Genomic DNA, 54,103 nt, shown 5'->3' with positions numbered 1-54,103 from the left:
CAGGAAAGCCTTTTTATTTTGGTCAAATTCAAGTAAATGCCTTAGTTATTGTCACCTCAGGACATACTTTCTGGAGAATTTTAAAAAAAGACAAACCTCCAAAAAGAAGTTTGTCTTCGGTCTGAAACGTGCCAGAATTTGGCACGTTTTTTATGAACTCAACTATACAAAATCCTTGTTCTGTCTACTAAAAATAGATGCGGCAAGGATTGCTTATGCTGCTTGGCGAAAAACCCAAGCAGCTTTTTAGTTAATCACTTTCTGAGTTTTAGCGTAGTTAGCTTCAACGGCTTCTTTTTCAGCTTTCCACCAGTCTTCATGCTCAGTGTACCATTTGATGGTATCTTCCAAACCTTCCTCAAAGTTGGTGAATTGCGGTTTCCAGCCGAGTTCTTCACGCAGTTTGGTCGAATCAATAGCATAGCGTAAATCATGGCCCGCACGATCCGTCACATGGTCATAAGCATCTTTGGGCTGACCCATCTTTTCAAGGATGAGTTCAAGCACTTCCTTGTTATTCTTTTCACCGTCAGCACCGATGAGGTAGGTCTCACCAATCCGTCCTTTAGTCAAAATAGCCCAGACACCTGTCGAGTGGTCGTTGGTGTGAATCCAGTCACGGACATTTTTGCCGTCACCATAGAGTTTTGGTCTGATCCCTGACAGGATATTGGTGATTTGGCGCGGAATGAATTTTTCGATGTGCTGATAAGGTCCGTAGTTGTTGGAGCAGTTGGAAATAGTTGCCTTGACACCGAATGAACGCACCCAAGCCTTAACAATCAAGTCAGAGGCTGCCTTGGTTGATGAGTAAGGTGATGAGGGGTTGTATTTGGTTTCCGGCGTGAATTTTTCACCTTCGCCTTCACCATGACCCGGCAAGTCTTCACGCAGCGGAAGGTCTCCGTAAACTTCGTCGGTAGACACGTGATGGAAACGAATATCATACTTACGGGCAGCTTCCAAGAGTGTGTAAGTGCCCACAAAGTTCGTGTAGATAAATGGCGAAGGATCTTTGAGCGAGTTGTCATTATGGCTTTCTGCCGCATAGTGGACAATGGCATCTGCTTTGGCAGCTAGTTTGTCTACTAATTCGCTATCCGCGATGTCACCGACAACCAGCTCCACACGATCACCGAGAATCTCTTCAAGGTTGGCGCGGTTTCCGGCGTAAGTGAGCTTGTCAAGGACAGTCACATGGACATCTGGATGATTATTATAAACGTAGTGTACGAAATTTGAACCGATGAAACCGGCACCGCCGGTTACGATAATGTTTTTAAATTCAGTCATGTTTTCTCCATAAGATACAAAAGGCATGAAGAAACGTAAGAAAGATAGATCTCCGACAATATATGCCTGTGCACTAGCTTTTCTTCAGCACTTTCAGCCTGTTTTGTTTTAAATTTCTTTGTATTGGGATTGTTTGGCCAGCTTTTTTACAAGTCTTCTTTTTTGAGCGGTTTAACGTCTTTCAGCAGTGGGTGATTTTTATCGGCTTCTGAGACTTCCGCTGCAGCTAAATCCTCCCACTTGATGCCAAGAGCTGGGTCTGCATAATTGACAAAAGCGTATTTGGGTTTGAGTTCCAAGGCCCAGTAGTCATTAACCAGATAGGTGTAGGCTACCTTGTCAGATAAGACTTGAAAACCATTAGCAACACCGCGGGGAACAAAAATCCCTTTTGAGGCATCAATGACTGTCTGGTAGACATTGCCAAAGGTATCACCCTCACGCAGGTCAACCCACGACCCAAGAACTTTACCTTCGTCCGCTACAGAGATATATTTATCCCACGGTTCCGCATGGAGGCCGCGCAGAACATTTTTACGGGAGAAAGAGATATTGTTTTGCAGCTTGCCCTCAGCAAAGAAACTCTCCGGAAAACCGAGCGGCAGCATTTTTTCTTTTTGGAAATTTTCCTTGAACCAGCCGCGGCTGTCCCCGTGAACAGGAATATCAAATTCGATCATCCCAGGAATTTCTTCAATTTTGCGGGCAGCTAATTCTTTTTCAAAAAAGTCTTCTGTCATTAAGCTTCTCCAATCAGACGGAGCAGATATTGTCCGTATTCATTTTTCTTGAGGGGCTGAGCGAGTTCACGTACTTGCTCTTTAGTGATATAGCCCATGCGGTAGGCGATTTCTTCGAGGTTAGCTACCTGCAGGTTTTGCATGCGCTGCACGGTTTCAATGTACTGGGCAGCCTCCAACAGGCTTTCATGGGTTCCTGTGTCCAACCATGCAAAGCCGCGCTCCATGACTTCAACAGACAAGTCTCCGCGGTCAAGATAGGCCTTGTTAACATCTGTAATTTCCAATTCCCCGCGAGGGCTCGGTTTGATGTTTTTGGCAATCTCAACGACATCGTTATCGTAGAAGTAAAGGCCTGTAACCGCATAGTGCGATTTAGGTTGTTCCGGTTTTTCCTCAATAGAAATGGCATTCATTTTGTCATCGAATTCAACCACCCCAAAGCGTTCCGGGTCCTTGACCTGATAGCCAAAAACTGTTGCTCCTTTTTCCTTGCTGGCAGCCTTTTGCAGCATACGGCTAAGACCCGGACCGTAATAAATATTATCTCCTAAAATCAGGGCTACGTTATCATCACCGATAAATTCTTCGCCAATAATAAAGGCTTGTGCGAGGCCATCCGGACTTAGCTGTTCAGCGTATGAAAGCTTAATGCCAAATTCTGAACCATCCTGAAGCAGTTCCTTAAAACGCGGCAGATCCTGCGGCGTTGAAATAATCAAAATATCTTTGATTCCCGCCAGCATCAGAGTTGAAAGCGGATAGTAAATCATTGGTTTGTCATAAACCGGCATGAGTTGCTTGGACGCAGCGCGAGTCAGTGGATACAAGCGTGTCCCAGAACCCCCTGCAAGAATAATACCCTTCATTCTAGGTCTCCTCTTTATATTTAATCACTTTACATTTTATCACTTTTTGTTAGCGGTGTCACTAACTACCCTTAATCACATATTTAGCAGGACTGTAATCGCCGGCTGGCAGATCTAAAGGCTTACCCGTCAGCATTTTGACCAGCTGATCGGCTATGAGTGGACCTGTTGTCAGACCCGAAGACCCCAGGCCGCTTGCCGTATAGATATCTGGCAGCCCGGACACTTCTCCAAAAAACGGCGCAAAATCACTGGTGTAGGCACGTGTTCCCACACGGGCGCTTGCTGAAACCGCATCTTTTAATTTTGGAAAATAAAGCTGTGCTTCTTTTTCTAACTCATCTAAACGCTCATGGTCAATGCTTAAATCAAACGCTTGATCGTTCTCATGAGTAGCACCTATACTGATCTTGCCCCCAGCAAAAGGAATAATATCCAACTCACCTTCCGGCATAATAACCGGATAATGCTCCGTTTGCAAATCTTTAAAAAAGAAATCTCTCAGCTGACCTTTTTGCGGCCTGACATCGACTTTATAACCCAGCGGCTCCAGTATTTGAGGCAGCCAGGCGCCGCAGGCGAGCAAAACGGCGTCAAAAGTCCGGCCAGAAACATCGTAAGAGCCATCAGTTTTGACTGTTAAGACAGCTTCTTCGCGGACCAGATCAGCCTGACTGGCAGCAAGAAGCGTCTGTGTCAGTTTCGCACCATCAACACGAGCCGCTCCGGAAGCATAGAGCAGATTGTTAAATCCGCTCAAATCAGCCAAGTCTCCATCAAGGTCCGTTCGCTTTTGCAGCTGCAGCTGTCCAATCAAGGCAGACTCTTTTTGCCGCTCTTTTCCTATACGATAGAGCTCTTCTAGCTTATCTTCATTTTTCTTTAGCAAGAAGACGCCTGCCTGGTCATAAAAATCAGCCGCATAACCATCTGCTTGCAAATCAGCCACTAAGATCTGATAAAAATCTGCACCCAAACGTGCCAAACGATACCAAGCTTTATTGCGGCGCTTAGAAAACCAAGGACAGATGATACCTGCAGCAGCCTTAGTAGCTTGGCCGTCACCTTGGTCAAAGACGGTTACCGAAAGGTCCTTTTCTTTAGACAAGTAATAGGCAGCTGTTGATCCTACAATCCCTGCACCGATGACAGCAACTTTTCTCATCAAAATATCCTCATGTTCAGCTTTACTCCCAACTTATTTTTTGTCAGTGTCTTCCTACAAATGGTAGAAAGGGTTGGTATTGGCCTGACTGATCAAAATCTCAATATCCCAGTTATTTTCAGACTTCCAAGTCTCAAATTTGGCAGCCAGTTTTTCAGCAAAAAGGACCTCAATATGATGACCGGGATCCAAGGCCAAAAGGCCGTTTGTCAGCATTTCCTGAGCTGTATGATAATAGATATCACCAGTGATATAGACCTGAGCCCCCTTAGCCAGCGCGTCAGGATAAAAACTCTGAGCACTGCCGCCGCAAATGGCTAAACGCGAAATGACAGGATTGTCCTCAGCATACGACACCAAGCGAATGCTGTCCAAGTGAAAAATCGTTTTGACCTTCATGGCCAAATCTTCAAACCTAATCGGTGCAATATCTCCGACACGCCCAATGCCGTAGCCGTCCTTACTTGGGCTTAAAATATCACGGTTGGTAACTCCCAGCAAATCACAAAACCAGTCATTAAGCCCATCAGGAACAATATCAATATTGGTATGGCTGACATAAACAGCAATGTCATGCTTGATTAAATCAATATAAAGCTGATTTTGCGCAGTCGCTGTCAAATCTTTTAAGGGGCGAAAGATTGGAGCGTGCTTGACAATGAGCAGATCTGCCTTTTGTTCAATAGCTTCAGCAACCGTTGCCTCGCGCACATCAAGCGCCAGCATGATGCGGCTGACGTCTTTATCCAAAGTTCCGATTTGAAGACCTGATATATCTCCTTCAAGCGACAGCTCCTGCGGACAGTAGGCCTCATAGCGTTCAATAATATGCTGTGCTTTCATCAAGCACCTCCTTAATCTGACGTATTTTCTCCGTTAGAGTCAGCCGATCCTGCTTGTTTGTCTCAGGAATTTTTTCTAGAGCCAGCTCCAATTTAAACAGCTCTTTTTGCCACCTTGCCTTAAAAACAGCAGACAATTCCTGCCGCAAAAAAGGACCAAAGCGCAAATCCGCAGCTGACAGATTCATTTGCCCCTGCTCGGCTACTATGATTTCATAGTATTTTTGCTTATCGGTCACTATCTTTTCAGCCGCGATAGCAAAACCATTGGTCATCAGCCAAAGGCGCAGCTCATCTTCGCAGTTATTGGGCTGCAGAATCAGCTGCTTTACCAAAGACAGCTTAGCCCTTCCTGCTTCTAAAATCTCTGCAATCAGCCGTCCGCCCATACCACAAATTGTAATGACATCAATGCCATCTGATTCTGTCATTGCTGCTAAACCGTCGGCCAGACGGACATCCACACGATCTGATAAACCAGCTTCAACCGCATTTTCTAAGGCAGAGCTGTAGGGACCTTCTGCCACCTCACCGGCTATGGCATAATCGATATGCCCTTTTTCCAGCAGATAAAGAGGCAGATAGGCATGGTCGCTTCCAACATCAAGAAGCCTTGCACCCTTGGGTACAAAGCCTGCAATTTCCTGTAAACGTTCGGAAAGACTGATGCCCTTCTTTTTATCTCGCATCTGAGTCACTCCATAAATTCATGGCAGACAGAAAATCATCCGAAACTGTCACATTGGCCGGATTGGCTTCTTCACGCTCCTGCCGTCTCTCTTCAACCTGACGCAGGGTCGTGATGCCTTCCCGGCGCCAATTTCTCAAAATAGCCTGAATGTAATTCCAATTCGTTTTGCCGTTAAAAACAGCTTCCCGCAGGGCTGCCCGAACAAGATCGGGATCTGTTTTGTCATCTGCAACCGTTTTTTCCAAGTCTTCCAATTCAAAGGGACTGAGGAGCCGCCCCAGCTCTCTTTCAAAATCTTCGACCAAATCTTTAAAAGCATTGCCGCCGGCAGCAGCCGGATTAAACTGGCTCATGCTCTGTTTAGGCTGTTCCAATAGGTCATCCAATTTTTTCAGCGCCAAAGTTGCATCAAAAATCACTTCACTCTCACCGTCCAGCTCAATGGTTTTCATGGCTAAGAGCTCCTGACTGATCAAGTTTGAAACACAGCGATTGACCTCGGCTACGGTCTTGCCGACTGCAGCAGCAATCTGACTGGTGGCAATTTCTTCCATATTAGTTGTATTTTGCAGATAGAAAAACTGCCAAATCAAAAAGTCTTCCGTGCTGCTGAAAATATCTTTGTAATGAAAAAGCAAGGCACTCGGCAAAACCAAGTTCCCTGATTTATAATGTTGCAAAAAGCTCATAGAACCTCCTTACAGATAGCCATAAAATGAAACATCCTTTTCCAGCTCCTCCAAGCGATAAGGAGTTTCTTGATAAACGGCATAATTAATCCAATTACTAAAGAAAGTTGCAGCAGCAAGATTCCAGCGCATTTCCGGATGAGATTGCGGGTCATCATTTCGATAATAATTGCTTGGAATCTTAGGATTTTTACCAGCCTTAATATCACGCTTATATTCGATTCCTAAGGTCTCCCGGTCATATTCCAGATGGCCGAAACTGTAAATTTCTCGCATGTCACGGCTCGACAAAATAGAAAGCCCTACCTCATCGCCGCTGGCAATCACTTCGAGATTTGTCTTATTGATGATATCCTTTAAGAGAACTTCCGTATAACGTGAATGAGGAGCAAGGAACCAATCATCAAAGCCCCTCATCAAGGGACTGTAAGGTTCTTCTACTTTCTGCCGATAGATGCCTGAAAGTTTGTCACCCATCTTAACCTTATCAACCCCATAGCGGTAGTAAAGCCCGGCCTGAGCTCCCCAGCAAAGATGCAGGGTTGAATAGACATGGGTCTTAGACCATTGAAAAACCTGACAAAGCTCTTCCCAATAGTCAACTTCTTCAAAAGGCATCGTCTCCACCGGTGCTCCCGTAATGATCAAGCCATCATAAAACGTTCCTTTGATGTCCTTTAAGGTTTTATAAAAAGTCTTCATATGTTCAGCCTGCGTATTTTTCGAATGGTGGCTGGTCATATACAAAAAATCAACATTCATCTGTAAAGGTGTATTGGCCAAGAGTCTAAGCAGCTGAGTTTCCGTTGCTACTTTGGTCGGCATCAGATTCAAAATCAAAATGCTCATGGGCCGTATATCTTGATGAATCGCCCTTTTATTATCCATGACGAAGATATTTTCAGACTTTAGAATATCCACCGCAGGTAATTTTTTATCGAGAGTAATTGGCATGAAAATATCTCCATTTCTACATAATATCTATTTTAATATTATAAAGCAGGGAGATATAGTTTTCAAATATATAATTTCTCTAGTTAGATATAGAAAACAGCTATAGCTTATCCTTAATAATGAATGAGTACCTTATAATCGTAATTGCCGATAGCCTTGCGCCCTTCAAGCTCATCAAGCTCAATCAGAAAGGCACAGCCGGCAACAATGCCTCCCAGTCTTTCAATCATTTCAATCGTTGCCTTAACAGTTCCGCCAGTTGCCAAAAGGTCATCAACAATCAAGACGCGCTGTCCCGGTTTGATAGCATCAGCATGCATCGTCAGCGTATCAATACCATACTCTTTTTCATAATTTGCTTCAATCACCTTGCGCGGGAGCTTCCCGGGCTTACGGACCGGAGCAAATCCGATACCCAGCTCATAAGCAACCGGACAGCCGACAATAAAGCCGCGTGCTTCCGGTCCTACAATCATATCAATCTTTTTGTCTGTCGCATACTGGACAATTTCACGAACAGCATAGCTATAGGCATTTCCATTAGCCATCAAGGGACTGATATCACGAAAAAGGACTCCTTCTTCCGGGTAGTTCTCAATAGTTGCAATGTAATCTTTTAAATCCATTTTCTTACTTTCTAGGGCAATCTGCCAAAAAATCTTTTACTCTTTATTATAACATATTAGCGATAAAAATAGAACTACGCATCTTCCCTCTGAAAACAGAAAAAAACTCTCCTCACGGCTTTTAGTGAATGGTGTTTTTTCACTGTCCGCTGTGAGGAGAGTCTGTCACTTTCGTTCCAGACTGATCCTGAAACTATAAGGTCAGATTAAAGGCAAGACTTAGTCTTCCTGCCCCGATGTCAGATAATCATAAATTTCCTGCGGTGTGCCCAGAGCCATCAGCTCCTGAAATTTGACAAGCCGCTTTAAGTCCTGATAAATATGACTTTCAGCAATATCCCGTTTATCAGCGTCCTTATTGACAGTCATAATACCGTCCTTTATGGTGACAAAATCCAGTTCATCAAAAATCTGGATCATCTTGACAAGGAGAATCTCAGGAATATTGAGGTAGCGGCTCAGCTCTTTCAGCTTATAGCGGACATCAAATTCAGGATACTGATAGATTGTCTTATAAAGCTTTGAAAACTGCTCCCGCGTTCCGTAACCTGTCAGATAATAGCGGTGCTTAATATTATTTTTAAAATAAATGGCCTCAAAATGACGATCGGCAAACAGTGCCAGCAGGTCCCTTTCATTTTCAGGAACTTCCAGCAGGACCACAGCCTTACTAGCCGTTTTATCATCTAAAATCGGTACTGCTTCAGGCAGAGCGCTGCTGCGCGAACGAATGTCCACCAGCTGAATGCCTTCAATCCGGGCATCTACCAGCATGAGCTGAAGACTGGTGTTGCCATTCCACTGGTTGACAGATAAGGTCACAGCCAATTCCAGATTTTGAGCCTGCTGGAATTCCTGAGCCAGTGCTCCCTGATTAAAGGCAATCAGATCAAACTCAGATGCTTCCTGAGCCAGACGAAGCTTGAGATGAGCTCCAGCTTGCCCCATCGTTCTGGCCTGCTTTACCTTAAAATCCTTTATCAGAAAAACCGGTTTAGCATTATCCATTCCAAACGGTGCCAGTTTTTCCAAGCCCTTAACCGTCTCAAGACTCAGCTGCGGCAGAGAAAGCTCTGCGTCAATCGTCAGCAGATTCTTTTGAGACAGATCGATATGGTTTTCTTCAATATAAGCTGTTAAAACCTGAGCTAAGTCGTCTAATTTGTCAGCTTTCAGAGTCATGCCGGCCGCACCGCTGTGCCCGCCAAAGGCCACAAACAAATCCCTGTGCTCATTCAAAGCAGCAAAAATATTGACCGCATCGAGACTGCGGGCGCTTCCTTTGGCCAAACCATTTTCAATGTTAAGGACAATTACCGGCTGGCTGATTTCTTCCATGATACGTCCTGCGACAATGCCTAAAACACCGGCATGCCAGCCTTCTTTGGCCAAAACCTGAGCAGGTTTTGTTTTGTCCACCATAGCCATGGCTTCATCAAAAATCGTCTGAACGATAGCTTTGCGTTCTTCATTTTTGTCATTAATCATGACCGCAATCGACCTAGCCTCATCTTCATCAAAGCCCGTCAGCAGCTCTACAGCAGGATTGGGATCGTCCAAGCGTCCCAGCGCATTGAGCTGCGGAGCTACTTTAAAACCGACAGTCTCTTCATCAATGCTGTCCGCCTGAACATCTGAGAGATCCAGCAATTCCTGCAAACCGATACGCTCAGTCTGCTTCAGCATTTCTAAGCCGTATTTAACCATGACACGGTTTTCGTCTGTCAGAGAAACCATATCAGCAATCGTTCCGATAGCCACTAAATCCAGCATTTCTACAGGAACAGACTCTAACAGAGCGCAAGCCAGTTTAAAAGCAACACCGCAGCCTGCTAAATAGTGAAAAGGATAGGCTGCATCCGGATGTTCCGGATGAATAATGGCGTAGGCATCCGGCAGCTCCTCAGGCATACTGTGGTGATCTGTAACGATGACATCGACCCCTTGTTCTTGGGCATAGGCGATCGCTTCGTTGCCGGCAACACCATTGTCTACCGTAATGATCAGCGAAATTCCCTGCTGCTCAATAAAATATTTATAAACACTTTGGTTGGGACCGTACCCGTCTGTAAAACGGTTGGGCAGATAGACTTGGCATTCTGCGCCCATCATCTCCAGTGCTTCTTTGACAATAGAACTGGATGTCATGCCATCTGCATCATAGTCGCCGTAGATTAAAATAGATTCATAATTTTCAATGGCCTGACGAATCCGCCTAACTGCTTTTCCCATATCATTTAAAAGATAAGGATCGTGAAGCTGTGACAAATCCGGGTGTAAAAACTGCTCGAGAACATCGGCTTTTTTAAGGCCGCGCCCGTAGAGAATCTGAGCTGCCGTCTGATTGAGCTTTTCTTTTTTTATCAGTTCAAAAAAGCCATCATCTGGCTTTTCTTCCTTTATTTTCCAATCAAATTTGGAGGTGATCATTTGTAATTAAATACCTTTCTGGCTAGAAAATCCGATAATCTTGGAAAAAGGATATAGGCCTTGTGTGCTGCCTTCAAGGTCCAAGGCAGGTTGAGTTCTCGTTTGTTTTGTCCCAAAAGGGCAATTATTTTTTTAGCCACATCGCTCGGCTGCAGGGTAAATTCTTCAACACTTTTCAAATAAGTACCGCTGGGATCGGCCTGATCAAAAAATTTCGTCGCAATCGGTCCGGGATTGACCGTAGTCACATAGACCCCCTTGTCTGCCAGCTCCAAGCGCAGGGCATTGGAAAAACCGATAACGGCAAATTTGGTTGCTGAGTAAATCGTTGACTTGCTTGTAGCAATCAGGCCTGCCATGCTGGCAATATTGACGATATGGCCCTTGCCTGCTTCGGCCATCTTTTGACCGACAAGACGTGAAAAATTAATGGTCGCCAACGTATTAACATCAAACATTTCTCGAATGTCACTATTTGAAAATTGATCAAAATCCTTGAACTCACCAAAACCGGCATTGTTGATAAAAATATCAATGCGTCCGAATTCTTGATAAATCGTATCAACCATAGCCTTTACAGCCTCATCATCTGTAATGTCAACCGAAAAACAGCTCACTTGCTTGCGGTGAGCATACATGGTTTCCAATTTTTCCTTGCTTCGGCCGAGCAAAACAAGCTTGTCTGTCTGAGGAAGACGCTTGATTATCCCCTCAGCGATTCCACCGGATGCTCCGGTGATTACAATAATACGTTCGTTCATAGTTTTACTTCTTCTAAGTCCCTGACAACATGGACATCTTCAAAAATTTCCTGAGCATCGCTTCTCATCTTGCTGATATCCCGCGACAAAAAGCGGGCACTGATATGATTAAGCAATAACTTCTTAGCCGAAGCAGCCTTTGCTACTTTGGCTGCTTCCATATTGGTAGAGTGGCCGTGACGCTTGGCTAATTTTTCATCTCCCTTGCCATAGGTCGACTCATGAACCAAGACATCTGCACCCAAACCCAGACGAATACTGGCATCCGTTTTGCGGGTATCTCCCAAAATTGTGATGACTTTCCCCCTTTTGGGAGCTGAAACATAATCTTTGGCAATAATCTTTGTTCCGTCTTCCAGAACAACATCATGGCCATTTTTTATTTTGCCAAACAGCGGACCAAAAGGAACACCTGCAGCAGCCAGCTTTTCAGCATCAAGCGCGCCTTCCAAGTCTTTTTGAACCACACGGTAACCCACACAAAAAATCGTGTGATCCAGCTTTTCAGCATAGACTGTGAATTTATCTGTTTCAAGAATCTTACCCAAGTGCTTATCATTAAACTCATGGAAATAAATGCGATAAGGCAGATGGGCACCTGAAGCCCGCAAACTGCTCATTACCAGTCCTTTGATCCCGACAGGGCCGTAAATATCCACATCGGTCTGTTCTTCATTGGCCTGAAAAGCACGGCTCGATAAAAAACCCGGCAGTCCAAAAACATGGTCGCCATGCAGGTGGGTGATAAAAATTTTTCTGATTTTACGCGGTTTAATTGTCGTTTCTAAAATCTGACGCTGCGTTCCTTCTCCGCAGTCAAACATCCAAATTTCATTGATTTCATCTAAAAGTTTTAAAACAAGGCTTGATACATTTCTGGCTTTAGCCGGCTGACCGGCGCCAGTTCCTAAAAATTGAATTTCCATACTGACTATACTTTCTGTTTATACTTTTCCATACTGGTTAATCTTCAATAATATAAAGCACAGCCTGATGCTGAGCATAGCTGTAATATCGCTGGCCTTGGTAGGCCTTAGCCACTTCCATGATTTCTTCCTGGTTGAAACTTGAAATCTTAACGGAACCATCTTTTAGTTTCCGGATATCAGTCAGAAGGGCTGACTTATTTTCGACTGTCTCACTCTCACTTTCTTCGATTGCTAAGGGTTTCATTTTTATCGTCTGATCGTCCATAAAAACCTTATACTGGGGAAAAATCTGGGCCAGCTCAAACAAAAGCCCATCTGTAATCGGCTCGTCCTGCTCGCTGAAAACCTGAGCAACCTCCTCTTCATTTTCATAGGCAAAACCGTAGGATTTCCCGGACAAATTAAGGCGGACAAAAGGTTTTTGCTCGTCAAAGGAAGGCTGATCAGTCAGCAGATGCAGCTGCTGACTTAAATCGAAATAATAGTCTGTTGCTGCTTGAGGCGATTGCTTTTGATAAATTTCAGCAAAATAGGCGTTAATAACACTCGGCGGCGGTGTGATAAAGGCCAGTTTATCTGCATCAGACAGAGATGCCAGTTTATTTTCTAAATAAACCTTGTCCAAGCCGGTGAACCCGCCGTACTTAAGAGCTAACTCAAGATAGTTCGACATAAAATGCTTCCAGCCTCCACTTGTTTTTTTCTGCAATGTAACCCTTAATCTCTTTACCATCCTCAACATCATAGGAATCAAGCAGAGCTATGCGGCTCAAATCATAGAGTTTATAGGCATTTTCAGCAGTTATCTTAAGAGTGAAAGGCACAAACATACTCTTTAATTTCTCCACAATAGCCTGACGTAAAATTGAGGCTCCTTCCTGAGATTTAGCCGAAAGACTGACATAAGGATACTGACTGGCCGTAAAATTTTTAACCTTGTCCATCTTATTGTAAACTACTAAACGCGGAATAGCTGACATCCCAAGATTAGACAGGATATTTAGAACAACGCGTTCATGGTTCTCATGATTAGGATCACTGGCATCAACAATATGCAGCAGCAAATCAACCTGACGGCTCTCTTCCAGCGTTGATTTAAAAGCGGCGACAAGTTCGGTCGGTAAATCCTGAATAAAGCCGACAGTGTCCGTCACTGTCGCCTGAAAACGATCATGCAGATAAATCTGCTTGGTCGTTGCATCGAGTGTTGCAAAGAGTTCGTTGGCCTCATACTGGTTCTTCTCAGTTAAAATGTTCATGATTGTTGACTTGCCGGCATTCGTGTAGCCAATCAAGCCAATCTTAAACGTCTCTGAATCCAGCCGCTTCTCACGAACAGTTTCCCGATTTTTAGCCACAGCTTTGAGCTGTTTTTCAACATCGGCAATTTGTTTGCGAATACTGCGGCGATTAAGTTCCAGCTGACTTTCACCCGGACCGCGGCTGCCGATTCCCCCAGCCTGACGGCTAAGCATAACTCCTTGTCCAGAAAGACGCGGCAGCATGTACTTGAGCTGTGCCAGATGAACCTGAAGTTTTCCTTCATGACTTCTGGCCCGCATGGCAAAGATATCCAAAATCAGCTGCATCCGGTCAATTACCTTAAGACCCAATTCAGCCTCTAAATAAGTGTTTTGACGAGGTGTCAGCTGATTATTGACAATCACGGTATCAACAGCCTCAGTTTCAATGAACTGCTTGATTTCCCGTAATTTTCCTGATCCGATAAAACTCTTGCTGTCGCAGCGTTCTCTTTTTTGAGAAAAGGAATGAATGACCTTAGCTCCTGCTGTCTGAGCGAGACTGGCCAGTTCTTCCATGGACATTTCAAAATTCTCACTATCCGGCAGGTCCACACCGACAAGAATAACACGCTCTTGTTTTTGACTGGTTTCAATCATTCATTCCTGCCCCTCGCTTTCATCCGTTTTGAAGTCTTTTCTATACCATTTAGACTAGTAATTTTAAACATTATTATATCACAGCTGCCTGGAAAAGTCAGACAATTTTGCTATTCTTTATCAGTCCTTAACGAATGTAAAACACATTTAAAGGAAGAAAAATATACCCCGAAAAAAATCCTGTTCCCCAAAGAAAGTCGCTGTGCTTCTTCATGCTAAAGCGGTGGATTTTTACCTAAAAAATCAGCCACTGCCTGATCAATTTTCTCCTTGTAATCTGCATCATTGACCCTGTAAAAATCAACTGCCATACGGTTTTTAAACCAAGTCAGCTGACGCTTGGCAAAACGCCGAGTGTTTTGCTTGATTTGAGCTGCCGCTGTTTCCAAGCTGATCTCTCCGGCAAAATAAGGGAAAAGCTCCTTGTAGCCAATGCCGCGGCTGGCCTGTGACTGAGGATAATTCTCATACAGCCATCTCGCTTCATCCAGCAGTCCCTGAGCCATCATCTGATCAACACGCCGGTTAATCCGCTCGTACAGCTTTTGGCGGTCATCGTTTAGACCAATCACTAAAAAATCATAAGGATTCTCATGATTTTGGACTCCCTGACTGAACTTGCGGAGTTCCAGTGCTCGGGTGGCACGGCGGCGGTTTGCTTCTGGCAGTTTGATGTCATACGTCTTCAGCAGACCAAAAAGCTCCTGGTCTGATAGCTCCTCCAATTCTTTGCGATAAGTGAGAACTTCATCTTGATTGACCTGACCGCCCAGATGATAACCTTCCAGCAAACTCTGCAAATACAGCCCGGTTCCTCCTACAATAATCGGCAGATGCCCGCGCTGCCTGATAGCTTCAACAGCACTCGTTGCTTCCTGAACAAAGTCAAAAGCTGAGTAGCTCTCACTGACATCACGTACATCCAGCAGATGATGCGGAACCGCTCTCTGCTCAGCTGCACTTGCTTTGGCCGTTCCAATATCCAGCTTGCGGTAAACTTGCTGACTGTCTCCGCTGATAATTTCTCCTTGATATTTTTGAGCCAACTCTATACCCAGAGCTGTTTTACCGACTGCTGTCGGACCTAAGACCACAAGTATTTTTTCTTTCATGCACTTTTTCCTTGAAAAAAACGGTAATTTTTAAGATAATAGTACTATTATAACATATTAAAAGGAGTCTTATTTATGGCTAAAAAGTATGCATTTGCTAAAGGTCTTGCGACAGGCGTTATCGGTACTGCCGCAACGGTGGCCGGAGCTGTCTTCGCTGTTAAGAAAACAATTATTGACCCAGAAGAAAAGAAAGCCGCTTTTATTGAAGAAAATCGTAAAAAAGCTGCCCGCCGCCGTGTTACTCACTAAAAGTCACATAATAAAAGAAGCTGAGACACAGGGGCTCAGCTTCTTTGCTTGTGTAATTATAATTGATTGAACGGATTCTAAATCAGCTTTTACAATCCTTTTGACATCATGCTTCACTCAGTCCTTACAACACCCATCATTGGGGCAACTAAATACTAGAAAGGAGAGTACTATTCTAAATTTGCATGACGTTTTACCATGCTTTCATTAGATTCATTTAAAATCTTCATTAATTTTAAAATAAGGATATCATATAAAACCAGACTAGATTGTTCAAATACTGAACCCATAGGTTGTTTTCCAACTTGCTCACTAGCTTTATTTTGAGCAGGAAGCACCAAAACTAAATTGGATAATCTTCCAATTGTAGATGATAAATTTGTTGTAATAAGAGCTGAATCTAACGATAACGTATTAGCTTTTTTTATCAATGAAACTAAACTATCTGTTTCTCCAGAACCAGAGCCAATAATCACTAAATCATTTGGCTGTGTGTGGGGGGAATTAATGTCTCCAACAACGCTTACTGATAATCCTAAATGCATCAACCGATTAGCAAATGCACGAATCATCAAACCTGACCTTCCCATACCTGCTAAAAAAATATGATGTGAATTTACAATTTTATTCGCCAAATCATCCAATTTCTCATCATCAATCTGATTTACCGCTTTTTCAATATCAGATAGAATAATTTGGGATTCTTCCATTTTGTCTACCTCAACTTTTAAGAATCTAGTTTTGCTTTAATTTCACTAGCTACTTCTTCAACACTATTTTTTTGGCATTGCTTAATAAATACGTCATCTTGAAAAAGAGCAATCACTTTACGTAAAACTGCAATATGCTGTTTTCCTGATGACAAAGCTAGATTAAAAACTAATGTAACGTCAACTTTTTGATTCTTATCTTCCATTAATCCAAAAGCAACTGGTTTTGATAAACGTACAACACTTACGCTATCTTCAGTCACAAAATCAGAATTACCGTGTGGCATTGCTACGCCTTGTCCACTTGCCAACGATAAACCTGTGGGAAAATCAACCTCACGGTCAATACACGCTTGAATATAGTCACTTTTAATATTATTTACTTCAAGAAGTGCTTCTCCCGCAAAACGAATTGCCGATTGATAATCGTTTACAGTTTCGTCTGCATCATTCACTACAACATAAACCATAATAAACTCCTATTTAATCATTTCACCTTTAACAGCATCAAAGATTTCATCCTCACCAATACCAGTAAGTAAACCTGCTCCAACTATAACTGGAACTGTTAAACCTTCATTTTCAAGTTTTGTAGATGAAACAACTAAATCATAGCTATTGAACTTTTCAGTTGAACAATCCATGAGAGAAGCTTTATCAACTTGAACATCAGCAATTTTTTCATCTTTTAAGAAATCTTGTAAAACTGACACCATAATTGATGATGAAGCAATACCATTTCCACAAACGACAAGAATTTTTTTAGCCATAATAATTACCTCTATTTCTATTTATTAAGCATTTTCGATTTGAGCATGTTCTTTTTTCTTAAGTAGATAGCCTACTGCAACAAGAATTGCTCCAACTAAAATATAACCAATTAATCCAATATGTGATACTGCCGCAAAGAGACCTGTAAAAGGATTAGCGGATGGGTTTAAAGAAGAATACATGACACCTTCTTTAGCGCCTGCACCAAATTTTTGGAAGACCTCATTAGTTGCTGGTGTCATCCATGATGCAATATAGAGACCGCCACCAAATAGGATTGCCGAAGTCAACCAGGTACGAATAATATTTCCCTTAAACACAGGGACCATGCATGCAATGAAGAAAACAAATTGTGATAAGTCACCCAGTGGCATGACTTTATTTCCAGGTAGAATTACTGCTAGAATGACCATTACAGGAATAAGAAGGAGGGCTGGAGCAATAACTGATGGATTACCAACAATAAGTGCCGTATCCATACCAACTGTAATTTCTCGGTCTGGGAATTTTTTAACCAATTTCTTACGCGCAGCATTTGAAAGCGGAACAAGTCCTTCCATCATGATTGAAGTCATCTTAGGAAGAAGAAGCATAACAGCTGCCAAATACATACCAAGCTGTAAACTTGAGATAATTGTTGTATAAGGGTTACTCCAATCATAACCAAATAATCCTAAAAGCACACCAAGAATAAAACCTACAACTGTTGGATCACCCAAGACTCCAAAACGTTTTTGGATAGACTCTGCGGTAACATTCCAATGACGCAAACCAGGAATATGATCATAAATCCAGTTAAACGGGTAAGCAAATAAAAGATAAGTATTAGCAACAGGGTGTGAAATGGAAACTCCTTTTGGTAACCCAAAAAATTCATTATTACGTTTTGCACCTAAATCAGCTGCAATAAGTGCCCAGACATGGAAAAGTCCTGCTGTTAAAACTCCATAAAGGAAATTACCAGAATAAACAGCCACAATTGCACCCATTGATGCATTTTGATGAAGATTAAAAACATCAACATTAACACAGTCAGTTAATTTCAAAACAAGAAGAAGAATATTAATACCAACACATAGTGGAATAATAATTGCTCCCATATTTGAACCAAATCCCATAACCGCAGTCGCAGCACCACCAACATCAATAGCACTTAAAGAAGATCCTGTCTTTTCTGCTAGTCCAGTAATGGCTGGCTCCATTTTATCTAACATGAAATTAATGACAAGAGATAAAGCAATAAAACCAATCCCAACCTTCATTGCTGATTGAATTGCTTCGGAAAGCGGTCGACGTAAAATCAGCATGAAAATCAAGAAAATTAGTGGAATAAAAATAAAATTTCCTAAATCATTAATAAAATTTGTAATAACTTCCATTTTTCTACTAGCCAGCTTATAACTAGCCTCCTCCTTTACTATTCAGGTCTAAAGCCCATGTTCCACGCGACATAATCAGGCTTTTTCAATAAACGATTATCATCAGCTTCTGCTTCCAATAAATTTTTCTTTGAATTTTCGCGAGCTGTACTAAAATCAAATGGTTCATCATACCAAGCATCTACAATCTGTTTAAGATATTCAAGACCATTGACACGGCAACCAAGACCAATAACCTGTGTATTATTACTAAGTCTTGCACGCTTTGCTGAGTAAGGATTCGTTACAGCTGTCGCTCTAATTCCCCAATGTTTATTGATTTGACAAGTAAAACCAATTCCAGTACCGCAGATGTAAATTCCTAATCGACATTTGTCACGTTGAATAACCTCAGCCATTTCATCCGCCAGAACTGCAAAAGTATTGACACCATCTTCTGGGATTTTTACAGGATCATAAACTATCTCAGCATTTTTTTCTTCGATAAGATAGTTTTTGAGAGCTTCTTTTGTTTCAAATCCCAAATCATCACAGGCAATTGCGATTTTTGTTTTCATTTGTTACCTCCTCGTAATCGCTTTCTTTTTTATATCTGTATTTTAGCATTGGTTTTGGTTGGTGTCAATAGTTTTTTATTGGTTTTTATTATTTTTTGTTGTCTTTTAAAGTAAAATACTTGTTTTTTATTGGTTTTACTATATAATTATCTTTAGAAACAAGCGAGGTTAAACTATGTTATTAGAAAAAAGACGTCAACTCATTCTTGATGAATTAAAAAATAATGGAACTGTCTATGTCAGCAAATTATCTGAACAATTTGAGGTTAGCTATGAAACAATTCGCAAAGATTTATCTTATCTGGAAAAAAAGGGACTGCTTATAAAAAGCCATGGTGGGGCTATTTTAAAACAAAATGCAATCGAATTATCTTACAACACACGTGAAAAAGAAAATACTTCTGATAAAAAAAGAATCGCCCAAAAAGCTCTTGAACTCATTCCAGACAATGCTTCAATTATCATTGGTACAGGTAGTACAACTGTTGAATTAGCTTATTTATTAGCTCAAAAATCTGGCTATAAAATTTTTACAGATTCTTTACCTGTTACAAATGCTTTGGTTAATTCAGATAATCAGCTATTCTTTTTTGGTGGAGAATTTCGTCCTAAAAGCTCATCAGTCTTCGGAGGTTGGACAATTTCACAAATAAAACAGGTCTTCGTTGATATTTGCTTCCTTGGTTCAGATGGTTTTTCAAATATTGATGGTCCTTCAAGTCCCTCTTCTTCAGATGTATCCGTTGACCAAGAAATAATAAAACAAGCTAATAAAGCTTATATCTTAGCCGACTCTAGCAAATTTGAAAGAAAAAGTCTCTATAAAATTTGTGACTGGTCAGATATTACTGCTCTAATTACAGATTCAGACGCTGATGAAGCCAAACGTTTAATTATTGAAAAAGAGACAACCGTTATTCTGGTATAACTCAAAAGAGTCTAAGACAAAACTTACCTTACTCATAATAAATGGAAGCTAGAAGCCTTGTCAGCCACCAGCCTAGCTGGTGGTTTTCTCATTTTTCTCTCCGAGAAAAACTGGCTGGAAGCCATAATCATAACCACCCGTCAAACGGGTGGTTATGATTTCCTGTGAAATATTTTCCCCAAACAAGTATTACTTCTCCTCGCCCAGTATAATCACAAGAGCTCCTCTCGTCTCTTTCATTACTGAGCTTACAGCAAACAAAAGAACAGCTGACAATGAGACTAAGAAAAGCAGATTTGGTTCGCGCAGCACAGTCACATTCCCTTTTGTTTTCAAGTGTCTTTTGATTTTTTCTTGACTATTGCCTGTCAATATGGGAAAATACTTTTATCAAATGAAAGGGGTTACAATATGATTATTGGTGTACCTAAGGAAATTAAAAACAATGAAAATCGAGTTGGTCTGACACCAGCCGGTGTGCTGACGCTCAAACAAGCCGGACACGACGTCTGGGTCGAAAAGGATGCGGGTCTTGGATCGGGTTTTACCGATGCTGAATATCAAGAACAGGGGGCTGTTATCAAAGAAAGCGCTGCTGAAGCTTGGGCAGCTGATATGGTCATCAAAGTTAAAGAGCCTTTAGAAAGTGAATACCAATTCTTCCGCTCCGGTCTTTTGCTGTTCACCTACCTGCACTTGGCACCGGCACCGGAATTGACGCAGGCTCTGATTGACGGAGATGTCATTGCCATTGGCTATGAAACTGTTGTCGACCATGGCACACTTCCGCTGCTCAATCCTATGAGTGAGGTGGCAGGACGCATGGCAACTCAGCTCGGTGCTCAGTTCTTGACCAAAATCGAAGGCGGATCAGGTATTCTGCTCGGCGGTGTTCCCGGTGTTAAAAAAGGCCATGTGGTCATCATCGGTGGCGGCAATGTCGGTGTCAATGCGGCTCAAATGGCTGTCGGACTCGGCGCCAAAGTCACTGTTATTGATGTCAATCCAAAACGCCTGGCTGAGCTGGATGCGCAGTTTGACGGCAAGGTACAGACACTCATGTCCAATCCGCTCAATATCGCAGAAAGCGTTAAAGATGCAGACCTCCTCATCGGAGCCGTTTTGATTCCGGGAGCACGCGCACCAAAACTGGTAACCAAAGACATGGTCGCACAAATGCGGGCAGGTTCTGTCATCATTGATGTCGCTGTTGACCAGGGCGGTATCATTGAGACAGCCGACCGCGTAACAACTCATGACGACCCAACCTATCTGGTTGACGGAGTGGTTCACTATGCCGTTGCCAACATGCCGGGAGCTGTCGCTCGGACATCTACGCTCGCTCTGACCAACGCTACCCTGCCTTATGCCCTTGAATTAGCTGACAAAGGCGCCGATAAAGCTGTTGCTGACAGCACAGCTCTGCGCACCGGTCTCAATATTTACCGCGGCAAAGTAACTAACAAGGCCGTAGCCGACTCGCTGGGACTTGACTATACAGACTTATAAAAAGCAGACCCTCGGGTCTGTTTTTTAGGTAATAGCGAAGCAGTTTGGCTATTCACGCTTTATCAATACTTTCAAATAAGATAAGAAGATTGGTAGACCAAATGCAGCAGTTCCACATCAAAAAGCTCTCTTCAGCTGACTGAGGAGAGTTTTTTTTAGAAAGACTGGCAATAAGAAGCAAGGACTCGGGCAAAGACTTCCGGCATTTGCCGGTTGAGTTCATGCCGGCCGCCTTTGATGATTTCCAGCCAAGCATGCTTTAACAGCGCAGCCATTTGCTTGGCTGCTTTTAAATTAGCCTTGTCCTTATCCCCACACATCAAGAGACAGGGAATGTTTGCGTTTTTAAGGCTGACAGACAAATCAAACTGGCTTAAACCGCCATAAAAGGTCAGCAAATTATCCTTATCCATGCCTCGTTTGGCAAAGAAAGCTTTCGGTATCAGCTTAGACAAAAAAAGCTGCAGTTTATAGATTTTATTGCCAGCCAATTTGTACTGACCTGCTGACGAAACAAGCGCAATCATGTGCCGCGGTGGATTTTCCAAGAAAGACAGAGCCAGCATAGCGCCCAGCGACAAACCAACCAAAACAAAATCTTCGTGAATGGCCGTCAATTTTTGATCGACCCGCTTGTGCAACTCTTCAAAAGTATCCGGCAGCCGACCATCCGTAAATAAGTCTAAGGCCAGGCAATCATAGTCAGGCAGGGCTGCAATCACTTCGTCCCAAGATGAAGCATCTTGACCCAGGCCATGCAGAAATACTAATTTCATACCTTATGCTCCTTAGTCACATCTATTCAGTAACGCTTCATCATATCACCTGTAGTCTCATCCAGACGGCTGTCTTCATAGACCCCGCCATTAGCCAAAATCGTGCGTTCAGAGCCAGTATTCCCGTCTGCACAGGTCAGCAAAACCTTTTCAATGCCCAATTTCTTAGCTTCTGACAGCGCCAAACGCAATTGCTCTTTGGCATAGCCTTTCTGACGTTCATCAGGCCGAATGGAATAACCAATGTGTCCTGAAACATTAAGCAAGCCTAAACTATTGAGATAATGTCTGACATTGCAAATGCCAACCATCCGCTTATCGGACGGGCGAATGCAGAGAAAAGCCGTTGCTGTCCACCCCTCTTCTGCCGGTTTATCCTTTGACAGCTTTTCTAAGTAGACCAACCAGTCAGACATCCGATCAAATCTATCAAGACCCGCTCCGCCATGCATGTGCTCATCTCTAAAGGCTTCCTTGTAAGCCAGTAACTCCTCTTCCCAGTCAAGACTAGGACGGATTAAGATTAGGTTTTCAGTCATTAGTTTGCTCGCTTTCGTTTAAAGTTTTAATGGTTTCTTGAAAAGAAACTTCGTTTGCTTGGATTTGATGGACAAAGTCTGCATAGCTAACAGTGGTTTGGGGAATCAAGAGAGACCATTTTTTCAAAATTCCACCGTAACCTGCAAGCTTTCCAATATAATTAACAACTTCTCTTTCAGTACTTGGAAATAGCAAGCCAGCCACCTTAGCTTCTAAAACATAAGTATAACTAATCAACTGGAATAGATCCTCTCGGACAATCCCCTTCGCAGTCGTTTCCAATTTTTTATATTTAGCATCTAAAATGATACTTAACTCGCGGCTATAAAAGTCTGGATAAACTGTTCTTGTCCTGTCAGAAAAAACAGAAATACCACCCGTACTAGCCTTATTCTGCGGATGCTCAAATTCCTTTCCAAGCAAGGTTCCCAGATATTCTTCCCAGAGCCAGGCGACATCAAAAAGAAGACCGTAGATTTTTTGGTGGGATTGATCCAAGCCATGCTTTTCTTGACGCAAAATCATCAGGCAAAGCCGCTGTAAAGTCCGATATTCATGATAGTAAGCATGACGGATAGGTTTATTTTGATTTTCTCTGATGATCTTAGCCCTATCTGAAAATCGATAACTGGGTGTTACCCGTACAATTTCAGCTACATTTTCCTTAACTGAAGATGAGCTGGACAAAAGCGCTCTGCCATTGGGAACAGTATGCTGAATAAAGGCAATGGTGTGGCGAACCAGCTGCATGAGGACATTATCAAAGGAAAATTCCCTAGTTGAATAAGCTGTTTTCCCTGTAAAAGGTGTGTTCTGCTTAATATGTCTGGCAACTGCTATTGTCCCCTTGATATGACTGTCATTGTAGAAAAAGCGCTGGTATTCCTTATAAAGCCCCTTACGCAAGGCTGCCTCAAGATATTTGGGAAAGAGATAGACTAATAGCTGGTACCAGCTGTCTTCCTGAGACAGGCCGACATCAAGACTAGTCAGATTGAGCTGCAGTACCTTTTGCAGCATGTAATGCAAGAAATAGTCATCATCTCCAGTAGCAAAACGCGAATGAATGCTCAAGCGCTCCTCCCCACAGCCCAGAAAACCGATAATATTTTGCGTTTTAATCCGATCATTGACTGTCTCCAGCACTTTACCATCTTTTTCCAAATCAAGAGAATCCAGCAAATCATGCGGGAAAATAAAGAGATTGTCCTCTTGGGAAAGACTTTCCAGCGTTCTATCCAACAATTTTTCTGACAGCCGAGGATAAGAAGCTTCAAATTCAGACCTAGCTACTGAATTATTATCCGTCAGTCTCATCTGACTCTTCCTTTTCTATTAAGTTGTAAGCATTTTCTAGCTCTTTCAGCTTTTCTACCTCATCATAGGAACCGCGTAGGTAATCCTCTAAAAGTGGTTCTACGTAATCTGACCAAAGCTCTGCTGTAGTTACTTCTTCCTTATCTAAATCCATAAAGTAAGATGGACCGATTTGATAATGCCGCCCAAGTTCCTCATTACTTTCAATAGCAGCATTCAATCGTCTTAATCTACCTTTAACCTCTTCATCACTAAGCATCTCATCTGCCCTATCCTCTGCCGTCACCTCGACAAACCTGAAACGTCGGCGCATAGCAAAATCAAAAGTATCAACCGAGCGATCAATATCATTCATGGTACCAATGATATAGACATTTTCAGGAATATAAAATTTCTCATCCGTTTCATGTAAATTAGCATATTGGGTTGATACTGAACCCTTCTCCCCACGGTAACTCGGATCAATAGCGAAAAACAACTCTCCAAAAATTTTGGAAATCTCCCCGCGATTGATTTCATCAATGATGAAGACGAAGTTTTTGTTTAGATCTTCTCTTGCTTTCTTACAGAATTCCTTAAAAATCCCATCCCGCAGTTCAAAACCGATACTCCCATCTCCATTTGAAACAGGACGCAGACCCTCCACAAAATCCGTATAATCATAAGACGGATGGAATTGGACAAAACCAATTTGGTCATCATTTCCGCCAGTCAGCTCCTCAGCAATCTGCCTAGCAAGATAAGTTTTCCCAGTCCCCGGCGCACCGCGGAGGATGAGGTTTTTGGATTGTCTCAGAACCCGAGCGTATTTACTATCGTTGTAACTAGGCTGTGGTTCTTCTATTATATTATGATTTTTAGATATCAATGTACGATAGATTTCGCTTTCTTTAATATTCATATACTGATCAAAAAAACTTATTAAAGCATCATTCGGGACATTCTCATCATTCAGATCAAAATCATTTATCTTAGCGTCTATGCCCGTTTTATGGTCAACTTTATTTGAATCCCAAATTACAATACTTACTTTATCAATAGTTTTTGAATTAAATGTAAACCGTAAATTAGCCCATAAATTATTGTCAATATAATAGTCGATATAAGGTACTGTTGATGATCCCTTTTTGGTTGGACCATAAGAAGACCCAGATTTCAAATGAATGTCAAACCATTTATTATCAATTCTTACTTTATCAATTTTCATATTTTTACTTGATTCAAGTTTATAATTATCTTTCTCAAAACTATCAGGAGACAAATGTGGAGACCTATCGCTACCTCCCTTAATATTAATGTTTGCCTGTTCTACAAATCTCCTAAGTAAATTCTTGAATTCATTATATTTATCTGACATCTTGATTTCTCCTATACTATCTCCTCTTCCCCTACCCTATTTTCTTCCAATATTTCTTGGATGCGGTCGAATTTGAGGCGGAAGTGTTCGAGTTGGTGGCCGTCGGAGCCGATGGAGTATTTGCGGCAGCCTAAGTTTTTGACTAAGCCAAGAGCGTAGCGGTAAAGGTCTTCGTGTCCGTAGAGGTACATGGATTTGCTGTTGAGCTCAAAGGCAAGGTTATAATCTATCATTTTTTGGAAAATACGGATGAGCTGGGGTTCATAGGTCTTTAATTCATCAACCGTCACATCAAAGAGGCGGAAACCATAGTCGAAATGCGCCAGCACATCAGCTTCTACGCGTCCGACGGCATATTCCAGCTTGTCCAGATACTCTTGGATAACGGCATGCTTGTCCATATCTGCCACTTCGTCATCCAGATAGTCGTTGACACCGTTGTGGTGGACAGAAAGGAGCTTGAGGTCATAGTCTTTGTCTTTTAGGAAGCTGATGAGGTCAGCTTCGCGGGGTTGATAGTAGCCAATCTCAATGCCTTTTTTAATGCGGTTGCCGTACTTAGCATTCAGCTTTGCTATTTCCTTAGAATAAGCCTCATAGTCGGGCACGTCATCCTGCTTGGTGTAAGGATTTGAGAGGTCATAGTGCTCGGTTGTTACAAGCTCTCCCTGATAGTTTTCAAGATAATCTTCAAAACGAGCCTTGGAGTCATAGGAAAAATGGGTGTGTAAATGGTTGTCGCGCATGGTATGCCTCCTTCTTTCTCCTTTATTATACACTAAATTCGCTTCCTTTTTATTATAGTTTACAGCTATACCTTTCTCCGTAAAATACCAAATACTTATTTTCAAAAGGACCTAGTCTAGGATCAATAAGACCATTAAAAGAAAAGCAATCACTAAAAAATTCCGGGAAACTAAGCTTTTTTTCATTCAAACAAAACGAAGGCATCACTTTCGGAAAAAGAAAACCGAAACTGATACCTTCGTTTTTTTAGGATCAAAGAATGCTGATGTCAAAGTGTTTGCAAGCGGTCTGACCAGCTTTGACAATGCTGACCGAGCGTTTTTCTTCAAAAAGGTCGGATTCTTCAAGCGATGTTGACAGACCGCTCCAAGGTTCCAGCGCTATAAAGGGGCTTTTGTTGGCAGTTGACCAGAGGATCAAGTAAGGGAAATCCGCAAAATCCAGACGAATGCCCTTATTATGATTTTTAGAGCGCAGGGTGACACTTCTTGATCTTAATTCATCCAAAGTAATGGCATCATGCGCAAAAAGGGAGTAATCCAAATCAAGAAATTTTTGTTTTTCAAAAAAAGGTGTCCTATCTTGTAAATCCAACAGCCCTGTATCAGGAAAAGACTTCGGCACTGTACAGGTTTCCTCTTTTTCAAACTCCAGATAGTAGTCCTCATAGCAATCACCCTCTACAAGCGGGCAGTTAAAGCCGGGATGCCCGCCGATAAAGTAGGGCATGGTTTTTTCCTTTTCCTTATTCGTAATGTGATACTCTGTACGAATGGCTGAACCCTTCAAGCTATAGATGATTTTTAATTCAAACTGATAAGGGTACTGTGCCAGCATGTCCTCATCCGGCTCAATAGTAAAGGCAAGACTGTTTTCACTGAGCTGCTCCAAGGTAAAATTCTTCTTTCTTACCAATCCATGTCTGGGAATAAGACCGGTAAAATGTGCCTGTTTATCAGAATCATAAATAGCCCAGTCATTTCGCAAACTGCCGCAAATGGGAAAGAGCACCGGCGCCTGAGAGCTCCAGTATTGAGAGTCTCCCTGCCATAAATATTCCAAACCGTCTTTATCTTTGATAGAAGACAGGGCACCGCCAAATTCTTTAAACTGGACTGTAAGCTGTTCATTTTTTAGTTCGATTGTCATATTTATCCTCACTGTTTAGTCTTTAAAATAAAGCAAGAGCGCAGCCAAAGACTGCAGCTCTTGCTTATAAAGTCCTTTCGAAAATAGCAACGCTTTATCTTAGCTGATGATTCAACAGGCTGTGTGTTAATTACATAATAGAGTATTGTTAAGTTCTAGCAAACAAGAAAGTGCTGCAAAATCATCAGTCAATAGTGTGCGTTTCAGCTAATTTTTTATACCAGTAAGCACTCTTTTTCGGATAGCGCTCCTGCGTATCAAAGTCCACATAGAAGAGGCCGTAGCGTTTTTCATAGCCGTTTGACCAGGAGAAAACATCCATCAGGGACCAAATAAAGTAACCCTTAACATTGGCACCGTCAGCAATGGCATCGGAAATGACTTCCAAATGTTTCTTCACATAATCAATGCGGCCATCGTCGTAAACGGTATTATCCACAAACTCATCTTTGTAGCCGAGACCATTTTCAGTGATATAGATTTTCTTATAGTTAGGATAATCTCTTTTCACGCGCATGATTTGGTCGTACAGTCCTTGTGGATAGATGATCCAATCCCAATCTGTTTTTGGAATATTGGTTGGCGCTTCTCTGCGGCCGACACCCTTGATTTGGTACTTGGAGCTGCCTTTTTCACCTTTACCATTATGAATGATTTCCGTTTCGCCGTCAAAGGCGCGCATCCAGTCACTCATATAGTAGTTGATACCCAAGAAATCATTCAGGTCCTTAGCAGCTTTGAGCGCTGCAAAATCGTCATCGCGAAGATCCAGCTCCCCGCCATTGACAGCTAAGATATGGTTGACACCTTCCATGGTCTTATCAGAGTATTCGCCCAGATAGGTAGCATCAAGGATAAATTTATTATGGATGATATCCTCCAGCTCTGCGGCACGCACATCATCTGGGTTAGATGGATCGTAAGGATACTTGGTCGGCAGGGCGTGAACCACACCGATTTCACCGGAATAGCCGCCGTCTTTAAAGGCTTTCACCGCACGGGCATGAGAAACCATCATGTTATGGTGAGATTGGAAAACCTTGGCCAAGTCATACTTGATGCCCGGCGGGAATTTTCCTACCAGATACTGTCCATCGCCAATAGGACCGATTTCATTGAAGGTTGTCCAATAGTTGACCTCTGGAAATTCCTTAAAACAGAATTCTGCGTAATCCACAAAGTGGTCTATGTTTTCCCGATTGAGGAAGTCTCCTTTGGAATGGAGTGCCTCCGGCGTGTCAAAATGGTGCAGCGTTACAAATGGTTCAACATGGCGCTTGTGGCATTCGGCAAATAGTCTGTGATAGAAGTCTACCCCTTTAGGATTGACTTCCCCAAAGCCTGTCGGGAAAATCCGCGACCAGGCAATGGAGATGCGAATGCCGTTGACACCAAATTCTTCGGCCAATTTCAAATCGACAGGGTATTTGTGGTAAAAATCACTGGCAGGCTCTGCTGTGTACCAATAATTATCTTCCAGATACTTGTCCCAGGCAACAGGACCTTTTCCTTCGCCTTTGGTGACGCCTTCTGCCTGATAGGCAGCAGTTGCACCGCCGAAGATAAAATCGTTAGGTAATGTTTTAGTCATCTTGTGACCTCTCAATCTTTAAATTGCTCTTCAACAAAAGCCAAAGCTCCCTGACCGTCGCGGGTCAGCTGAATATATTGGGCTCCCTCAGTCTTAGCCAATTTAATACCCAGCTTGTCTGTTTCTGCTTTCATATCTTCATAGTTAGATGCCACTTGCGGTGCCAAAATAACCAATTGATACTGCGGCAGAATTTCGCGGTGAGCACCGTAGCTGCCAGCTGCTGCCTTGACAGGTGCTCCGTATTCGGCTGCTGCCTTATTGAGTGCATTTGCCAAGAGACCGCTGGTACCGCCGCCGGCACACAGAACCAAAACATTGGTCTGTTCAGTGATTGCGCTGTCCGTAGCTTCAGCAGCACCGGCATTTTCAAGAATAGCGTCTGCTTTTTTGGTATCAAAGTTAGCGGCAACTTTTTCTTTGAGAGAATCCGCTGCACTGCTGCCCTCAGCTTCTTCTGCTAAGATTTGTTCATCATAGACCTTGACAAACGGATAGTAAATAGCGATATCAACCACAATCAAGAGAGCGGCAAGGACAAAGGCCAATACGCCAAAGCCGGTTCCCATGACAATACCCAGCGGTCCCGGAGTTGTCCAAGGAAGGTTCACGCTGAAACTGTTCATTCCCAAAGTATCTACAAAGAATTTGAAAATCCAAACATTAACGATTGGCGTCAGAATAAACGGAATAAAGAAGACCGGGTTTAAAACAATAGGTGCGCCAAATAAGATCGGTTCATTAACACCAAAGAAGGTTGGAACAACAGACGCACGGCCGATAGCCTTATTGCGCTTCGATTTTGTCAGCCACATGAACATGAAAGGAACAACCAAGGTCGCACCTGTTCCGCCCATGGTAACGATAAACATTTGAGTTCCTGATGTAATGACCTTATCCGCATGCTGGCCTGCCTGAAGCAGATGATAGTTGGTTTCAACATTGGCATAGGTAATGGCTGCAATAGCCGGTTCCACGATAGAAGGACCGTGAATACCGACAAACCAAAACAGTGCATAGGCTCCAAAGATAATGGTAATTCCAAGATAACCGTCAGCAGCTGAAAACAGAGGCGCCAGCAAGGTTCCGATTGATTCTGCCACATTTACGCCAAGAAGCGCTTTGATTCCCAGCTGAATAGCATAAAGAATAATGATTGAAAAAGCAAATGGGAAGATATCCTTGAATACTTGAGAAATATTTGGCGGAACTTCTTCAGGCATGCGAATGGTTACATTATTTTTCACGCAGACCTTGTAAACATTAACAGTGATAAAGGCTGCAATGAAGGCTGTCAAGAGCCCCTTAGTTCCCATAAAGGCACTTAAGAAACCGCCCTCTTTGGCTGGGTTGGCCGCCATGATCAAGAATCCGGCCATTGATGCCAGCATGGTTGAGATAAAGTTAATCTGATTGGTATCATCTAACTGACGGTTCATGGAGTCTGTTAAAGACTTGGCCGTTGTACCGGCAACCAGAAAACCGATGATCCCCATTGTATAATTGTAGGGTGTCATTAAGCCGTTTTCAATATCTTTAGGCCAGGAAAATCCGAAGATATTCGGCACATAAGCAATCAGAAGAAAGATACTGGAAAACAGGATAACAGGCATCGCTGAAATGAAACCATCACGAATAGCGCGAAGATAAATATTGCGAGATACCTTTTCAAAGAAGGGTTTTCCTTTCTCAATCTGGGCAATTAATGCGTTCATATTTAGCTACCTCTCTTATACAGTTCAATTAAGTGCTTCATCAAATCTTTCAGCAAGATAGTTGTCATCAGATGATCCTGACCGTGCATCAGGGTGACACTCAGTTCAATCGCATCTCCCTGTGCTTCTTTTGTCAAAAGACTGGTCTGCGCTTTATGAGCATCCGTGATACAGTCCTCAGCTGCTGAAACAAGCTCATCAGCCTTAGCAAAATCTCCTGCCTGGGCTGCATTCAGGGCTTCAAGCAGCTTTGAGCGTGCATCGCCGGCATAGGCTACAATCTCAAACCCTAAAAGAGTCGCTTCTTCTCTGTTCATAGTGATTCTCCTTTTAAAAATATTAAACCTTTGTTTTCCACGATGTTGCTGTTTTTTGCAGCACTTTATTGAGCTCATCAATGTTTTGGAAGCCTGTTGTCCGCAGCCATTCACGCGCTGCAGACTGGCCTTTTTCAATATAGTCTTTAACACTGCCTGCCCAGGTAGCACGGCCGCAAAGAACTCCGTTAAAGTTTGCTCCTGATTCATGGGCAAAGACGAGGGTATCTTGGAATAATTTAGCCGATACGCCGGCACTCAGGTAAATGTAAGGAAGATTAGTTGCTTCATCCTGCTGTTTGAAGTAGGCTGCTGCTTCTTCCTTGCTGTAAAGAACTTCGCCGTCGCCAAATCCTTCAACATAATTCATGTTAACTGGAACTTCAACCTTAAGGACATCAATATTAAAGCGCGGATTTGAAAAGACTTTCATGGCTTCAATAACCTTGTGCGGCTTAACCTTAGCATAGTCAGGACTGGCTGCGTCTGCAATCTTTTCGTCATAAGCCAAAATTTCCAAGAAGAAAGGAATATCTTCTGCTACGCATTCAGAACCAATGCGTTCAATATAGGCTTGTTTTTGCTGATTGAGTTCAGCTGAGCTGTCCACATCATAGTAAAGCAAGAACTTAACAGCATCTGCGCCTTGTTCTTTCAGGCGTTTTGCAGACCAAACATCCAAGCAGTCGGGCAGCCGTTTAGTACTGGTTGTGTCATAGCCTGTTTTTTCATAGGCCAAGAGCAGGCCGGCATTTTTATCAAGAGCTTTGGTGGCAGGCAGACCGTATTCAGGATCAAGCAGCATTGAAGACGCGTAAGGAGTCAATTCCTGTGCAACCAAAACCTTTAATTCTTCCATTTGCTCCACAGTCGGCTCTTGTGTTTGATGCTGTGCCATCAAACGTTTCAAAGCTCCGCGCTGGTCAAAGGCAAGGGCTGAAATAATCCCCTTGTCATCGCTTAATTTTTCCATGTATTTGCGTTTTTGTTCTGTCAGTACCATCTTTAAACCTCTTTTACTTGAATTTGTTGATACAGCGTATCATAGTTGGCCATATTGACATGACCGGTCATTTTTTCCTGAGCATTCAGCATGCCAAGAACATTTGCTTTTTTCAGCAGGGCAGCGTCATCTTCGCTGTGTGCCAGCGCCGATGCTATTCCGGCTACAGTTGAGTCGCCAGATCCGACCGGATTGACAACCGCAATCTTGGGAATATCCACCTTGTAGAATTTATCCCCATGCTTAGCAAAAGCCCCGTTTGCTCCCAGAGAAACAATAATCCACTCAATTCCTTCAAATAAAGGATCAAGCAGGACTTCTTTCAGGCTGGCTGCATCTTCTGAAATATCTTTTCTTAATAACTGTGACAGCTCTTCGCTGTTAGGCTTGATAACAGTTGGTTTTTCTGAAGACCTAAGAACAGCCTCAAGTGCTGCTCCAGAGCAGTCAAGGACTGTTTTTTTACCATACAGATTTGCCAGTCCGACTAATTTTGCATAGTAGTCCTTTTCAAGACCTTCCGGCAGACTGCCGGAAAAAGTGATTACATCAAAAGATTTGACAAGCATTCTAAAATGATGCAGAAATCCTTCAGCTTCACTGGCATCAATTAAGGGACCGCTTTCAAGAATTTCCGTTTGCAGTCCTTCGTGCAGAATTGCGATGCAGTTTCGTGTTTCACCGTGAATAGGGAAAAACTGATGCCGGATGCCAGCCTGCGTCAGCTTTTCAGTCAGGTAATCACCCAACCTGCCGCCAATCAAGCCTGTCGCAATGACATCATCACCTGCTTCTGACAGCACACGTGTCACATTCAGACCCTTGCCGCCCGGCGTTTTAGTGACCTCAGAGACGCGATTGACAGTGTCCAGCTTTAGTTTATCCAGCGGATAAGAAACATCAATAGAAGGATTCATCGTTACGGTAAGAATCATGAAATAAACCTTTCTTAATCGTGATATTCTCCGCGATCCCATTTATCAAGGAATTCTTTAAAGAAATCAGGATCTGCTTGATCAGCATTTGAGGTTTCAATATGAGCGATTTTAGCAATCAGTTTTTTGTTTTCTTCAGTTTCTTTGTATTCTGCTTTGATGAAAGCTTCAATGATATCATTCATCAGAAGACCGCCGGTAATCTTGCCGCCAAAACCGATAACATTAGCATTGAGTTCTTCTTTGGCATAGAGAGCGGAAGTCATATCACGCACTAAAGCTGAGCGAACACCCGGTACTTTGTTAACAGCATTATTGATACCAACACCCGTACCGCAGATACAAATGCCAAGATCTGCCTGTCCGCTGACAACAGCTTCTCCGACTTTTTTCCCGAAAATAGGGTAGTGGGTGCGGACGTGGTCATAGGTTCCAAAGTCAAGTACTTCATAACCTTTTGATTTTAAAAATTCTGAGACAGCCATTTTTTCATCTGTCACAATGTGGTCACAGCCGATAGCGATTTTCATTTTTCTTCTCCTTCTTTTTTAGCACATCTTGTTAAGCATATCCACGCGGATTTGGTGACGTCCGCCGTCATAGTGGCCTTCAACAAATCCTTTGGCAATGTTTTTTGCCAATTCATCACCGACAATCTCGGCACCCATGGTAATGATACGCGCGTTATTGTGAGCGCGGGTCATGTAAGCAGAGCGTTCATCCGATACTTCTGCAGCTACCATACCTTTGATTTTAGTTGCGACCATAAAGGAACCGGCACCATAAGCATCAATGACAATACCCAGATTGTCCTCAGCTTTGTTAACTTCTGCTGCCACAGCCAAAGTTACATCAACGAAATCCTGCCCTTCTGCACTGACATCCACAATGTCAAAGTCTCTTGCCAGCAGATAATCTTTGACAACATCTTTAAGTCTTTCTCCTGCCTTATCGGCACCAAGTACAATTGCCATTTTTCTTCTCCTTTGTTTGTTTTTGTTTGTTACAAGATAATAATAAACTAAAGCAAACATTTTGTCAAGAAAAAATTGAATATTTTTGTTTATTTTAAAAAATACCGATAAACACCGATTTATCAATAACTTTCTGTAATATTCAATTATTTTTAGAAGATTTCTAGGATTTAAAATTGTTCTTTTTTGTTTATAATTGTGATATTTTTCTATCTTTATGCTATAATATCATCAAAAGAACACTGCGTAGGAGATTTATATGATCAAAAAAGAGAGATTAAATTGGATATTAGAACAATTAAAACATCAAACCATTATTACCGTAAATGACATCATCAAAGAACTCGGAGTTTCTGATATGACCGTACGGCGCGATTTGGCGGAACTCGAAAAAGAGAACCAGCTGATCCGGGTGCACGGCGGTGCTCAAAGCATCAACCTCTTAAATAAACCCGAAAAATCAAATATTGAAAAACACTCTGAACAGGTCAGCGAGAAAAAAGAAATCGCTGCTTTTACTGCTCAGCGTGTCCAAGATGGGGAAACGATCTTCATCGGTCCCGGGACAACGCTGGAATACTTTGCTCAGGAATTGGTCCAGCGCAACCTGCGCATTATCACTAACAGCCTGCCGGTATTTGATATTTTAAAAGAGAGCCCAAATATTGATCTCCTTCTTATTGGCGGAGAATACCGTCCTGTTACCGGGGCTTTTGTTGGATCTTTAGCCAGCAGCAATATCGCTTCGCTGACTTTTTCCAAAGCCTTCATCAGTGCCAATGCTGTCTATAAAGATTCGGTAGCCACCTACAGTGAATCCGAAGGCACCATTCAGGAACTCGCCTTGGATAAAGCGCTGGAAAAATATCTCTTAGTCGATAATAAAAAATTTGACTCCTATGATTTCTTCGTTTTTTATAAAACCAGTGATTTTGACTATGTCGTAACAGATTCTAAACTATCAGCCGACAAACAGGCTCTTTACAGTCAATTTAGCAAAATTCTCAAAGCAGACGCAGATGCTCAGTAGTATGTCTGACAGCATTCTGCAGATGGACTGACCCAAAGTTCATCACCCAAAAGAAAGATAAAAGCGCAAAATAAAAGAAGAGTAAGGTTAGTAATCTTACTCTTCTTGTTTTTTCTTGATTGTTAAAGGCAGCTGCTGCTTCAATCAAACACTTTGCTGCCTCTCATTTCTTTTTGTTGAAAATTGATTTAGTCTTCATATCCTCTTGGATGACTGGAGTGCCAAGCCCAAGCGGTTTCTATAATTTTTTCAATATCATCAAACTGCGGTTTCCAGCCTAAAATCTCACGCGCCTTTTCTGAACTTGCGACCAGCGTATCCGGATCTCCGGGGCGGCGGTCTGCCTTCTCAGCCGGAATGTCCTTGCCGGTGACCTTGCGGGCTGCTTCTAAAATTTGCAGATTTGAAAATCCTGTTGACGAGCCAAGATTAAAGGCTGTTGAGTCATTGCCCTCACGCAGGTACTGAACAGCAAGCAAGTGCGCATCCGCCAAATCAAAGGGGTGCACATAGTCCCGAACGTTTGTTCCGTCCGGTGTGTCATAATCATCACCGAAAATCATAATCTTCTCACGGGTGCCTTGAGCTACCTGCAGCACAATCGGCAAAAGATGGGTCTCAGGACCGTGATCCTCACCAATTGAACCGTCCGGTTTGGCACCGGCTACATTGAAATAGCGAAGCGGAACAAACTTAATGCCGTAAGCCTGATCAGACCATTTCATAATAGTTTCCATCATCAGCTTGCTTTCGCCGTAAGGATTGATAGGGCGCTGCGGTGCCGTTTCTTTAATAGGAATCTCATCAGGAATACCGTAAGTTGCGGCGGTTGATGAAAAGACAATAGACTTAACATCAAATTCATTCATGACTTCTAAAAGCTTAATCATGCCAGCAGTATTGTTATCAAAATACTTGAGCGGATTTTCCATAGACTCGGCCACAAGCGAATAAGCCGCAAAGTGAATCACCGCATCTATATCAGGATTTTCTGTGAAAACCTGACGCATAAAGTCTTGATCCGTCAAGTCTCCCTGATAAAATATTGCGTCCGGGTGAACCGCTGCGCGGTGACCGGTCACCAGACTGTCAACGACAACAACCTTTTCTTTGCCCTCTTCTGCCAAACGATCTACCATGTGAGAGCCGATATAGCCGGCTCCTCCTAAAACTAAAATTGCCATAAATAAGATACCGAGCCCGTAAACGACAAAGCAAAAATAAGAGTCAATCAGCATCTTTTAAACTGCAAAATGACCTGACTTAATTTTGGACAGCCACCGGGACGGGAGCTAACTCTGATAACACAGTATCAGAATTAGCTGTCTTCCTTTCTTTATCATACTAAGGGTTGCTGAGAAAACGGCAGAAGCTGAACCAGCGCAAAAACTCAGTCTCTCAAGCAATCTGCCCTGAGACTGAACTTTTTAACTGAGTTCAAATCCGCTAAATCCGTAATCTCTTTCTGGATTTTTACAAAATGCAACCGCCATGCAAAACCGAAAAGTTCTTAAAACTGCGAGAACTCTTAATGCTTCAGTCTGCGATTTCATTATACTGGTTTAGCAGGTATTTTTCAACTGCTGCCGCTTAGCCTTTAGTCTTGGCGGCAGCACAGCCAAACCTATAACTTCGCTAAAGCCGATAGGTTCTGTTTTTATCTGCATCAAAAGTATTCAGCAGTATTACACCGCTACAACTTCCAGTTGCTCACCGCCCAGCAAAATCAAGTATTTTTCAACGGTTGAAATCCCATAGGATTTGCTCAGAGCCTGAGCATACAGAGCCATCTGACCTTGGTAGCGCTGTTTAATGGTCTGGCTGTCGGTAAATTTATCAGTCTTATAATCAAAGAGAATGATGCGATCCTCAAAAAGAATATAACCGTCAATAATACCGCGGACAACGAAGTTTTCCCCGCTTTCAGGGTCTTTTTTCAGCATGGCAAAAGGTGCTTCACGGCGAACTTTGTCAGCATTTTTCTGGATCAGTTTTCCTAAATCGGTTGTCTGAAAGAAAGCCAGAATCTTGTCTGTCCGAATAGCTTTCTTAACTTTGTCATCAGCCGGAAGATCTCCTAAGGCCTGTAAAATATCATTCATGCTGACCTCTTCGCTCAGGTGCAGACGCTGCATCAATTCGTGCAGGCTGGATCCGACAGCAGAAGGCTCAGCCGCTTTTTTCTCAGAAAAATCAGGAAGTTTAAAGGTTGGTTTGGCAGCAGGGCTCTTTTCCATAATCTCAACGCCCTCTGTATCCATAACAGGTTCATAGAATTTCTTGACCTGACTGGGTGTGCGAACAGTCGGCAAAGAGATGGCTGCCTGATAGTCCTTATTGAGCTTTTCAACCGCCTCCAGCATATCTAAGGCACGCGCAATATCTTCAGACTGGCGGTTATCCTTAAGGTCATCAGGATTATAGGAACGTTCCCGTTTAATGCTGCCAATTTTATCTTCGGTCAGATCTTCATCGGTCACAAAAGTTGTCTTAAAATGTAGGTTTTCACTGCTGTAGGCTTGTTCGATAGCCAAAAGCCAATCCTGAAAGGTCATATAACGTTCGCGCTCAGCTGCCGGCAGGTGATTGTTTTCTGATTTTCCGCTGTATTTATCCGCCAGTTTTTCCGCACTGCCTTTTCCAATCAGGTACAGCCTTTTTTCAGCCCGCGTCATGGCGACATAGAGAAGCCTCATCTGCTCTGATAAGGTAGCTAAGCGCAATTCACGTTTGTTAAGCTGATAGGGCAGCGTGGGCATACTGATTTTGACAGCAGGCAGCAGTTTTTCCTGCAGCTCTTCTTTCATGTCAGCCAAATACTTGATTCCGACACCATTTCGGCGGGATAAAATGAGCGGCGAGGTCATATCCTGAATACTGAACTTCTTGTCAATATTAAGAATAAAGACATACTTGAACTCCAAACCCTTGCTCTTATGGATGGTCATGAGCCTAACAGCGTTTTTAGGGAGAGCGACCTCAACATCAGCTAAATCATTCTGACTGTCTAAAATACGGTCAATCATCCGAATAAAGCGTGACAGACCCTTAAATCCGGTCCGCTCGAAATTGTTGGCACGCAGAGCCAGCGCATAGAGATTGGCCTGACGCTGTTCTGCTCTCGGCAGACGCCCTACATAATCATAGTAAAATCTTTCATTATAAATTTTCCAAATCAAATCATGCAGCGAATGCAGTCTGGCAAAATGGCGCCAGCTGTCAAAGACATCTAAGAAATCCTGCAGTTTGGCAGCTAAATCCGATGTGATAAGCTCCGGGTGCTGACCTTCTTTATTTTTAGCATTCTGCAGTTTTTCATAGAGATTCTCCTTCTGACTGGCTAATGTCTTTTGCAGCGCTAAGCGCGTCAGCTCATCTTCATCAAAGGCAAACATGGGCGAGCGCAATAGAGCCGTTAAAGCATAGTCATTGAGCGGATTGTCAATCGAACGTAAGGTATCCAGCATAACCATAATCTCAACTGATTTGAGATAATTTTGCTCACCGCCGTCTGTTACCAGAGGAATCCCGTATTGGTCAAAGGTCTGTATAATACCGTCATTGCGGGTTCTTGAAGCAACCAGCAGAGTAATATCTTCAAAAGGCACGTTTTCTGCATTGTGCAGACGGATAATTTCCTTGGCCACTAATTTAACTTCAGCAGGACTGATTTGACTGCTGTCATCATCAGGCAGGGCCTCATCATTTTCATCTGTATCGTACAGCAAAACTTGAGTTTCATTTTCCGGATGCGCTTCCTTTTGGCGGTCGCTTCCCGCCAGCAGACAGTGGCTGTCATCGTAGACAATCTCACCGACTGCTTCATCCATCAGGTGACGAAAAACACTGTTTGCTGTTTCTAAAACTTCTGACTGGCTGCGGAAATTTTCCTTAAGCAAAATCAACTTGCCGTGTTCGGGATGTTCCTGAAAATCTTTAAATTTCTCATTAAAAATCTGCGGATCTGCCTGACGGAAACGGTAAATCGACTGCTTAATATCTCCTACCATAAAACGATTATGCCCATTGGATAAAAGCTCAAGCATCCGTTCTTGTGTGTGGTTGTTATCCTGATATTCATCCACCATGATTTCATGGTACTTATTTTGGTAGAGCTGTCTGATATCGGGATTTTCTTCTAAAATAGCAATAGCAAAATGCGCAATATCAGAAAATTCAAAAGCATTTTCCTGTACTTTAGCCTGCAGGTACTGGTCGGAAAAATCCAGAACAAACTGCTGCAGAACTTTTAACAAAGGCAGACTCTCTCCTTGGTAGGCAAAGATCGTCTCTAAATGCTTCAAGTCAGCCAAGCGGCTCTGCAGAGCCTTGAAAACAGGGTATTTGACCTTAGCAACTGTGACGCTGTCCCCGGACGGAATAAGCTCGGCAATATCACCGGCCAGCTTACTAAGACCGTCACGGCCGTAGAGCGCTTCAAAATGCCAAGCCCAATCCTGCAGCTTGTCAATCATATTGAGATGCTTTTTATAGTTGGCTGTCGGAGTACCCTTGCCAGTGAGCTGCTTATAGTCTTCCAAATCGGTTACATCACGCAAAGCCTTGGCAGTGTCTTCCATGCTTGTCAGAAATGCGGCAACTTCCTGTTCTGGAATAGCTGAAAAGTCTGTATAAGTCTCAGCCCCCTTTAAAAAACTGTCTGTCAGCCAGCTTCTAGGATTGTCTGTTGCCTGACTGAAGTCGTAAATCTTATAAACCAATTGTTTGAAAGGATCTGAATCCTTACGGCTGCCGGCAAAATTTTTGACCAGCTTGATAAAAACAGACCTGTTTTCAGAGCGCATATAATCCGCAAAAAGATCTGCAAAAACCTCATTTTTCAGAAGATCCTGCTCACTTTTGTCCTGCATAATCCGAAAGCTGGGCGAGAGTCCCAGCGTATAGCCGTATTGATTGACCAATTTTTGTGTAAAAGCATCCATCGTGCCAATATCAGCCGTCTGAACGCCGGCCAGCTCCTCAGCCAAAAACTGCTTGAGCTCCGGCTTTGTTTGTCTTTGCAGCTGCTCAGTCAGCTTTTTTTCCAAACGCTCTTTTAACTCTCCCGCCGCCTTGACGGTAAAGGTTGAGATAAAGAGCTGATCAATTTTCACGCCGCGCAGGATCTTATCCATGATCCGTTCAATCATGACAAAGGTCTTTCCGGAACCTGCCGAAGCAGAAACTAGAATGTTATTGCCATGGCTGTAGATCGCTTCAATCTGTTCGGGGGTGCGTTTTTGCGCCTTGTCAGATCCGGCCTCCTCAAGCTGCAGGGAGGCGATCTCTTGGGCACTTAAAAAGTTTTTAAAGGTCATTGTTTTCCTCCTTTTGCTTGTCCTCAATAAGCTGCAGGAAGCCCTGACGTTTTTCCTTGCGCGGCAGCTGAGAGAGCTTGCGAGCATAAGGCATGTGGCGATCCGCTTCAAAGTGTGTAATCGCTTTAAGCTGCTCTCCCTGCACCGATTTGCCGTCCTCAGTATAAGGATTAATCAGGAAATAGCCGCTTCGAATTTGCTGGGCGGCTTTTTGGTACAGCCTGCGGTTATAAGCCAGCAAAAGATTAATTTCTTCCTGACTGTAGACTGAGTCGTTCAAATGATATTTGCCATCAGCTAGATAAGCTTTTTCTTCATCCAAGAAAAGCCCTCTGTAAGTCAGTTCTTTATGGATGGCTTCAGGAATCTTATCCAAGGATTTGACATTGCTTAAATCTAACTTTGGCTCTTGCATGTGCAGATACATGGCTCCGAAAATCTTTTTGTTATCCGGCAATTTCCTTTTGTTTTTGACAGCCTCCATATACGTCAGCAGCTGCGGACTGAGACCGTTGTAAAATTTCTGGATATCAAAGGTATTTCGGCTGGATTTATAATCGACAATCCCCAGACTGCCGTCAGACAGCCGGTCAATACGGTCGATAAATCCGCGAATTTTCACGGCATTTCCCAGCATGAGCTCAAACGCCTCTTCTTCGCTTTCCACCTGAATTTGGGCATCATCACGCAAAATGCTGGCTGTGCTTCTGGCAATGTCTTCTAAAACATCTAAAGAATAGCGGCTTTCCTCGTCTTCCTCATAAAGGATCTTAAAGCTGTTTTCCTGATTGGCCTTGGCAATAGCCTGATTTAGCCTGCTGTCAAAATCAGAAGCCGCCGTATCCTGCATCACCAATTCAAAAATACGGTGCAGATAAGTTCCGTGGTTCCTGGCATCCGGATGAATGGTCTCTATCTCCTGCAAGTCAAGGACATACTGCAGAAAATAAAGGTATTGATTGTTGTAAAAGGCAGTTAAGGCAGATGATGACAGATTCAGCGGCTTATCTTCCGGAAAGCGGGCCTTTATAACCGAAGGAGCAAGCGGCTTGGTCTGCATGCTGTCGTTAATCTCAGGAAGGACAATTCCCTGTTTATTAAGTTTCTTGCGCAGGTAGCGCACAGCCACCGACCAAAAAGTTTGCTCTTCCTTAGACATTTCCTGGTCAATGGAAGTGCGTTCCAGCTCAATCACACGCGACAGGAGCGCTTTATAATTGCCAATGTCTTCCGGATCACTCAGCTGCAGGCTCCGTCCCTTTTCCACTACCGGCACGCCAATTTCTGCTAATTCCAGTAAATAAGATGAAGTAGTGTCTTCTGCTTCATTTAAAATCTGCGGCAGGCTGAGAGTTAATTCCTCAGTCGCAGCATTAAAGAGCGATAAGGCTGCAAAGTGATTTTTTTTGAGATTTTCGCTGCTGACGATATCAAAGCGGCGGTTATCCGGTGTTACTTCATTGATGCGTGAACGCTCCTCATCCGAAATCAGGCTTTTGTTTTGGACAATTTTAGGAAAATTGGACTGTGTCATACCCATGGCAAAAACAATTTTATTGGTATGCGGCTCCACCAAATCATAAGCTTTGACTGTTACCACATCAACTGCTGCGGGAACTGTACGGTAATCAGCTGCCAGCATGCTGGCTCGAAGCAAGGACAAAAACTCATCCAGCGTCAGCTTCTCACCGCCAAAAATACTCTGAAACTGCTCCAAAATAGCGGTAAAAGTTTTCCAGACCTGCTCGTGCTTTTCCTGCTCTGTTTCCTCACTATCTGCAGTCAGCAGCGCAAAATTTTCCGGCAGATAAATGGCCTCTAAAAAACCGATTAATTTTTTCAAAAGACTTTTGCCTGACTGCTTTTGCGCCTTAACCAGCTGCTGCAAGGGAGCCATAAGCTCAGAGCGCCAGTCATTTAGCTGTTTCAAATCAAACTGTCCCAGCTTATCTAGCGTAAAATCCTTAAAAAACTTGCTTTGCCCCTTGAGGTCCGCATAAATAATATACTGTTCCAGTTTATCCAGCTGTTCCTGCTGCAAGCGGCCGTATAAACCTGACTTAAGCAAATTCATGACGTCCTCGGCACGAAAATTGTAGCGCTTTACCCGTTCCAGACTATCGACAAAATGCACCAACGGGTGAGAACTCATGGATTCAGCCCGGCCGAAATAATAAGGAATCTCATACTTATCAAAAATTTTTCCCACCTGCAGCTGATAAGCATCTGTATCACCCAGCAAAACTAAGATATCCTTGTAGCGGTAGCCCTGATAGAGCTTCCTGCGTATTGCTCTGGCGACATGCTCTACTTCTTCTTTTTGGTTGATAACATCCCAAATAGCAATATGCTCTTTATCGTCCTCTGTCAGCATACGCCCATCAGCAGAAAAATCATGACGGCTCTCAAAGATACGTGAAAGATTTGAGAAAACCTGCAGTCCCTTTTGTTTTGAGCGGACATATTCCGGCTTTGTTTGGAATTTAGCAGCCAGACCCCGCATAAAATCCAGACTGGCCTGATAAACATTGCCGTTTGAAAATGCTGCACGGTAAGCCTTTTGGCTGATGTAAGTCCCGATGGTAACAGCCACGCCCTTTTCATGCAAGAGCTTAATCAGATTTTCTTCTTCAGCAGAAAAACGCGTAAAACCGTCCACAATAATCAGCAAGTCTTTAAGCTCACTGTCCAAATGGCCCGATTTAAGCTGCTGGGCAAAAAAGGCTGTTTTACTCTGAGTGTCAAAATTGCCAGCCATTAAAATAGCTTCAGCCTTGTTAAAAATCTTAATCAGATCTTCTTGCTTTTCCGGAGAATTAAGTTCTGTCAATTCCAAAACGGTCATATTTGAAGCCTTGAGCTCCTTATACAAATCCACCAATTGACTGATAAAATTTGTGTCCTGTTTCAAACGGCCAAACACGCGCAGATCCTGTTCAGAAAAGCTGGCCAATGCCCGATAAAAAATCATAGCCAAACCATTGTCATCAATGACCTCTCTTTGATGAGGTTCATTTAAAACAAAATAGCGGGCCATCTGCGCAAAACGCGTAACGGTAATGGCAAAAGAAGCCTCCTCAGGCAGGGCTTCCAAAACCGCTCGCTCTTTTTCAAAAGACAAAGAGCTGGGAGCAATGTAAAAAACACGCTTGCCCTCTTTAGCAGCCTGTCTGGCCTCAGCCGCCAAAATCTCTGTCATATCGTATTGAATGTCGGTGTAGAGTAATTTCATAGGACTCCTTTGCTGCAGTTAATGCTACTGCTTTTATTATACCAAATTTAAAAGCAAAGCTTTTAATCAAGTCTTATTTTCCCTTTTAATACTATAAATTTAATGGAAAAGATAGCTTTTTCTGCCGAAAATCATTTATAATAGAAGTATTAAAATAATGAGGTTAACAAATGAAAACAGACAAGTTAAAGGAAAGCAAAAATATCGAAGACCGCCGCGGAGAAGAATCCGGTGCTTATGGCGGTGGCGGCAGTTCCATGGGCAGCAATCTCCTCCTGCAGCTTCTCTTTTCTCGGGGCAGCTGGAAATCAAAGCTTGTTATTATTATTATCCTGCTCTTTATTGGCGGAGCTTCGGGCTTTGGGAGTATTTTGACAGGCGATAATACTGGCAGCTCCAATCCTTATCAGTCAACCCAAGTTACTAGAAAAAAAGGGACAGACGTCTCCAGCGAAGAAACGAAATTTGTCAGTAAGGTTCTGGCAAGTACAGAGGCCTTTTGGACCGAAGCCTTTAAAAAAGAAGGGCTGACCTATAAGAAACCGACACTTGTTTTTTATACAGATCACATTCGGACCGGATGCGGACAAGGTCAGGCGTCTTCAGGGCCCTTTTACTGCTCGGCTGACCGCAAGATTTATCTGGATATCTCCTTTTATCAGGAACTCTCCAGCAAATATAAGGCTGCAGGTGACTTTGCTATGGCCTATGTTATTGCGCATGAAGTCGGCCACCATGTTCAAAATGAGCTGGGCACTATGCAGGATTACAATCAAAAACGGCAAGGTCTGTCAGAAACTCAGGCCAATGCTCTAAATGTCCGTTTGGAACTGCAAGCTGATTATTATGCCGGTGCCTGGGCCAAATACGTTGAAGGGGAAGGTCTCCTTGATACCGGCGATATTGAAGAGGCTATGAGAGCGGCTCACGCTGTCGGCGATGACACACTTCAAAAAGAAGCTTACGGCAGAACCGTGCCGGACAGCTTCACTCACGGTACATCCCAGCAGCGCCAAAATTGGTTTGACCGCGGTTATAAATTTGGTGATATTGAGCACGGTGACACCTTCGCTGCAGACAGCTTATAAAAACGGTTCTCTGCCAATATTTTATTTCGTTCATTTTTTGCGACACATCAAAAGAGGTTAGACTAGGTGTACTGACCCCCAAAAGTTGGACACAAAATCTAACGATTGGGGTACAGTTCATAGGAACTAACCTCTTTTTACTGTTGTTTTTGTTCTTCCTAGTCAGCTGATTTCAGTGCTTCCAACATGTCCAGATGCTTCAGACGGCGGTTAACCAATAGGCCCAAAACAAGCAGAATACCAGTAACGGTAAGTACCGGAACAGCGTAAATATAGCTGTCAATAATATTGCTAAACATGATATTGTCGCTGCCGATTATCTGCATAATCATTTTATGAAGATAGTGACCTGCCAACAGTCCCAGCAAAATACCGATGAAGGACAGCGAAACGGTCTCTCGATAAATGTACATAGTCACTTCTTGATTATAAAAACCAAGCACCTTGATGGTTGAGAGTTCACGAATGCGCTCAGCGATATTGATGTTGGTCAAATTATAAAGAATCACCACGGCTAAGAGCATGGATGTCACAACCAAAACAGTCATTGCCCCATTGAGCGACTTTACGACTATCTCAACGGTGTCAACAATAGATAAATTTTGGGAAACTGCAGATACACCTCCCATAGCCAGCAGATCCGTCGCCTTAGCAGAAATATGGCCTGGGCTGTCATCTTTGAGGTTAATCAGATAGGCGTTTTCCTCTGCTTTTCCGCCAAATGTTTTTTGGTAGTAATCGTCTGTCATAAAAAGATAATGCCCGATGTTCATCTTGGCTACTGCTGCAACCTTCAGATCGATCTTCTTTCCGTTTTCATCCTTAAAGGTGAAGCTGTCACCGGCCTCAACATGATAATATCTGGCTAAAAGTTCCGTTATAACGACCCCGCTGTCAGTCAGATGGAGCTTTTGATCGTTTGTCACATTTTTGAGATTAATGAAACCGTCCAGATTGTTACGGTCAGTCACTTCCAGAGAAACGGTCTGTTTGTCAGTCAGCCCTGAAACCTCCTCATCAATCTGCTTATAAAAAATAGGCATCTTTTGTGCTATATCTTTGCTCCGCAAAGCCTCAGCAAGAGCGGCTGCTTCAGATTCTTTTGCCCGATCGTTTGTCACTGCCAGCAAATGATAAGGTGTCAGCTGATGAAATTGATAATCAAAGAACTTTCCTAAAGAAGATTGGATACCCAGCCCTGCAAGGAGCAGAGCAGCTGAGCCGGCAACGCCAAATACAGTCATCAGCATGCGCTGTTTGTAGCGGAAAATATTTCTAGCGGTTACTTTGTAAGTAAAACTCAGACGATTCCAGATAAAGGGCAGTCTTTCCAATAAAATTTTAGACCCTTTAACAGGCGGCTTAGGCAGCAAGAGCTGGGCAGGATTCTCGGTCAGCTCTCTTTTGGCGACCAAGAAGGCCGGCAGAACCGCGCTGAAGAAACCAATCGCCAATGCCAGCAAACTGTAATCCCAGTAAAAATAATAATGCATTTGCTTAAAGGTCAGGCTGCTGGTTGTCGTATTAGAAACAATGGGAGCCAAAACATAATGACCTGCCAAGATTCCCAAAGCCGTACCAATCAGACTGGCAATAGCACCGTAGATAACAAACTTTCTGATAATATCCTTGTCCGAATAACCCAGAGCTTTTAGAACACCTGAATTCGTTCGCTCTTCATCAACAAAGCGCGTCATCGTCGTAAGAGTCACCAAAACAGCAACAAGATAGAGGACAACCGGAAAAAGGTTGCCAATAGCACTGACATTGTCAGAGCTGGAAGAAAAAGTCTGATAGCCTCCTCCTCCCGGCAGGGTAGAACGATTGTAAGTATGATAGGACGGCTCGGGCATGGCAGCAATATCGGCTTTAGCCTTCTTGATGTCATCCTCACTCTTGCTAATTTTCTTTTCCGCTTCTGCAACAGCTTTTTGCGCAGCGGCTAATGGACTGCCTGACAGGTAGGAGAGAGCAGCTTTTTGGACTTTCAGCTGATCTTTGGCAGTCTTTAGCTGTTTTTGGCTGTTATCAACTTTTTTCTGAGCAGCTGCCTGCATCTTTTCTAAGCGCTGTTGGCCATTATCACTAAGAATGCGGTCCAAATCATCCTGATGCGCTCTCAGCTTTTTGCTGTAGGCATCCGAAAAAGGATTAAGCTTCTTTAAATCGTCATAGCGGATACGGGCAATCGTCGGAATATCACTGTTAAAAGCCGTATCAGCTACTACAGCATAGTTGGACAGAGAACCGTCTCCAGCCGTTGATGTTCCCATATTGGTTCGGGACCAGATTTCTGATGAGGTCACGAATCCGACAACTCGGTAAACCGTCTTCTTTAACAGACCATTTTCAGATTGTGTAAAGGAAATGCTGTCACCGATTTTATAGTCCTTTTTCAGTGTAATATCCAGTGCAATTTCTTTGCTGTTTTTAGGCAAACGGCCGGAGTTGACTGTGTAGGCGGATATATCAGCAGTTTTTGAGTAAACACGAACGGCCGAATCGGTATCTTTAATAGTCACATCCGTCATGAAACCATAGTTTACCTGAGCCTGTTTTAGGCGGTTCAATTCCTGCCGATCGTCCTTGCTCAGACCATAATCAGCAATGACTGCCAAATCCATGGTCTGATGCTTATCTAAATACACAGCTGCTGACTGTTTCATATCAGGGCCGGTTACCTTGAGACCTACGAGGGCAAAGGATCCCAGCATCAGCAAAAGCAAAATAGACAGAAAACGGCCCTTGGATTTTCCAATAGATCTCCAAATGTCTTTCCAGTAAGTCTTATTCATCGTTTCCCGCCTCCTAATATTCGATCAGGTCAATATCCTGCGGAGAGGGATTCGTTTTAACGTCCGTCACTTGGGCATCATGCATATAAATCACTCGGTCAGCAATCGGCGCAAGTGAGCTGTTATGGGTAACGATAATGACCGTTGCGCCTTGCCGGTGCGACATATCCTGCAAGATTTTCAGCACCTGCTTGCCTGTCTTATAGTCGAGCGCTCCTGTCGGTTCATCGCAGAGCAGAATTTTGGGATTTTTAGCCACTGCACGCGCAATCGCCACCCGCTGCTGCTCCCCGCCTGAAAGCTGGGCCGGAAAATTATTGAGGCGTTTTCCCAGGCCCACACTCTCTAGTGTCGCTGCAGCATCACGCGCATGAGAGACAATTTCTGAGGCAAGCTCCACATTTTCCTTGGCCGTCAGATTGGGCACCAGATTATAAAACTGAAAGACAAAGCCAACGTCTGTACGGCGGTAGCTTGTTCGCTGTTTAGCATTGTAATCAGCAATATTCTGACCGTCAATAATAACCTGTCCTTCATCACTGGTATCCATACCTCCCAGAATATTCAGCACTGTTGACTTACCGGCGCCTGAAGCACCTAAAATGATGACCAGCTCGCCTTTTTCAATTGTAAAATTAACATTGTTATTAGCCATAATCTCTGTATCGCCTGTTTGATAGCGTTTATAAGTATTTTTCACTTCAATATAAGCCATACGAATTCTCCCTTCAAATCTATCAGATCAGACACTTTGTTGATTTAATACGGTGCTTATTGTATAATGCTTGTGACAAAATGACAAGAACAAAAATAAACATTCTGTTGATTTAAGAAATTATTTTTCCAAAATCCTGCTTTTCTTATGTAATCGAACACGGCTACGACACTGTGCCAAAAGACAGCTTCTCCTAGCGTCCTGTGACGCTTCGTCGAACCTCCTATTTTGCTTTGTGCCGCTTACGCCTTAGTATCTTAGTTAAAAGGAGTCATCACATGAGCCAAGCGCGCCAAACGCAAAGTGAAGAAAAAATAAAAGCAGCTTTTATTACCCTGCTTGAGAAAAAAAGTTTAACTGAAATTACCATCAGTGACATTACAGATTTGGCCGGCATTAACCGCGGTACTTTTTACCTGCATTACTTAGATAAAAACGATCTGACAAATTCCATCGCTCAGGAGGTCACCCACCGTTTCGCTGCTATTTTCACCAACAACAGTTTCGCCGACCAAGAATCCATCACCAAAGCTCTGTATCATGTCAAAGAAGATTATGAAGGTTTCTTCAAAATTGTTTCCCACCTGTCTTTTATTGATTTTCCCAAGAAGGTTCGCCATTTTTTGGAACAGGTTATTGAGAGCAAGCCGTCTTCTGTCAAAAAAATTAAGGACAGCATGCAGCTGCCTGAAGCTTATGCTGTCAGCAGTCTGTGTGCGGCTATTGAGAGCATTGTTGTTCTCTGGATAAGAAACGGCGTCCGCGAATCACCGGAAGAGATCGCTTCCATGATTACCAAGATAGATCATATTTTCGGCATTTATTAAACTGATTCTAAAAAATTGAGAATTGATACTGACAGCTGTGAAAGCACAGGCTCAGCATGACGAAAGACTGCTAGTTGTGAGTGCAGTCTTTTTGCTGTATCTCTTCTTCAAAAATGAATCACTTCCTAAAATATGAACAAAAATCTGGTTTTTACTTACTTTTTGCAGTATTTTTCTTTTTTTCACCTTACTGAAAGGGCTTTCTTTTTGTATAATAAAAAGCAAAGGATATTTTTTCAATAAAGGAGATTACTATGTCGAAACATTATTTGTCCAAGAGCGTCTTAGTGCTTTCTCTTTTTGCTGCGGCCGGCAGTGCAGGCCTTATGGTTCAGGCAGATGAAACACCTGCTGCTAATGATCTCAGTGCTGCGCCAGCAGTAAACAGCAATACAGCTGTAACAGATAATTCCAAAGACACAGCTGCGACTACTCCGGAAACTCCTGAGAGTGTTGCTGAGCAGACTGGCTCAGCTCCTGTGCAAGCTCAAACGGCTCAAACTGCTGCGGCCGAACCTCTTCCTTCTGCCGAAAGCAGCGCAGAAACCGTGACAAATGAAGCTGCTCCTCCTGCGCCTAAAATGACTTCACCGGTTACAGCAGCCGCTCCGGTCAAAGAAGCTGTCAAGACACCTGATCCGGTTGACGGCCAAACCGTAGACATGCGCATTCTCTCAACAACTGACCTCCACACCAATCTGGTCAACTACGACTATTATCAAGACAAAGTCTCTCAGACGGTCGGACTTGCTAAGACAGCCATACTCATTGAAGAAGCCCGGCAAGAAAACAGCAACATCGTCCTCGTTGACAGCGGAGATACCATCCAGGGAACTCCCTTTGGTACCTACAAGGCGCTCATTAATCCGGTTAAGGAAGGGCAAACCCATCCCATGTATGAAGCCTTTGAAAAACTGGGCTACGATGCTGAAACGCTGGGCAATCACGAGTTTAACTACGGGCTTGATTTTCTTAACCGCATGGTCAATACGTCAGATGTTCCCATCATCAATGCCAATGTCCGCGATGCCCGCACAGGCCAGTATTATTTCCAGCCTTATATCATTCTCAGCAAAGTCTTTACAGATACAGCAGGCAGGCAAACAACCGTCAGAGTCGGTATTACAGGTGTTCTGCCAAGGCAGATTCTGGTCTGGGATAAGGCCAATCTGGAAGGCAAGGTGACTGTTGATGACCCAGTTGAAGCCGTTAGAGCCATTGTTCCAAGCATGAAAGACGCTGGCGCTGATATCGTTTTGGTTCTGGCGCATTCAGGTATTGGTGATGATCAGTACGAAAACGGCGAAGAAAATGAAGGCTATTTCCTTGCGGGTATCGATGGTGTTGACGCTGTTGCTACCGGACATTCGCACGCTGATTTCCCTAATGGTGACGGAACAAGCTTTTATGCTAAATACAGCGGCGTTGATGATATCAACGGCCTCATTAACGGCAAACCAGTGGTCATGGCTGGGAAATTTGGCGACCACCTTGGCATTATGGATTTGACCCTCACTTACACAGAAGGCAAGTGGCAGGTAACAAACAGCAAGTCTAAGCTCCGCAAAATTGACACGGCCTCGCCTATTGCTGATCAAGAGCTGATTGACATGGTCAAAGAAGAACACCAAGGCACTATAGACTATGTCCGTCAAAAGGTTGGTCAAACAACAGCGCCAATCAACAGTTATTTCGCTCAGGTAGTCGATGATCCGTCCATTCAAATTGTCAATAATGCACAGCTCTGGTACGGTAAGAAAGAATTAGCCGGCACTCTTGATGCCAACCTTCCTATCCTCTCAGCCGCTGCGCCATTTAAAGCAGGGACCCGCGGAGATGCAAGCTACTATACCGATATTCCAGCCGGGGCACTTGCGATTAAAAACGTTGCCGATCTCTACCTCTACGATAATGTCACTGCTATTATTAAGCTGACAGGGGCTCAGATTAAGGAGTGGCTGGAAATGTCTGCCGGACAATTTAACCAAATCGATCCTAATAAGAGCGAACCGCAGCAGCTGATTAACAGTAATTACCGCTCCTATAACTTTGACGTGATCGACGGGCTGACCTATCAATTTGATGTCACGCAGCCTAACAAATATGATGAGGAGGGTAAGCTGGTTAATCCTGCTGCCAGCCGTGTTCGCAATCTTAAGTATAAAGGGCAGCCTATCGATCCTAACCAAACCTTTATCGTCATCAGCAATAACTACCGGGCAACAGGCAATTTCCCCGGTGTCAGAGATGCTGCAGAAACGCGTCTGCTCAATCTGGAAAACCGGCAGGTTATCATAGATTATATTGTCTCTGAAAAAACCATCAATCCATCAGCCGATAACAACTGGTCATTTACAGACAGCATTAAAGGCTTAGATATTCGTTTCCTCTCGTCTGAGAATGCCCGCAAATACCTAGCAGACCATGCTGATATTTCCTATGTCGGCTCGTCAGCTTCTCAAGGTTTCGGAGAATATCGCTACACCTACATGGAGCCTAAAGTTCCCGCTCCGTCAGCTGCTGAGCCGGCTGTTACCATCTCTCTTGCTCAAGACAGACAGCAAGACATCTACAATCTGGCAGCCAAGGCTTACGCGCAAACTCAAGCCGCTGCGGCCAAACCTGTAAGCATCAGCACATCCTTGAAATCAGCAGACAAGGCTGATACCAGTGGTTTGCAGGCAGCAAACAAAGCAGCTTTGCCGCATACAAGCTCATCCAGCAGTATTTTATACAGTTTATTCGGCTGCACTTTCGTCGCTTTGGCAGGCCTCTTTATTAAGAAAAATAAGAAAGACTAACCCTTAGTCCTTACAAGCGAGATGAAACATGATAAAGGGTGGAGAAGAACCACAATGTTACAGGTCCTTCTCCACCCTTTTTTCATTATCAGCATCAGTTAGTTTACTTTAGCGTACTTCTGCTCCAAGACGTTCAGTCAGCGATTTAGTGATTTTATCCATATAGCTGGCAACTTCTTCATCTGTTAAACTGTCATTTGGGTTTTGGAAGGTCAAGCTGTAAGCCATGGATTTTTTACCCTGTCCAAGATTGATGCCAGCGTACACATCAAAGAGTTTTACCCTGATCAAGCGTTTTACGCCGCTTGCAGCGATGGCATCCAAAATTTCCTGATGGCTGACAGCTTCATCCAGCAATAAGGCAATGTCACGGGAAACCGCTGGGAATTTGCTGATGTCTTCAAAGACCGTATCTGACTTCAGAGCCGCCTCTAAAGCAGTCAGGTTCAGCTCTGCCACATAGGTTTCAGGGATATTATAATCCTTAGCAGTCTGCGGGTGAACTTGCCCCATATAGCCGATGACTTGGCCGTCAAGTTCAATCAAGGCTGTGCGCCCCGGATGCATATTAGCCATGTCTTTTGCCGCCGTAAATTGGACACTGAGATCAAGTTTGGCCAAAATCGCTTCAACAATACCCTTAGCATAAAAGAAATCAACTGGAGTCGCTTGTGTCTGAAAATCTTTTGCCGCAGTCAAACCTGTCAGAGCCATGGCAAAGGTGTCAACTTCTTTAGGCAGATCCTTTTTAGGATCAGCTTTCTGTTCAAATACTTTGCCAATCTCATAGAGAGCAAGATTGCTGCTCTTACGGGCTGTATTATAGGCAATGGTATCAAGCATGCCGGAGACTATATTTTGACGCAGAGCCGAACGCTCAACTGTCATTGGCCAGAGCAGCTCTGTCAGTTTAGTCGGAGCGGGTGTGAAAGCTACCGCTTTTTCCGGCGTTGTCAGGGCATAAGAAATAATTTCTGACAGTCCGGCACTCTCTGCTAGGCTTCTTACCTTGCGGCGGAGTTTTTGTGCCTGAGTCAATTCCCCAACTGTTCCGTCAGCTTTTGGCAGTGTTGTCGGCAATTTATCATAGCCGTAAATCCGAGCAATTTCCTCAACCAAATCTGCCTGAATGCTGATGTCCCAGCGGCGGCGCGGAACCGAAACGCTAAAAGCTGTTTCACTGCCGGTAAGGCCGAAGCCAAGGCGGGCAAAAATGGTTTCAATATCAGAAAAAGTTAAATCTGTTCCCAAACGAACATTAACATAATCAAGAGTTGTCGACACTTCAACATCGTCTGTTGGGACTGAACCTGCGCTCACTTGACCGGACAGAACTTGGGCATCAGCTAATTCAGCAATCATAGCAGCCGCAAAATCAAGAGCCTTAGCGACATCACTGTAATTAACACCTTTTTCAAACCGCGATGAACTCTCAGAGCGCAAATTCAGGCGGCTGCTGGTCTTGCGGACAGCCTTGCCGTCAAAGACAGCAGCCTCAAGAACCACATTTTTAGAGGCGGCATCAATTTCAGTTGAGGCACCGCCCATGACACCTGCCAGAGCAACCGGCTTGTCTGCTACAGTGATAACAAGGTCTTCATCAATTAACTCACGTTCTTCACCGTCAAGGGTCACCAATGTTTCACCCTCACGTGCCTGACGGGCAGTAATCGTATCAGCCTCAAACTTATCCAGATCAAATGCATGCATGGGCTGACCAAAATACAGCAAGACATAATTGGTCACATCAACAACATTATTAATTGGACGGATACCGGCATTCATCAATACATTTTGCAGCCACTGAGGACTTGGCTTGATCGTAACATTTTCAAGAACACGGGCCTTATAGGTCAAAACACCATCAGATTCGATCGCAACCTTGATACGATCCACTGCTTTTTTCTCGCTTTCATGCAGTGTTTTCTCTTCAAAATGAACGGCTTTATCATAGATGGCAGCCACTTCATGGGCAACACCGCGCATGGACAGAGCATCCGCTCTGTTAGGCGTAATTGACAGCTCAATAATTTCATCATCCAAATCAAGATAAGGGAAAATACTGTCTCCAACTGCAGCCTCGTCCGGCAAAATTTGAATACCGTCCGCAAATTCCTTAGGAATAATGGAATCAGGCAGTCCCAGCTCTTGGAGAGAACAGATCATGCCCAGAGACTCCATCCCGCGGATTTTGCCTTTTTTGATTTTATAATTATCCGCAATGCGCGCTCCTGGAAGTGCTACGATTACCTTGATACCAGACTTGATATTGGGAGCACCGCAAACAATCTGTCTGGGTTCCTCATCGCCGGTATCTACCTGACAAAGGTGCAGATGGGTTTCGGGAACTTTCTCACAGGAAAGCACATGACCGACAACAAGCTTAGAAAGGCCTTGTGCCGGCACTTCAACTCCTTCAACTTCAATACCTGTTGTTGACATTTTCTCAGCCAGTTCCTGACTGGGAACATCAATGTCAACTAATTTTTTTAGCCACTTGTAACTTACTAACATAATTAAAACGTTAAAAACCTCCTGCCTTATTAAAAGGCGAACACAGTTCATCTTTACTGATAAAAACAGATGTCATCTTAAGCCGAAACGCTCTTAACATCTGAACTTCCCGCAAGAGGCTTTTTGCTTCCTTCCTTTTTTGTTTAAACATCTTAATGACAGACTCATGCTTGTTTCAGGCTTTTTTTCATCAGCCAGTCTGTGTCAGTCTTATCGCCGACCATAAAGCTGTGCTGGCTGAAACGCTCAAAACC

The 54,103-nt window shown here is 43.4% G+C and carries 47 protein-coding genes (1 of these 47 running past the window's edge); 7 read left to right on the top strand and 40 right to left on the bottom strand.

Annotated elements, in window-relative coordinates:
• Nucleotides 1-246: 246 nt before the first annotated feature.
• The 15 genes from rfbB to miaA all read right to left on the bottom strand — a co-directional run bounded on the left by rfbB (nt 247) and on the right by miaA (nt 15,002).
• Nucleotides 247-1,293, bottom strand: coding sequence for a dTDP-glucose 4,6-dehydratase (gene rfbB / locus AC4HAF_RS03345; RefSeq protein WP_491091308.1), 1,047 nt, complete (start codon nt 1,291-1,293; stop codon nt 247-249).
• A gap of 146 nt (nt 1,294-1,439) precedes the next feature.
• A complete protein-coding gene (locus AC4HAF_RS03340; RefSeq protein WP_491096662.1) occupies nt 1,440-2,033 on the bottom strand; it encodes a dTDP-4-dehydrorhamnose 3,5-epimerase family protein in 594 nt (197 codons plus the stop codon).
• Nucleotides 2,033-2,902, bottom strand: a complete 870-nt coding sequence (gene rfbA / locus AC4HAF_RS03335) for a glucose-1-phosphate thymidylyltransferase RfbA (RefSeq protein WP_491096661.1) — start codon at nt 2,900-2,902, stop codon at nt 2,033-2,035. The genes AC4HAF_RS03340 and rfbA overlap by 1 nt, the downstream gene beginning before the upstream one ends.
• Before the next feature lie 61 nt (nt 2,903-2,963).
• A complete protein-coding gene (locus AC4HAF_RS03330) occupies nt 2,964-4,067 on the bottom strand; it encodes an NAD(P)/FAD-dependent oxidoreductase (protein ID WP_491096660.1) in 1,104 nt (367 codons plus the stop codon).
• 54 nt (nt 4,068-4,121) lie between these two features.
• Entirely contained in the window at nt 4,122-4,910 is a 789-nt protein-coding gene (locus AC4HAF_RS03325; protein WP_491096659.1) for a Nif3-like dinuclear metal center hexameric protein, read from the bottom strand.
• A complete protein-coding gene (locus tag AC4HAF_RS03320; protein ID WP_491096658.1) occupies nt 4,888-5,598 on the bottom strand; it encodes a tRNA (adenine(22)-N(1))-methyltransferase in 711 nt (236 codons plus the stop codon). Before AC4HAF_RS03320 ends, AC4HAF_RS03325 begins: the two co-directional genes overlap by 23 nt.
• The gene (locus AC4HAF_RS03315) at nt 5,588-6,289 is read right to left on the bottom strand and encodes a DnaD domain-containing protein (RefSeq protein ID WP_491096657.1); all 702 of its coding nucleotides are present in this window, start codon (nt 6,287-6,289) and stop codon (nt 5,588-5,590) included. Before AC4HAF_RS03315 ends, AC4HAF_RS03320 begins: the two co-directional genes overlap by 11 nt.
• A 9-nt stretch (nt 6,290-6,298) precedes the next feature.
• Entirely contained in the window at nt 6,299-7,243 is a 945-nt protein-coding gene (gene metA / locus AC4HAF_RS03310) for a homoserine O-acetyltransferase MetA (protein ID WP_491096656.1), read from the bottom strand.
• 113 nt (nt 7,244-7,356) lie between these two features.
• Complete coding sequence (locus tag AC4HAF_RS03305; protein WP_491091316.1) at nt 7,357-7,869, bottom strand: adenine phosphoribosyltransferase; 513 nt, start codon at nt 7,867-7,869, stop codon at nt 7,357-7,359.
• A 219-nt stretch (nt 7,870-8,088) separates the two neighbouring features.
• Nucleotides 8,089-10,299 carry a single-stranded-DNA-specific exonuclease RecJ gene (gene recJ, locus AC4HAF_RS03300; protein ID WP_491096655.1) on the bottom strand — a complete coding sequence of 737 codons (2,211 nt, stop codon included), beginning with the start codon at nt 10,297-10,299 and terminating at the stop codon, nt 8,089-8,091.
• Complete coding sequence (locus AC4HAF_RS03295) at nt 10,296-11,060, bottom strand: SDR family NAD(P)-dependent oxidoreductase (protein ID WP_491096654.1); 765 nt, start codon at nt 11,058-11,060, stop codon at nt 10,296-10,298. The genes recJ and AC4HAF_RS03295 overlap by 4 nt, the downstream gene beginning before the upstream one ends.
• Nucleotides 11,057-11,986, bottom strand: coding sequence for a ribonuclease Z (rnz, locus tag AC4HAF_RS03290; protein WP_491096653.1), 930 nt, complete (start codon nt 11,984-11,986; stop codon nt 11,057-11,059). The genes AC4HAF_RS03295 and rnz overlap by 4 nt, the downstream gene beginning before the upstream one ends.
• 37 nt (nt 11,987-12,023) lie before the next feature.
• Nucleotides 12,024-12,662 (bottom strand): cystathionine beta-lyase, encoded by a 639-nt coding sequence (locus AC4HAF_RS03285; RefSeq protein ID WP_491096652.1) that lies wholly within the window; start codon nt 12,660-12,662, stop codon nt 12,024-12,026.
• The gene (gene hflX, locus AC4HAF_RS03280) at nt 12,646-13,890 is read right to left on the bottom strand and encodes a GTPase HflX (RefSeq protein ID WP_491096651.1); all 1,245 of its coding nucleotides are present in this window, start codon (nt 13,888-13,890) and stop codon (nt 12,646-12,648) included. Before hflX ends, AC4HAF_RS03285 begins: the two co-directional genes overlap by 17 nt.
• 215 nt (nt 13,891-14,105) lie before the next feature.
• Entirely contained in the window at nt 14,106-15,002 is an 897-nt protein-coding gene (gene miaA, locus AC4HAF_RS03275; protein ID WP_491096650.1) for a tRNA (adenosine(37)-N6)-dimethylallyltransferase MiaA, read from the bottom strand.
• Nucleotides 15,003-15,077: 75 nt separating this feature from the next.
• On the opposite strand from miaA, the gene AC4HAF_RS03270 reads away from it, so the two are divergent.
• Nucleotides 15,078-15,254 (top strand): DUF3042 family protein, encoded by a 177-nt coding sequence (locus AC4HAF_RS03270; protein ID WP_491096649.1) that lies wholly within the window; start codon nt 15,078-15,080, stop codon nt 15,252-15,254.
• Nucleotides 15,255-15,424: 170 nt separating this feature from the next.
• Here the strand turns inward: AC4HAF_RS03270 and hxlB are convergent, their stop codons facing one another.
• The 5 genes from hxlB to AC4HAF_RS03245 are packed head-to-tail and all read right to left on the bottom strand — an operon-like array spanning nt 15,425 to nt 18,671.
• The gene (gene hxlB / locus AC4HAF_RS03265) at nt 15,425-15,964 is read right to left on the bottom strand and encodes a 6-phospho-3-hexuloisomerase (RefSeq protein WP_491096648.1); all 540 of its coding nucleotides are present in this window, start codon (nt 15,962-15,964) and stop codon (nt 15,425-15,427) included.
• Between the two features lie 17 nt (nt 15,965-15,981).
• Nucleotides 15,982-16,434, bottom strand: a complete 453-nt coding sequence (locus tag AC4HAF_RS03260; RefSeq protein WP_491096647.1) for a PTS sugar transporter subunit IIA — start codon at nt 16,432-16,434, stop codon at nt 15,982-15,984.
• Between the two features lie 9 nt (nt 16,435-16,443).
• Nucleotides 16,444-16,734 carry a PTS sugar transporter subunit IIB gene (locus AC4HAF_RS03255; RefSeq protein ID WP_012962498.1) on the bottom strand — a complete coding sequence of 97 codons (291 nt, stop codon included), beginning with the start codon at nt 16,732-16,734 and terminating at the stop codon, nt 16,444-16,446.
• 24 nt (nt 16,735-16,758) lie between these two features.
• Nucleotides 16,759-18,114 carry a PTS galactitol transporter subunit IIC gene (locus AC4HAF_RS03250; protein WP_491096646.1) on the bottom strand — a complete coding sequence of 452 codons (1,356 nt, stop codon included), beginning with the start codon at nt 18,112-18,114 and terminating at the stop codon, nt 16,759-16,761.
• Nucleotides 18,115-18,152: 38 nt separating this feature from the next.
• Complete coding sequence (locus tag AC4HAF_RS03245; protein WP_013643463.1) at nt 18,153-18,671, bottom strand: RpiB/LacA/LacB family sugar-phosphate isomerase; 519 nt, start codon at nt 18,669-18,671, stop codon at nt 18,153-18,155.
• Nucleotides 18,672-18,846: 175 nt separating this feature from the next.
• On the opposite strand from AC4HAF_RS03245, the gene AC4HAF_RS03240 reads away from it, so the two are divergent.
• Entirely contained in the window at nt 18,847-19,599 is a 753-nt protein-coding gene (locus AC4HAF_RS03240) for a DeoR/GlpR family DNA-binding transcription regulator (protein ID WP_491096645.1), read from the top strand.
• 411 nt (nt 19,600-20,010) lie between these two features.
• On the top strand, nt 20,011-21,108 hold the full coding sequence (ald, locus tag AC4HAF_RS03235) for an alanine dehydrogenase (RefSeq protein ID WP_491096644.1): 1,098 nt from the start codon (nt 20,011-20,013) through the stop codon (nt 21,106-21,108).
• Nucleotides 21,109-21,263: 155 nt separating this feature from the next.
• Here ald and AC4HAF_RS03230 read toward each other — a convergent pair whose 3' ends face one another.
• The 13 genes from AC4HAF_RS03230 to lacA form a co-directional block, all read right to left on the bottom strand.
• Nucleotides 21,264-21,884: an alpha/beta fold hydrolase gene (locus AC4HAF_RS03230; protein ID WP_491096643.1), complete on the bottom strand. Its 621-nt coding sequence runs from the start codon at nt 21,882-21,884 to the stop codon at nt 21,264-21,266.
• A 26-nt stretch (nt 21,885-21,910) separates the two neighbouring features.
• Nucleotides 21,911-22,423, bottom strand: coding sequence for a GNAT family N-acetyltransferase (locus AC4HAF_RS03225; RefSeq protein WP_491096642.1), 513 nt, complete (start codon nt 22,421-22,423; stop codon nt 21,911-21,913).
• Nucleotides 22,416-23,741 carry an McrC family protein gene (locus AC4HAF_RS03220; RefSeq protein WP_491096641.1) on the bottom strand — a complete coding sequence of 442 codons (1,326 nt, stop codon included), beginning with the start codon at nt 23,739-23,741 and terminating at the stop codon, nt 22,416-22,418. The genes AC4HAF_RS03225 and AC4HAF_RS03220 overlap by 8 nt, the downstream gene beginning before the upstream one ends.
• Entirely contained in the window at nt 23,725-25,098 is a 1,374-nt protein-coding gene (locus tag AC4HAF_RS03215; protein ID WP_491096640.1) for an McrB family protein, read from the bottom strand. The genes AC4HAF_RS03220 and AC4HAF_RS03215 overlap by 17 nt, the downstream gene beginning before the upstream one ends.
• A gap of 11 nt (nt 25,099-25,109) precedes the next feature.
• Complete coding sequence (locus tag AC4HAF_RS03210; RefSeq protein ID WP_491096639.1) at nt 25,110-25,844, bottom strand: PHP domain-containing protein; 735 nt, start codon at nt 25,842-25,844, stop codon at nt 25,110-25,112.
• Between the two features lie 253 nt (nt 25,845-26,097).
• Entirely contained in the window at nt 26,098-26,994 is an 897-nt protein-coding gene (locus tag AC4HAF_RS03205; RefSeq protein ID WP_491096638.1) for an aldose 1-epimerase family protein, read from the bottom strand.
• Nucleotides 26,995-27,178: 184 nt separating this feature from the next.
• On the bottom strand, nt 27,179-28,585 hold the full coding sequence (lacG, locus tag AC4HAF_RS03200; protein WP_491096637.1) for a 6-phospho-beta-galactosidase: 1,407 nt from the start codon (nt 28,583-28,585) through the stop codon (nt 27,179-27,181).
• Between the two features lie 11 nt (nt 28,586-28,596).
• On the bottom strand, nt 28,597-30,300 hold the full coding sequence (locus AC4HAF_RS03195; protein WP_491096636.1) for a lactose-specific PTS transporter subunit EIIC: 1,704 nt from the start codon (nt 30,298-30,300) through the stop codon (nt 28,597-28,599).
• Between the two features lie 2 nt (nt 30,301-30,302).
• The gene (gene lacF, locus AC4HAF_RS03190) at nt 30,303-30,617 is read right to left on the bottom strand and encodes a PTS lactose transporter subunit IIA (RefSeq protein WP_491096635.1); all 315 of its coding nucleotides are present in this window, start codon (nt 30,615-30,617) and stop codon (nt 30,303-30,305) included.
• A gap of 22 nt (nt 30,618-30,639) precedes the next feature.
• Complete coding sequence (lacD, locus tag AC4HAF_RS03185) at nt 30,640-31,620, bottom strand: tagatose-bisphosphate aldolase (RefSeq protein WP_491091331.1); 981 nt, start codon at nt 31,618-31,620, stop codon at nt 30,640-30,642.
• 2 nt (nt 31,621-31,622) lie between these two features.
• Nucleotides 31,623-32,555: a tagatose-6-phosphate kinase gene (locus tag AC4HAF_RS03180; RefSeq protein ID WP_491091332.1), complete on the bottom strand. Its 933-nt coding sequence runs from the start codon at nt 32,553-32,555 to the stop codon at nt 31,623-31,625.
• Between the two features lie 14 nt (nt 32,556-32,569).
• Nucleotides 32,570-33,085, bottom strand: coding sequence for a galactose-6-phosphate isomerase subunit LacB (lacB, locus tag AC4HAF_RS03175; protein WP_027976734.1), 516 nt, complete (start codon nt 33,083-33,085; stop codon nt 32,570-32,572).
• Between the two features lie 18 nt (nt 33,086-33,103).
• The gene (gene lacA / locus AC4HAF_RS03170; RefSeq protein WP_491091333.1) at nt 33,104-33,529 is read right to left on the bottom strand and encodes a galactose-6-phosphate isomerase subunit LacA; all 426 of its coding nucleotides are present in this window, start codon (nt 33,527-33,529) and stop codon (nt 33,104-33,106) included.
• A 259-nt stretch (nt 33,530-33,788) separates the two neighbouring features.
• Here lacA and AC4HAF_RS03165 point away from each other — a divergent pair, with 259 nt between their 5' ends.
• The gene (locus AC4HAF_RS03165) at nt 33,789-34,559 is read left to right on the top strand and encodes a DeoR/GlpR family DNA-binding transcription regulator (protein ID WP_491096634.1); all 771 of its coding nucleotides are present in this window, start codon (nt 33,789-33,791) and stop codon (nt 34,557-34,559) included.
• Nucleotides 34,560-34,747: 188 nt separating this feature from the next.
• Here AC4HAF_RS03165 and galE read toward each other — a convergent pair whose 3' ends face one another.
• The 3 genes from galE to rexB form a co-directional block, all read right to left on the bottom strand.
• Nucleotides 34,748-35,743 (bottom strand): UDP-glucose 4-epimerase GalE, encoded by a 996-nt coding sequence (gene galE, locus AC4HAF_RS03160; RefSeq protein WP_491096633.1) that lies wholly within the window; start codon nt 35,741-35,743, stop codon nt 34,748-34,750.
• Nucleotides 35,744-36,244: 501 nt separating this feature from the next.
• Nucleotides 36,245-39,877 (bottom strand): helicase-exonuclease AddAB subunit AddA, encoded by a 3,633-nt coding sequence (gene addA / locus AC4HAF_RS03155; RefSeq protein ID WP_491096632.1) that lies wholly within the window; start codon nt 39,875-39,877, stop codon nt 36,245-36,247.
• A complete protein-coding gene (rexB, locus tag AC4HAF_RS03150; RefSeq protein ID WP_491096631.1) occupies nt 39,867-43,109 on the bottom strand; it encodes an ATP-dependent nuclease subunit B in 3,243 nt (1,080 codons plus the stop codon). Before rexB ends, addA begins: the two co-directional genes overlap by 11 nt.
• Nucleotides 43,110-43,279: 170 nt before the next feature.
• On the opposite strand from rexB, the gene ypfJ reads away from it, so the two are divergent.
• Nucleotides 43,280-44,197 carry a KPN_02809 family neutral zinc metallopeptidase gene (gene ypfJ, locus AC4HAF_RS03145; protein WP_491096630.1) on the top strand — a complete coding sequence of 306 codons (918 nt, stop codon included), beginning with the start codon at nt 43,280-43,282 and terminating at the stop codon, nt 44,195-44,197.
• Between the two features lie 158 nt (nt 44,198-44,355).
• Here ypfJ and AC4HAF_RS03140 read toward each other — a convergent pair whose 3' ends face one another.
• Together AC4HAF_RS03140 and AC4HAF_RS03135 are read right to left on the bottom strand one after the other, a co-directional pair.
• Nucleotides 44,356-46,992 carry an FtsX-like permease family protein gene (locus AC4HAF_RS03140; protein WP_491096629.1) on the bottom strand — a complete coding sequence of 879 codons (2,637 nt, stop codon included), beginning with the start codon at nt 46,990-46,992 and terminating at the stop codon, nt 44,356-44,358.
• A gap of 13 nt (nt 46,993-47,005) precedes the next feature.
• Nucleotides 47,006-47,707, bottom strand: a complete 702-nt coding sequence (locus AC4HAF_RS03135) for an ABC transporter ATP-binding protein (RefSeq protein ID WP_491096628.1) — start codon at nt 47,705-47,707, stop codon at nt 47,006-47,008.
• Between the two features lie 278 nt (nt 47,708-47,985).
• On the opposite strand from AC4HAF_RS03135, the gene AC4HAF_RS03130 reads away from it, so the two are divergent.
• Together AC4HAF_RS03130 and AC4HAF_RS03125 are read left to right on the top strand one after the other, a co-directional pair.
• Nucleotides 47,986-48,534, top strand: coding sequence for a TetR/AcrR family transcriptional regulator (locus AC4HAF_RS03130; protein WP_491096627.1), 549 nt, complete (start codon nt 47,986-47,988; stop codon nt 48,532-48,534).
• 254 nt (nt 48,535-48,788) lie between these two features.
• Complete coding sequence (locus AC4HAF_RS03125) at nt 48,789-51,335, top strand: bifunctional 2',3'-cyclic-nucleotide 2'-phosphodiesterase/3'-nucleotidase (RefSeq protein WP_491096626.1); 2,547 nt, start codon at nt 48,789-48,791, stop codon at nt 51,333-51,335.
• Between the two features lie 108 nt (nt 51,336-51,443).
• Here AC4HAF_RS03125 and pheT read toward each other — a convergent pair whose 3' ends face one another.
• Together pheT and AC4HAF_RS03115 are read right to left on the bottom strand one after the other, a co-directional pair.
• Nucleotides 51,444-53,849: a phenylalanine--tRNA ligase subunit beta gene (gene pheT / locus AC4HAF_RS03120; RefSeq protein WP_491096625.1), complete on the bottom strand. Its 2,406-nt coding sequence runs from the start codon at nt 53,847-53,849 to the stop codon at nt 51,444-51,446.
• A gap of 164 nt (nt 53,850-54,013) precedes the next feature.
• Nucleotides 54,014-54,103 carry the final stretch of a GNAT family N-acetyltransferase gene (locus AC4HAF_RS03115; protein WP_491096624.1) on the bottom strand. The gene runs 432 nt beyond the window's last position, so the window shows 90 of its 522 coding nt (coding positions 433-522); its start codon lies beyond the right edge, outside the window; its stop codon occupies nt 54,014-54,016.

It is taken from the genome of Streptococcus sp. ELY_90 (genome assembly GCF_058314475.1).
The sequence above is the reverse complement of the archived record's forward strand: the minus strand, read 5'-3'. Positions and strand labels throughout refer to the sequence as shown.

What these genes read in the sequence shown, in the direction of transcription:
- rfbB (WP_491091308.1), bottom strand. Translation starts at nt 1,293, where the DNA reads ATGACTGAATTTAAAAACATTATCGTAACCGGCGGTGCCGGTTTCATC.
- AC4HAF_RS03340 (WP_491096662.1), bottom strand. Translation starts at nt 2,033, where the DNA reads ATGACAGAAGACTTTTTTGAAAAAGAATTAGCTGCCCGCAAAATTGAA.
- rfbA (WP_491096661.1), bottom strand. Translation starts at nt 2,902, where the DNA reads ATGAAGGGTATTATTCTTGCAGGGGGTTCTGGGACACGCTTGTATCCA.
- AC4HAF_RS03330 (WP_491096660.1), bottom strand. Translation starts at nt 4,067, where the DNA reads ATGAGAAAAGTTGCTGTCATCGGTGCAGGGATTGTAGGATCAACAGCT.
- AC4HAF_RS03325 (WP_491096659.1), bottom strand. Translation starts at nt 4,910, where the DNA reads ATGAAAGCACAGCATATTATTGAACGCTATGAGGCCTACTGTCCGCAG.
- AC4HAF_RS03320 (WP_491096658.1), bottom strand. Translation starts at nt 5,598, where the DNA reads ATGCGAGATAAAAAGAAGGGCATCAGTCTTTCCGAACGTTTACAGGAA.
- AC4HAF_RS03315 (WP_491096657.1), bottom strand. Translation starts at nt 6,289, where the DNA reads ATGAGCTTTTTGCAACATTATAAATCAGGGAACTTGGTTTTGCCGAGT.
- metA (WP_491096656.1), bottom strand. Translation starts at nt 7,243, where the DNA reads ATGCCAATTACTCTCGATAAAAAATTACCTGCGGTGGATATTCTAAAG.
- AC4HAF_RS03305 (WP_491091316.1), bottom strand. Translation starts at nt 7,869, where the DNA reads ATGGATTTAAAAGATTACATTGCAACTATTGAGAACTACCCGGAAGAA.
- recJ (WP_491096655.1), bottom strand. Translation starts at nt 10,299, where the DNA reads ATGATCACCTCCAAATTTGATTGGAAAATAAAGGAAGAAAAGCCAGAT.
- AC4HAF_RS03295 (WP_491096654.1), bottom strand. Translation starts at nt 11,060, where the DNA reads ATGAACGAACGTATTATTGTAATCACCGGAGCATCCGGTGGAATCGCT.
- rnz (WP_491096653.1), bottom strand. Translation starts at nt 11,986, where the DNA reads ATGGAAATTCAATTTTTAGGAACTGGCGCCGGTCAGCCGGCTAAAGCC.
- AC4HAF_RS03285 (WP_491096652.1), bottom strand. Translation starts at nt 12,662, where the DNA reads ATGTCGAACTATCTTGAGTTAGCTCTTAAGTACGGCGGGTTCACCGGC.
- hflX (WP_491096651.1), bottom strand. Translation starts at nt 13,890, where the DNA reads ATGATTGAAACCAGTCAAAAACAAGAGCGTGTTATTCTTGTCGGTGTG.
- miaA (WP_491096650.1), bottom strand. Translation starts at nt 15,002, where the DNA reads ATGAAAGAAAAAATACTTGTGGTCTTAGGTCCGACAGCAGTCGGTAAA.
- AC4HAF_RS03270 (WP_491096649.1), top strand. Translation starts at nt 15,078, where the DNA reads ATGGCTAAAAAGTATGCATTTGCTAAAGGTCTTGCGACAGGCGTTATC.
- hxlB (WP_491096648.1), bottom strand. Translation starts at nt 15,964, where the DNA reads ATGGAAGAATCCCAAATTATTCTATCTGATATTGAAAAAGCGGTAAAT.
- AC4HAF_RS03260 (WP_491096647.1), bottom strand. Translation starts at nt 16,434, where the DNA reads ATGGTTTATGTTGTAGTGAATGATGCAGACGAAACTGTAAACGATTAT.
- AC4HAF_RS03255 (WP_012962498.1), bottom strand. Translation starts at nt 16,734, where the DNA reads ATGGCTAAAAAAATTCTTGTCGTTTGTGGAAATGGTATTGCTTCATCA.
- AC4HAF_RS03250 (WP_491096646.1), bottom strand. Translation starts at nt 18,114, where the DNA reads ATGGAAGTTATTACAAATTTTATTAATGATTTAGGAAATTTTATTTTT.
- AC4HAF_RS03245 (WP_013643463.1), bottom strand. Translation starts at nt 18,671, where the DNA reads ATGAAAACAAAAATCGCAATTGCCTGTGATGATTTGGGATTTGAAACA.
- AC4HAF_RS03240 (WP_491096645.1), top strand. Translation starts at nt 18,847, where the DNA reads ATGTTATTAGAAAAAAGACGTCAACTCATTCTTGATGAATTAAAAAAT.
- ald (WP_491096644.1), top strand. Translation starts at nt 20,011, where the DNA reads ATGATTATTGGTGTACCTAAGGAAATTAAAAACAATGAAAATCGAGTT.
- AC4HAF_RS03230 (WP_491096643.1), bottom strand. Translation starts at nt 21,884, where the DNA reads ATGAAATTAGTATTTCTGCATGGCCTGGGTCAAGATGCTTCATCTTGG.
- AC4HAF_RS03225 (WP_491096642.1), bottom strand. Translation starts at nt 22,423, where the DNA reads ATGACTGAAAACCTAATCTTAATCCGTCCTAGTCTTGACTGGGAAGAG.
- AC4HAF_RS03220 (WP_491096641.1), bottom strand. Translation starts at nt 23,741, where the DNA reads ATGAGACTGACGGATAATAATTCAGTAGCTAGGTCTGAATTTGAAGCT.
- AC4HAF_RS03215 (WP_491096640.1), bottom strand. Translation starts at nt 25,098, where the DNA reads ATGTCAGATAAATATAATGAATTCAAGAATTTACTTAGGAGATTTGTA.
- AC4HAF_RS03210 (WP_491096639.1), bottom strand. Translation starts at nt 25,844, where the DNA reads ATGCGCGACAACCATTTACACACCCATTTTTCCTATGACTCCAAGGCT.
- AC4HAF_RS03205 (WP_491096638.1), bottom strand. Translation starts at nt 26,994, where the DNA reads ATGACAATCGAACTAAAAAATGAACAGCTTACAGTCCAGTTTAAAGAA.
- lacG (WP_491096637.1), bottom strand. Translation starts at nt 28,585, where the DNA reads ATGACTAAAACATTACCTAACGATTTTATCTTCGGCGGTGCAACTGCT.
- AC4HAF_RS03195 (WP_491096636.1), bottom strand. Translation starts at nt 30,300, where the DNA reads ATGAACGCATTAATTGCCCAGATTGAGAAAGGAAAACCCTTCTTTGAA.
- lacF (WP_491096635.1), bottom strand. Translation starts at nt 30,617, where the DNA reads ATGAACAGAGAAGAAGCGACTCTTTTAGGGTTTGAGATTGTAGCCTAT.
- lacD (WP_491091331.1), bottom strand. Translation starts at nt 31,620, where the DNA reads ATGGTACTGACAGAACAAAAACGCAAATACATGGAAAAATTAAGCGAT.
- AC4HAF_RS03180 (WP_491091332.1), bottom strand. Translation starts at nt 32,555, where the DNA reads ATGATTCTTACCGTAACGATGAATCCTTCTATTGATGTTTCTTATCCG.
- lacB (WP_027976734.1), bottom strand. Translation starts at nt 33,085, where the DNA reads ATGAAAATCGCTATCGGCTGTGACCACATTGTGACAGATGAAAAAATG.
- lacA (WP_491091333.1), bottom strand. Translation starts at nt 33,529, where the DNA reads ATGGCAATTGTACTTGGTGCCGATAAGGCAGGAGAAAGACTTAAAGAT.
- AC4HAF_RS03165 (WP_491096634.1), top strand. Translation starts at nt 33,789, where the DNA reads ATGATCAAAAAAGAGAGATTAAATTGGATATTAGAACAATTAAAACAT.
- galE (WP_491096633.1), bottom strand. Translation starts at nt 35,743, where the DNA reads ATGGCAATTTTAGTTTTAGGAGGAGCCGGCTATATCGGCTCTCACATG.
- addA (WP_491096632.1), bottom strand. Translation starts at nt 39,877, where the DNA reads ATGACCTTTAAAAACTTTTTAAGTGCCCAAGAGATCGCCTCCCTGCAG.
- rexB (WP_491096631.1), bottom strand. Translation starts at nt 43,109, where the DNA reads ATGAAATTACTCTACACCGACATTCAATACGATATGACAGAGATTTTG.
- ypfJ (WP_491096630.1), top strand. Translation starts at nt 43,280, where the DNA reads ATGAAAACAGACAAGTTAAAGGAAAGCAAAAATATCGAAGACCGCCGC.
- AC4HAF_RS03140 (WP_491096629.1), bottom strand. Translation starts at nt 46,992, where the DNA reads ATGAATAAGACTTACTGGAAAGACATTTGGAGATCTATTGGAAAATCC.
- AC4HAF_RS03135 (WP_491096628.1), bottom strand. Translation starts at nt 47,707, where the DNA reads ATGGCTTATATTGAAGTGAAAAATACTTATAAACGCTATCAAACAGGC.
- AC4HAF_RS03130 (WP_491096627.1), top strand. Translation starts at nt 47,986, where the DNA reads ATGAGCCAAGCGCGCCAAACGCAAAGTGAAGAAAAAATAAAAGCAGCT.
- AC4HAF_RS03125 (WP_491096626.1), top strand. Translation starts at nt 48,789, where the DNA reads ATGTCGAAACATTATTTGTCCAAGAGCGTCTTAGTGCTTTCTCTTTTT.
- pheT (WP_491096625.1), bottom strand. Translation starts at nt 53,849, where the DNA reads ATGTTAGTAAGTTACAAGTGGCTAAAAAAATTAGTTGACATTGATGTT.